This window comes from Lacibacter sp. (assembly GCF_057361365.1).
In genome coordinates this window covers 1-41343 of record NZ_JBMQSG010000004.1, presented here as the reverse complement: position 1 = coordinate 41343, position 41343 = coordinate 1, and the positions used below count along the sequence as shown (strand labels likewise).

Here is a 41343-nt window from a genome sequence, read left to right as displayed (position 1 = left end):
TCACATGTTTATTGGAGATATAAAAATTTGCATAAGAGCAGGGGAGTCGTTGATCATCGTACACCAACTCATCAGGCATAGGTAGCTCAACAATATTCAACTGTTTGCCATTTAACAAACGCATGCTTTGCAGTTGCTTTAAATTGTGTTGAAGAAGATCATAGTTTTCATCGGCTTTATTTTCTTCAATCACTGTTAATACGGTGTCTTCATTTACAAAACGAACGGTATCATCAATATGACCATCAGTATCGTCGCCCACAATACCTTCATCGATCCAGAGTATTTGTTCAACACCATAATAATTGATGAGGTATTCTTCAATTTGTTGTTGATTCAAATGGGGATTACGGTTTTTATTCAGCAAACATGCTGTTGATGTCATCAATGTACCTTTGCCATTAAATTCAACAGAGCCGCCTTCCATAACGATGCCCGGATTGAATACGGGTATATTGTAATGCTTACCGATAAGTGTTGGTACAACATCATCGAGATCAAACGGAGGATATTTTCCACCCCATGCATTATAACCCCAATCAACAATTACTTTTTTCTGTTCTGCATTGGGGTTGATGAGGAATGCAGGTCCATGATCCCTACACCATGCATCATTTGTTGGATGAAAAAAGAATTCCACTTTACTTAGATCAACATTTGCAGTTTGCAAATGACTTAATGCAAAATTTTTCATTGCCTCATCGGCAACATTAATACGCACCTGTTCACCTAATGTGAGTGTTTTAATAAACTCTGCGTAGTAAGGGAAGATGGTATGAATTTTTCCGGGCCAGCTTGCTTCTTTATGTGGCCAGCTTAACCAGGTGGCAACATGCGGTGCAAATTCAGCAGGGAAATAGTAACCGAGTTCTTTAGGAGTAAGTTTTGAGTTCATTGTTCTTTATTAATAGTTCATGGTCGACAGCTCTTGCTATGAACAATGAACCATCAACTATGAACAGTTTAATCTTCATCAATATATCTTTTTGTAATTGGCTGATAGGAATCAATTCTTCTGTCTCTTAAGAATGGCCAATGGGTACGGTAGCGATCACTCTTTGCCAGATCGATTTCCTGCACATGCACTTCTTCTGCATCATGTGATGCTTTATATAACAAGGTGCCAAACGGATTACTTACAAATGAACCGCCCCAGAATTTCATAGCACCATCCTGTTCAAGACCTACACGGTTTACACTCACAACATGCACACCATTAGCAACGGCATGACTTCGTTGAATAGTTTGCCATGCGTTGTATTGTTCGGTATTGGTTGCATCGTCTTGTTGTGTTGACCAGCCGATTGCTGTTGGGTAGAATAATATTTCGGCACCCATCAATGCAGTGATACGTGCAGCTTCAGGATACCATTGATCCCAGCAAATGAGTACACCAATGCTCGCAAATTTTGTTTTGAAAATTTTATAACCAAGATCACCCGGTGTGAAGTAAAATTTTTCGTAATAAGCCGGATCATCAGGAATATGCATTTTGCGGTATTTGCCCAGGTAAGTACCATCAGCATCAAGCACTGCTGTTGTATTATGATACAAACCCTGTGTGCGTTTTTCGAACAATGATGCAATGATCACCACACCCAATTCTTTAGCAACAGCACTTAATGCATCTGTTGACGGGCCGGGGATAGCTTCGGCCAGCAAAAAATTATCATAGTTTTCTTCATCGCAGAAATATAGCGATGTAAACAACTCCTGCAAACAAACGATCTGTGCACCTTTAGCAGCAGCCTCTCTTGTTTTAGCAATAGCCTTTTGCAGGTTCTCTTCTTTATTGGCTGTGCAATTCATTTGCAACAACCCTACTTGTACTTTACCCATAGTGTTTCTTATGACGTGCAAAAGTACAGAATAGTTGGGAGGTGTGGATAACAGACGGTCGAACAAAAAAAATCCGTGTAGCTTTTACCACACGGATTTTCAATATCAAGTTATTTATTACTTACGCCGAATTTCTAGCCGCATTAATAATACCAAAAGAACTGCGGATGATGAGCTTTTCGTATGCTGCTTTATGTGGCGATTGCTGTCCGTTTAACTCCCTGCATTTGGCAATAGCATATTGCTGAATGGTAATGAGTGGCATCACAATACGTTCACGCATTTGAATAGATAATTGTTCAACAGGATAATCTTCCATCAACTCTGTATTGCCGCTCAGCAATAACACATACTTCTTCGTGAGTTCGTATTCGTTGTAAATCTTCTGCCATATTTCCCCATACACCGGATGATCACGCAGGTATTCAGTTAACGGAAAGAAACATTTCTTCATCGCCATCTCACAATTATCCATCAATGTTTTAATGAACAGTGAATTTTGATAGAGTTGTTTTATTTCTCCAAAACGCCCTTGATCATCCAGGGCTTTTAATGCCGTGCCTACGCCATAATAACCGGTTACGTTTTGTTTTATCTGGCTCCATGCACCCACATAAGGAATGGCACGAAGGTCTTTCAATTCAAGGCGTGATGAGCCGCCACGTTTTGCAGGTCGACTGGCAATGTTGGTATCGCTATAATATTTCAACGGACTCACATCAACCAGGTATTGCATGAAGTATGGATGCTTCTTCAATTCAACATAAGCATCAAAACTATTCTTCGCTACTTCCACAATCAAATCTTCTTCTTCTTTTTGCAGTGCTTTGGTGGATGAGAATAGATCGTTACTGATACCTGCATTAAGCAATTGCTCAATATTGAATTGCGCAGAATCATGTGTGCCGAAATTTGAACTAACTGTTTGCCCCTGCACCGTCAACTGAATTTCTTTATTTGAAATCTGTTTGCCCATTGATGCATAGAAGCGATGCGTTTTACCACCACCACGTGCAGGAGGGCCGCCACGTCCATCAAAGAACACAACATTATAACCATACTCACTTGAAATGCGGGTGAGTTCTTCTTTTGCTTTAAAAATTCCCCAGTTGGCCATGAGATAACCACCATCTTTTGTTCCATCGCTGAAACCAAGCATGATGGTTTGTTGTTTCTTGCGTTGTAATAAATGCTCTTTGTACGCTTCATTTTCATACAACGCTTTCATAACGATAGGAGCTTGTTGCAGATCTTCCACTGTTTCAAACAAAGGAACAATATCAATTGGCATAACTTCTTTACTCCAGCCGCTTAACAACAACAACTGGAATACTTCCATTACATTTTCAGCGCTTGTACATTGGCTGATAATATAACGGTTACATCCATCTTCACCATTTGCCTGCTGAATGTTGCGGATGTTTTTCATTACATCCAGTGTTTCTTTCACCAATTCATCTGTGGCTTTATTTTCAGTGTTGATCTTATAGCCCGGTAAGTAAGGGAAATCAACATTGCTTTCTTTTGATGCAATGTTTGCCAATACCTGTTTGTGCACGGAGCTATCCTGGCGAATATCCAGCGAAGCAAAATGCAAACCGAATAACTGAACCCGGTTAATGAGTTGTTCAACCGATAGCTGGAACAAACCATTGTGCTGATGAATAAGAATGCTGCGTATTTCAAGTAACGTAGCAAGAATTTCATCTTTGCTTAAACTTGTTGTATGACCGGGAATAAAAATATTATCATATAATTTCTTCTCCAGCCCGGCGAGTAAAATATCAACTCCTGTAAACGTGAGCCTGCGTTTTAAACGGCGCACTTCCAGGTAATAACATTTTATAATTGAGCCACGCAACAGCGATGCTACTTTCAATGTAATGTCGGTTACCACAAATGGGTTTCCATCCCTGTCACCACCCGGCCAAAATCCCATGCGGATGAGTGGTTGGTTGAAATCAATCCCTAACTGCAATTGCGTTTTAATAGAAGTATAAATTTTTCCTGCAGCTGCATAAAAAACATTCTCAAGGTACCAGATCAAGCTTACAGCCTCATCATACGGAGTGGGGCGTTGCTTTTTTAAGAAAGGGGTTTTACCCAACTGTTGCAGGTACGTATTGATAAGCCCTGCATTATTATCACTTAGGGCTTTCGACAAGTCATGAATAATACCAAGCACTGAGCCTGGATAAAACTGGGTAGGATGCGCTGTTAATACTAAACGAATACAATAGTCATTCAGCTTTTGCTCCAGTTCTTTTTCTTTATGTTTTGACTGTACTTCGTTAAACAGTTGTTTTAATGAACCGGAACCCTGCATATCATTTACTTCACGAAATGACGCATCTTCCAACGCATCAAACAATACGATCTGGCGCTCGGCATATTGCACAAAACGAAAAAGCAGATCGATCTGTTCCTGTTCTTTTTGATACGTTGTGTGACGGTTGAAGAAATCTTCAAGTATTTCAACAGGGCTAAGTTTTTTCTTATACCCATCTTCACTATTGGTGAGAAGTAAAGACAATAAAATACCTGTCCGTTCAATACGATGAAACGGAAGAGATGTAAATAAACTGTTGTAGAGTTGAAACCTGATCCCTACGAGGTTCTTAAATTGTTGCAGACTTGCTGCATGTGAAAATGACATGGTAATCCTGTTTTAAAAGCAGGCAATCGTGGTGCGAAAGATAAAAAGAAATGAAGGGTTGAAAAAATTTGTTTACGCAAACGATAAAGCCGCCTTACGGGGCGGCTGTGTCTTTCAAGATCAGACTGAAGAATTATAGGTGTGACTAATAACGAAGAAGTGTTTTTAAAGGCCGTTTACGATTAATAAGGGTTCATGGTTAAACAAATGTTTGTCATCAGTTGCCTGCAAAAAGCAGGATTGCGTTGTATGCTTGCTATTGTTTGTTTTTATTTTCACTCCAGGCAAATGAACGGTAGTAAATTGAAACAGGTCGTTCTGCACGGTGTGCGTTAACGTCATCGCTTTATCTGAAAACGAAGTTTTATTTCTCATCACTACTTCTCATAGTTAGCAAATGCACCGGGCGATGTTGCAGTATTGATCACTCCATTAACATACGAATAATCAACAGACATCACAGAAGTGCCGTTTCCATTTATAAACTGGCTGGTATGATTGGTTAGTCGCTTGTTTGCATCGTAAGTATACGATCGAAAATCCGTAGGGCTTGATGAAATTTTTGTGATTTGCTTTAATACTTGCCGGGGCTCGTTTGCAGGTTTCTTACAGGAGCTGACAAATAAAATGATAAGGCTGATGATGGTAAAAGTGCATCGCATAGATTTGTATTTTACTATTCAACATCTTTCGATAACATTCCGCTGCATGAACGTTTATAAAAGATGATAAGGTTTAACAGTTATTACTGCCGGGCAAATATTCTTCATTCGCTTTGTTTCGGAAACCACATATAGATGTGAAAAATGATCAAGCTGCCGATAAAACCGACAGTCGGTTTTCTTCCACCTGTTTCAAGGTTTTTTCAATTTGCAGGAAATGCCGTTGCTCATGGGCAATAAAGAAACGGAAGGTGTCGCCCAGTTTCAGTTTAATGAGTTTGGTCAATGAAATAGGAACACGATTGTATTCAAGATTTGCTGTTCGGGCAATTTGTAGCAGGTTAAGCAAATGATGTTGATGATTGATAAACTCACTCAACATTGCTGTTACATCGGGTTGAGCCGAAGGAACTGCATTTGCCGGAGATTTCATTTTACTTTTTATGCTCTTATCATCTGTGGGTTTCATCAAGTTAGTAAAGTAATTGCCCAACCAACCAGGTTTGAAATTCACCGACTGTCCTGATTGATTATGATGAAGCGATGTTTCAATTGCATTGATGTAATAGCGTGCATAAATATTCAAATGCTCCAGCACCTGCGCCGCACTCCATTTGCCCGGTTGTGGTTGCTGCAAGAGCAAATTTGCATTACGGTTTTGTAAAGCGGTGCATTGCAGCAATATTTCACGCACATGGGTTTGTAAAATTTCAAGTAATACGTAGCTGTTGATCTGTTTCATATCTCGTAATTTTCTACAAATTTCAATTGTAGCAACAAGATGATTGTTGGTAAAAACCAAGATTTACAGATCAGAGTTTAACAGAGCCAAGCAGTTTGCTGAAATTAGTGGCATCCATGCCCAGGTAAGAAGCGATGTATTTATGCGGCACCAGGTTGAGAATGTGCGGACTTCTTTGCAGCAGCGTTCTGAATTTTTCTTCGTTGGTAAAACATTGCAGTTCGATGTGCCGCTGCAACGCACCTTTTAACGCATATGCGGTTGCTTTAAATAACAATTGCTGAATATGAGGTGAAGACTTTGCCATTTGATCTACCGCATCGTACGAAATGCGTAAGAACCGGCTGGCTGTTAAGGTTTCAAGAAAATATAAAGAGGGAGTTTGTGTAAGAAAGCTATCCGCCACTCCGCTAAAAGAAGGAGGGTAAGTGAAGACGATGGTGGCTTCTTTATTTCCATCACCAATATAAAAAGCCCGCTGCAATCCTTCTAATACAAAATAAAGAGTTCGCTCTGTTTCACCGGCAGCTGTAAGAATTGTTTTCCGTTTAACGGTCAATGGCTGCCAGCCGGATGTAAAGCGTTCCAACTCTGCTACAGGGAGTGGCGATATCTGCTGCACAAATTTTTTAAGCAATTCAATTTCCATCTTGTTAAAGATAGGAAATGCCTTTGGGCAAAACCAGGTCAGTTATTTTCAGGATTGGCTATACAATTGATCAACAGGTAACCAAAGCCTGTGCCTGTTGGTACAACATAGATATGAGCCCACATTAGGTCGTTCATAAAAAATGTTTTTAGTAATGGTATAAACGAAACTGATGTGAAGATAGATTGGAGTAACACCGGAATCAATCGCATAGTTGTGTGAATTGAAGATGCCGTTGCATGAAATGATGTGATACAGCATCACATATTGTTGCCGCTAATGAGTTGGATTGAGTAAAGCGTAGCAGATTAGACTAATATAGTTCCCGTTTTTTATTTCACATTCACGATGTGTGCCTTCACAGGTAAAACCAAGCTTTTCCAGCAATGTAATGCTTGCTTCGTTGCCTTCTTCTACAATGGCTTCTATCCGATGAACGGCAAGTTTTTTGAAAGCGTAGTTACATATTTCCCTGACTGCTTCACCCGCAAATCCTTTACCCTGCATTGGAGGCAATAACCAATAACCAATTTCAATGCAGCGATGTTGTGCACTGTAATTATTTAATCCTCCGTTGCCAACAACAATTGAAGGATCATCTTTAGGACAGATGGCCCACCAAACACCAGTGCCGTTTTCGTAAATTGAATTGTAAAAATCGAGTTGAGTCTGTACTTCAGGGAGTGAATGATACGCTACCGACATATACCTGTTCACCAACGGATCGCTATAGCCCAGCAATACAGCAGCAGCATCTGCTTGCTCAACCTTGCGGAGCAATAAACGTTCTGTTTGTAAAACGGGAAAGTTCATACTGCAATTTACAGCAGCTTATCCTTAAATGCTTTTGCTACTGCTTCACTCTTTGAATTTACGTGGAGCTTTTCGTAGATCTTTTTGATATGACTGCGAACGGTATCAATGGAGATAAACATTTCAGATGCAATCATTTTATAACTATACCCATCCACCAACAATTGCAACACCTGTTTTTCCCGGTCGCTTAAATTATAATCTTCATTTTGTGTAGTGCTTACTTGTGAAAACATTTTGAGCACCTGTGTTGCAATAGATGCCGTCATAGGTGCGCCGCCGCTTGCAGCTTCTTCTATATATTCGAGCAATTTAGCAGGAGGCGTTTTCTTAAGTACATAACCATTAGCCCCACTGCGTATGGCTTCAAATACATTTTTGTTATCATCAAAAACAGTGAGCATCAATATTTTTACATCGCTGTTCTTTGCTCTTATTTTTTTCAATCCTTCAATACCATTGGTGCCGGGCATATCAATATCCATCAAGATAACATCCGGTTTCCAGGCATCCACTTCATCGGTTACATTGTCGCAGTTTTTATAGGAAGCCAATACTGTAAATCCATCACTCCCGTCAATCAGCATCGTAAGACCCTCACGCAGCTGCGGATTATCTTCATACAGCATTACTTTTATCATGTTGTTATTGTTTATACAAATTTAACATTAACCTCTCCACTACCAATCACATAAATATGTGCTTGTTTATCAGAATCCTCGTCCGCCGGTCATCACTGCATACGCTCTTGGAACAAACCTTCGCAACATAGCTCCCACCCAAATACAAATGCAAAGTGTAATGAAGGGTATAAACAGGTAACAAACCAAACGATAATAAGGAATGGCTGTGCTGTTCATTAACGCCCACTTCATTACATACGGAAGTAGCGGTACGTGCATTCCGAAAATGAAAAAAGAAAAACCACTTGCATAGTTGAACCATTCTTTTTGGGTGAACCACCTGATCACTTTATCGGCACCAAACCACATGGCCATGATACCTGCGAGAACAGAAAGCTGGTAAATAATAATGAGCGGAATCCATGATGACCATACATTCGGCTCCAGTTCAAAGGCCATAAAAGTTTTTATGATCGACAGGCCCACAAAAAGAATGAGCGCCAAACCAAGACTGAACCATTTTGGTTCTGTTTCAATCGAGAAATTTCTTTTTTGTATCCAAACACCAAGTGAAAAGAAAAACAGTCCCCTGAAATCAATAAACGGAATATTAAAGACTGTAATAAAAAACAACACGAAAGTAAATGGCAACCAGATATAAGGCAGCTTCACAACCATCCAGCGAATTGCAGGATAAAGAAGGTTAAAGAAAAACAATGCCATAATAAACCACAACTGGTACGAAATAGGCGCCAGCACTAATCGTTCTAACATGCCAAGCCAGCCAATTTCAGTATACGGAATATTCCTTCCTAACTGGTCGAGTTGTGATGCATAAACCACGTTTGCAGTGTAAGGAAACTGTTGTAATAAAAATGTAAACAATAATCCCAATGCACTCCAGATAAAATAAGGAATGATAAGCGTACGAAACCTGTTCTTCACCTGCTGCTTGTACGGCCTATGATCATAAGTGGCATATAAATAACCGGAAATGATAAACAACATGGGTATACGGAAACGAAGCAAACCATTGGCAATAAAGTATTCGAAAAAAGTTGTGAAAGTAAGCGGCTCCTGCATTGTGCTGAACGGCGCCAGGTAAGTATCATTTAAATTATACCCATGCACATAAGCCAGCAGTGCAATACACACAAACGTAAAGAAGCGGAATTTTTGACTGAGTGTTCGGGTCATTGCAGTTAGTTGAATGGTACAGTTAATCGCACTTCCGTTCCCTCTCCTTCTTTTGATGTTAGTTGAAGTTTTCCGTTTAATGAATCGGTACGTTTTTGCATATTGCCCAATCCATTTCCTCCATCTGCTGTTTTTACATCAAACCCAACTCCGTTATCTTTCACTACCAAAATGAGTTTTTTGTTCTCGACAAATACATGCACAACGGCCTTACTGCATTTTGAATATTTGGCTGCATTATTTACCGCTTCTTTAAAAATGAGAAAGAAATCCCGTCGACCTTCCATATCAATCTTTGCTTCATTTACATCCTCACCAGCTTTAAACTCAAGATCAATTTCTTTTGCTTCAAATACATTCGTTGCAAACTCACGCATGCGTGCCACCACTTTTTGCATAGTATCATTGGCAGGTTTGATGGCCCATACAATATCATCCATCGCTTCCATCATACGTTGACTGTTATCACTGATTTTATTAATGTATTCGCCGGTTTTAATGGTATCTGAATTCAATTTTGCTTTTGCCATTGAACTAAGTATATTGATGGTGCTGAGTGTGCTTCCCATATCATCGTGCAGATCACGTGCAACACGGTTACGTATTTTTTCCACAGCAAATAACCGATTAAGACGAAGCCTGTGCATACTATACGCAACCAATGCCACAATTAAAAGCAAGGTGGTAATAAACCATTTTGTTCGCCAGAAAGGTGGCTTAAGGAAAATGTTTAAGCTGCTGATATTTTTCGATTCCAGTCCATCAAGGCTTTCTGCTTTTACTTTAAAGGTATAATGCCCCGGTGCTAATGCAGTAAAAGGAACAGATAAACGGTCGGCTCTTATCCAATCTTCATGCAGGCCTTCCATTTTATAATAGTAAATGAATTTTTCCCTGTTCATAAAATCAAGACAGGCAAAACTGATAGTAAAATTATTCTGATCAGGCATTAATCTTACTTCGGGCAAACGTTGTAATGAGTCGAGCAATTGGTATTCGCTTCCCAACATAAAATCTGTTAATGTAACATCGGGCGGCGGACTACTCCGGCGAAATACTTCCGGTTTAAAAAACAGCAAACTGTTTACGCCTGCAAACATCACAAATCCATCGCTGCATATATAATCAGCTTTATCTGTTACTTCACCCATTAAAATGCCATCCTTGTTACCATAGCTGGTAAAACGCCTGCGCACATGATCGTAACGTGACAAGCCCTTATGAGTAATGATCCATAGATAACCATTTCTATCAAGCCGTAATCGTTTGACTGAATTTGAAGGCAATCCTTCACGCCAGGTAACCTGTTGCACTTTACCCGTTTTTTTATTGATGATGTTGAGTGCTTCCGTTGCTGCATAAATAATACTGTCATTCAATTGCTCAAGATCATTACAGGTGTTAGCGAATAACTGGCCTTCGCCTTCATCGGAACTATAGTGCTGTTCAACTTTATCTGTAACTGTATTGATGGCATATACACCTTTGTCCTGCGTGGCGATCCATGCCCATCCTTGTTTGTCAATTAGTATTTTGTAAATGATAGCACCTTGTCCAAGATCAAGTATTAATTTGTAATCTGTACCATCATATTTAATAATGCGGCCGGCCTGTGTACCAAACCAAAGTTTATTCTGACTATCTTCTACAATATATCGCACGGTACGCTTATCAAAAATTTCAGGACGTTGATAATCTGTTTTACCGGTAGCAGGATCATAGATCATCAACTGCCCGTTCTGGCAACCAATAAAAATTTTTCCTGTTTGCTTTTGCTGACACATGCTCCATGTTAACCTGTAATTAGTTTCGGTAACATCATCGAACGATGGCATGTTTTTATAAAGAGGCGAGGGATAAGTTTTGAAATTTTTATTAAAGGTGAGAATACCTTTACCCCATGTACTCAACCAATAGTCGCCATTCTGTAATTCTGTGAGATCGGTTACACTATAATACCCGGGCAATTGCGATAAATAAATGTTTGTTATATCAGTGGAGAATGTTGACGTGTAATACAAACCCTGGTCGGTAGCGATCCATACAACATCATCCCTGTCTTCGAATAATTGATTCACTGCGCCATAGCGTATTCCGTAGTTATCGAGATGCTGTGTTCGGTGCAGCTGAAAGTTTTTGGCGATGGCATCTTTCCTGTTATCAAGACTATACAAATTGCCGGCACCATAAATCCATAAAATACCATTCTTTGTTTGATAAAAACTCCGCAGCTCAGCATAAGAAGTATTTACACCGGCAAGCCCTGCAGTATCATTCAATGGATATTTACCTGTTGCATCAAAACAATTAAACTGTTGCGAGCCTGCCCAATTAAATACCCAATGTCTTCTTTGCTGATCAATATAAAAATCAGAAACACTTGATTGTACTTTTGTATTATTCAACAAAGCAAGGTTAGCAGGATTATAATTCTTGTTCCACATTTGCTTGCTTGCTTCATCATACACTGCAAGACCGCTATCACAAACAATCCAGTATTGTTTTTTTAGTTTATCATGAAATGTATTGAAGGTTGCCTTCCACTTTTTGGGCAAATTATTGAGTGGAGTATTTTCTGTAAATGCATTTACTACTTTATCGTACCGTAGTATTTTTCCATAATGGTGAATATTAATATAAGTTTCACCATACGCATCCTGCCACATCCTGTATTCCGAACGTGGGGGCATTGCTGAAGAAGTTTTGACAGGCACTTTCCGATAGCTGTAAGTGGAAGGATTAAAAATACCAAACTCCTTTACAGAATAAGCCGCCAGCCACATGCTGTTACTATCTGCAGGTAAAATTTGATTTACTGTAACGGTTGGCAATGGATCGCCTTTTGTACCATCGGGGCTAAACGTTACAAACTTGGCGCCATCGAAACGTTGCACACCATTACTTCCACCCACCCATATGTAACCTTTCTTATCCTGGTAAATACTATAAATCACATTTGATTGGAGGCCGATACCATCATCGGTACTGATGCGGTTGAATGCATAAGAAAAACGTTGCGCTGAAAGAGAAAGCACAGCAAACAGGAAAAAAACAAAGGATACAAATACTCTCATGCGGTTGTTACTTCTTCAAATGTAAACAACGGTTTCAATATTCGGCCTCCTCCAATGCAAAACCACATGATTATGTGGTGCTATTGCTGTAACCAAACCAAAATGTAGTGTCAGCAAGGGTTTCAGGCAATGCCTGAATACCATTTCAACATGTTTATGCGATTGTTTTCGTTTTTTTCATGTCGCATCTTTGCCTTGTTAAACTTATCATCAAAAAATGGCTGCAAAGCCGCAAACCTTATTATCATGAAACAATTATTCATCCTCTTCGCCAGTGTGCTCACAATAGCCACTGCAAAAGCAGAAAGCATTACCAGGGAAATTGATTTAACCGCACCTGTTAACATTATTGAAGTAAGCGACGAAATTAACGTGGTGCTTACACAAAGCAGTGAAGCAAAACTCCGCATCACTGGCGAAGAGAAAGACAGCAAAGCAGTTTTGCTTGATCAAAAGAACGGACGTGTTAGACTCTTAAGTAAAAAAGGTTCATTAAAAAACATGGTAACTGTTTATGTTCCTGTTCAGAACCTGAGCAAGCTCGTTATCAACGGGAGATCATATGTGCGCAGCAATGGAATTATTGCATCAAAAAAACTATTGGTTACTGTTGCAGGTGAAGCAAAAATTGAGATTAACAACCTTGGCGACATTGCTTTTGAAGCTGACCAGGATATTGATCTGCAGGTAAAAAAATGGAACACCTCCTACAACAGGCAGTAAGCTTTTTCGCAAAAGAAAAAGCCCATTTGCGAAAGCATGTGGGCTTTTTGCATTTAATGCAAAACGGTTAATTCGCTGTTTAATACAGTTCAGTCAACAATTTTGGCTGTTCACATATTTATGCTATTGTGTAGCTATATACGCATTCTATATTTGTTATGCGATCAGTTGATCACAAAAAAAACAAATACTCACATGAAAAAAGGTATTTTAATTATAACAGTTTTAGGTGCCTGGCTCCTGGTAAAAAACCCGGAGTATATGCTGGATGGTGGAAGGGTAAAAACTGTGCGGACATTTCGATTGAATGGAACAGCAATTTGTGTTATAGATTACAATTATAACAGCAAGGGTCAAATGATCGAATGGAAAGAAGTGTATAGTCAGCCAGCTGTAGACCAACCAAAAGAAACGAAACAAATATTTGAGTATTATGCCGATGGAAATGTAAAGCAGATGAAATACTATGTGAAGATGACAAACGATGGAGATTTTGTGTTAGGTGGAACGACGCTGTATGATCAATACGATCAATTTAAAAATTCCGAGATATCATTTCCGGGAGCTGTTTATCTGCCTGGTATTTTGTTTCAGAAAAATAATGTCGGCCGCATACGAAATTATGCAGCTACCGGGGAGTTATACCAGACAAGCACCTTTGCATACACGTATGATGCCGATGGTTACCCTGCCACAAAATTGTTTAAAGACGATAGAAGCACCATCGAAGTTTTGTTTACCTACCATTATTAATTCTTTTTGAGTGGTAGGTTAAAAAGGGGATCTTGAAAAAGATCCCTTTCACATATTCATGTGATTGTTACAGGCTGGCGATGTGGGTACATTTAGCCTATGAAACTTATCATCTTTCTATTCGCATTTGGCTTGCAACATTCATTTGCTCAACTTCCAGCCGCAAAAAAGCAACAGGTTGACAGCCTTATTCAACAATATATTGAAACAAAACAGTTTTCAGGTTGTGTGCTTGTGGCAAAGAATAATGAAGTGCTGTATCAACACGCATTTGGCTATGCCAATAGGGAACAAAAAGTAGACAACCGTCTGACTACAAATTTTAATATTGCTTCCATGGGTAAAACCTTTACTGCAACACTCATTATGCAGTTGGTGCAGGAAGGTAAATTGTCGGTTAATCAAACACTTGCTTCTATATTACCGGAATACAAGGTGAAGAAAGCTGATAGCATTACAGTTTGGCATTTGCTTACGCATACATCAGGCGTTGGGAATTACATGTCGCATGTAAATTTTGAAGCCCAACGTCATCAGTTAAAATCATTAGATAATGTGTTGCCTTATGTAGTTGAGATGGAACCAACGCTGAGTTATGTTGGGCAACGCCATGATTATTCAAATTCAGGATTTATTCTGTTAGGAAAGATCATTGAGAAGTTAACGGGCAAATCGTATATGCAAAATATGGAAGAACGCATTTTTAAACCGGCCGGCATCAAAAATTCTTATATTCATTATCCTGCCACATTCAATGCACCTGTTGAAGCAACACCTTATCTTGCGTATACTTCAAAAACATTTGTGAATGCAGCGGCTGAAGAGTTTCCCGCCTTTTCTGATGGTGGCATGCAATCAAATGTGCTCGATCTCTACCAATTTGCAAAAGGTTTACTGAACGGAAAACTTCTCTCAGCTACAATGCGTGATAGTATGTGGAAGGGAAAAGTGGAAGCGGGTCGTGGAAATAAATATAGTTTCGGCTGGGTGGAGGAACAAAATGATCTTGCAAAAACAGTGTTTAGTCACAGCGGTGGAGGAAAAGGTTTTTCATCTGATCTTAAGATTGTGAAAGAGGATGGATATATCGTAATCGTATTGATCAATAACCGGGTTAATCCACGTGAAGTAGCGGGTAATATCTTAAAAATACTTTATGACAAAGATGTTCGGAAGCCTGAAAAATACCTGGAGAATATATTGATGGAGGTAACCGATGAAAAAGGCTTCGAGTATGTGCATTCAAATTATAATTCGATTTTGAAGGAAAAAGGTTTTGACAAAACTCCCAACCCATGGGTGTACATCATGTATTCCGATATGTTTGAAACAATGAAAGAGATTGATAAGGCATTTACGGTTGTTGAAATGGGTAGAGAAGAATTTCCCAAAGAGCCGGCGATGTACAATGTAACAGGACAGCTGTATGTGAATCAAAAGAAATATAAAGAAGCTGCAGAATGGTTTAATAAAACCCTGACCATAAACCCTGGCGATGAATATGCCATAATGATGCTGAAAAACATCAGCAGTAAACTATAGAAGGGTAAATACAATATTGGGTTTCTCTTTTATTAATATCTTTTTTATGAAATATTTCTTAAACCTTATCATTCTTTTTCTTCTTGCACTGTGTAATGCAAGCGGCCAGGTAACAAAAGAACAAAAATCAGAAGCGATCGACAGCGTCATTAAGCTGATGAATGAACGCTATATTTTTCCTGCAACTGCTAAGGATATTGAATTACACTTACGTAAGCAGCAAACAAAAAATGCCTATGATACAATCACCAACGCTGATGTGTTTGCTGCTGCTCTTACTGCCGACATTAGAAGTATTTGTAACGATAAGCATGTAAGCATTGGCTATTCTGCTGCGCCTTTACCGGTTGATAGGAGCAAAAACATGATGCAGATACCCGAAGAAGAACGCAAGAACTTTTCTGAATTTCTCCGTTTTGAAAATTATGGAGTAAGAAAGATCGATATTCTGAAAGGAAATATTGGTTACATCGATTTTAAATTTATGTGCGGCACCGAGTACGCCGGTGATTTTTATGCGGCCATGATGAATTACATCAATCACACTGATGCACTCATCATCGATTTTCGTCGTTCGAACGGTGCTATGAGCGACAACGTGATCCCTTTTCTCTGCAGTTATTTCTTTGCCGATAAAACACATCTGAATGATCTGTATTGGCGGGAGGGTAATTTTACACAGCAGTCGTGGACACAGGTGGTAGTACCCGGAAAAAAATATCTCAACAAGCCAATTTATGTGTTAACCAGCGGAGGTACTTTTTCCGGAGCTGAAGAGATGGCCTACGATCTAAAAAATTTAAAACGTGCAACACTTATTGGCGAAGTGACCGGTGGTGGTGCAAATCCCGGTGGCTCAGTGAACCTGACAAAGCACTTCGGGATGTTTCTGCCCGTTGGTCGTGCTATCAATCCCATTACAAAAACAAACTGGGAGGGAGTGGGTGTGCAGCCTGATACAATGATCATGAGCAAACTTGCATTGCAAAAAGCGCATATACTGGCAATGAAAAATAGTTTTAATACCTCAACCGATCCAGGCTGGAAGGAGGAGCTAACCCGTTTAATTGCGCAGGTAGAAAAAGATTCACCTGTTTTTACAAAAGTTACATTCCGATTAAAAGGATATGCCGGCGCCAGGAATGTTTCAGTGGCGGGAACCTTTAACGACTGGTCTCCTTCATCTGCAAAAATGAACAGACAAGGTGATGAGTGGATAGTTGAAACAATTGCGGAGCCCGGAAAACATATGTACAAGTTTGTGATCGATGGACAATGGATTATTGACCCCGCCAATAAAGTAACTGAAACAGAAAATGGTTATGAGAATTCAGTTGTTGTTGTAAAATAATGTCATCATCTAAATCACATATTTATGTGGTGAAAAATAAAATTCCGTTGCGGCATCTTTGCCAAGTCATAATCAATAGAAGATTTACAAATGCTAACCTTGCACCTGAGACCTGTACAACAGGTCTTTTTTTATTTCACATATTTATGCGGTTGTGCTGCAACGTTAGTGTCTGCATCTTTGTCAAGTCAGTAAATCATTAAACCTTATCATTATTATGAAATTCAACTTCAAATCAACAGCATTGCTGTTCGCTCTCGTTGTTAGCACCACACTTATCTTTAGTTCTTGTAAGAAGCCCACTTCTGAACCAATTGCAAGCACAAAATTAAAAACGGTGATGTCGCCCGACAACCAGATTTCATTTACCTATAATGCAAATGGCAGCATTAAAACAGCCGCAGTTAAAAATGATCTTGTTACTTCCGGCAATCTTGTTAACTACCAGGTAAGTTATACTGCTGCAGGTAAGATCAGCGAAATTACTTCTGATGAAGATATGCGTATCATACCCATTTATCAGAATGGCGTGCTGGTTGAAGCATCATTTGAAACATTGGATGGCATTGAGCTTTTTGTTACCACTTATTCTTATGAAAACAATCATTTGAAAACAGTTGAGATCAATTCAGCTGCCGGGCAAGCCTGGTTAAAATTTGTTTTCACAAACAATGCTTCAGGCAACGTGGAGAAAACAGAATTCTTTTCGCAGAATCCATTAAATCAAAATGAATTTGTATCGGGTGGTACGGTAACGTATACCTACGATAATAAAACCAATCCTTTGTTCGCCGCAAAAGACTTATTGCATTTGCTCTGGGCCCCTGCTAATCCAAACAATACCCTTACTGAAATTCACAAGGACAACACAAACCAGTTGGAAGAAACGGTGAATTATACTTACCAGTACCATTCAAACGGTGTTCCTAAATCGGCAGTAATGCAATCAACAGTTGTTGGACAAAATGCCGTAAATACAAATATCAGCTTCAGTTATTTCTGATCGTACAAATAGTTAGAGGTTTCAAGCATACAGTAGTTGGTCTCACCCGGGTATTTTTGCCCGGGTTTTTGTTTGGCTATAGCAAAAAAATTTAACCAGTTAGCTGTTGTGTGGTGGCATCAGGTAACGCATATCGGCTCGTTTGTTCTTTATAGAAAAGTAACAAGCCACTGAACATGCCAAAGGCTGCCACAAGCAACAATTGATTACTATAAGGAAACGGTTTAAAGAAAATGGCTGCGAGTCCCTGGCTCATTAATATTACTTCGTTTAAAAACATGGCTGATATAAAAAGCCAAAGGCCAGCAAACGCAAGCCTGGTGGGCAGGTAAACCAAACGGCTTTGTAATAAATAGCCAATGATGAAGACGCTTACAAACCCAAGCAATACGAGATGTAGAAATCCAATAACAATGGGGCGAACGCCAAATGCGTATTGATTGAGCGCAGGAATGGCTGAGAAACCTTGCATGATAATTTTAAGCGAAAAAGCCAGTAATGCAATAAGCCAAAGCAAGTGAACAGGAGGATGAAAGATGAGCCTGAACTGATGCCGCACCACTACAAGTAAACGAACAAAAATGAACAAAGCAACCACCTGAATAATTGCAGCTGCAGTACCGGTAGAAATCATCCAACCGGGTAAACGCATCCATAACATAGATAGAAACCAGGCTGGAACAAGAGCAATCAACAACAGGTAAAAGAAAATATTAACCCAACGAATATGCTCAACCTTCAGACGTTCCTTTATCTGAAAGAAGAATAAAGCAAAAATGGTAAACAGGAACCAACCATTGTATTGAAAATGCAGGTAGAAATAGACCGAGCCAAAATAAAGATCCTGGTTTATAATTTTATTAGCCATTAAGTAAGCAAGTAGAAAAGTACCTGCCGACGAAATAATATTGCAAAGCAAAGCGGTGTACAACCACTTTTTTTCGAAGCTTAGTTGGGTATTTGTTTTGATCATTCCCCATGTTACTGCTGCAAACCAGAACGAAACAAGGATAGATAAGGTTGAGAAAAATATAGATGGGGCAGCATAGCCCATAAAGGGAAACGTGAACAACATACCAAAACTGCTGATTTGTTGTGTCCACAATACCCGGTTAAATTTTTTCTGTTGTTGCTCGTTGGGTTTTAATACATGAATGATGCTGATGAAAAGCGCAAGCGATACCCAGCCGGAAAATGCAAAATGCGAATGGGCATGTAATAAATGTTTATGATCGATAAACGGAACTGGAAATAGAATCTTGTAACGCAACAATAAACCCGCCAGGGCCAGTAAAGTAAAATTGAAGAAGGCACGTTTGGCCCACAGTTGTGTAAAATTCATGTTTTAATCAAATGTTTTTCAAATTGAAAGTTTATTTCAGGAATGAATATGCGTATGCGCATATTAGCAAAAAACTTTGCCCCGTTCAATTTTCAAACGGCCATTTCGTTCCAGTTCACGAATGGAGCGAATAACAGTTTCAACTCTTAACCCCGTCATATCCGCAATTTGCTGGCGGGTAAGTTCTATTTTAAGTAATTCATCATCGGGAACACCTTTACCTTTTTTATATTCCTGTAACAGTGTGCTTACACGATGCATTGGACCATACGAAGAAATTTCTTTTGATATCAGCGATTTAAAACGAAGCCTGCGTGCAAGATTTTGTGTAAAACCAAAATGAATGTCGAAGTTCTCTTTCAGGAGTTGAAGAAAGTTTTCTTTACGTAAGCGTATTACCACTGAATTTTCATCCGCTTCCGCACTGGCAGGGTAAATGCCGCCATCAAACAAAGGTGGTTCACCAAAACTTTCACCTGCTTCAAACATGCCTTGTATAAATTCTTTTCCTTCATCGTTGCAATTGCACATTTTAATTCTTCCTTCCACCACCTGGTAATAAAAATGAGCAGGGTCTTCTTCATGAAAAAGAACCTGTCCCTTTTCAAGATTATGGAACGTTGCACCCCATGCTAGGAGCAAATCCTGGTCAATTAAAGCGGTGGTTGTTGCCTGCATAATGGATGCAAATTACTGTACTGCTGCTGGCCTGTTTCTGATAAATGGCAAACATATTACTGATGTTGATCAGTTTTTAACTCCTTTTCTAAACATTCTTTTGCCCATATTACTGATTGTAGTCAGTCAGTTGTTTTTATGACTGTAATCATATTGTCCTGTTTCAAGTGATAGTAATCTTGCCTTGTTAATTAATCTGCCAACTTAAAAAATTAAGCTCATGAAAAAAATGCTCATCGTATTCAGCTTCTTAGGTTTCATTTACGCCTGTGGTAATGAAGCTTCATCTGACAAAACATCAAGCACAGAAACTACCACCCAACCCACAACTGATAATGGTAATCCTTCTTACGATCCTGAAAGGGGTGCCGGAAAGTTTACGAACGTAGATGTAAAACCTGAACTCGATAAAGCAATGGCAGAAGCCGGAAGTAAAATTTATGATGTGAAATGTGGAAGTTGCCACAAGCTTACTGATGAGAAATTGGTAGGTCCCGGTTGGAAAGGTGTAACAACACGTCACAAGCCTGAGTGGATCATGAACTTTGTTACTAATGTAGACGAAATGCTGAATAAAGATCCAAAAGCAATGGCTCAACTTGAACTCTGCCTTGTTCGTATGCCCAACCAGAATTTAACCGATGATGACGCAAGACATGTATACGAATTCATGCGTAAGAATGATGGCGTAAAATAATACCGATCATTTTTTCTACCAGAAGAAAACTCTTAATTCAACAAATATGAACAGTTCTAAAAGAATGCTGACGATCCTGCTTGCTGTAGTGGCATTGCAGTGGATGTCATGTAAACCCAAAGGTGCTTCCACAGCCGCCGCCGGTGGCTCTGCTGAAAAAGCTTATGTTGCCCCGGGCAAGTACGATGAATTTTACAATTTTGTATCAGGTGGTTTTAGCGGACAAATGAGTGTGTATGGTTTGCCCAGCGGCCGTTTGTTTCGAGTAATTCCTGTATTTTCTGTTGATCCTGAAAAAGGATATGGTTACAGTGAAGAATCAAAACCGATGTTGATGACTTCAAATGGATTTGTGCCATGGGATGATCTTCACCATATTTCTTTCTCACAAACAAATGGTGAGATCGATGGACGCTGGACTTTCGGTAATGCTAACAACACGCCACGTGTTGCACGTATCGATAACACAACTTTCCGCACAGCAGAAATTATCGAATTGCCAAACAGTGCAGGTAACCACTCGTCTCCATTTATTACAGAGAATTCTGAATACCTGGTGGCTGGTACACGTTTCAGCGTTCCTATTGGTGATAACCAGGATGTTCCTATTTCATCATACAAGCAAAATTTCAAAGGTACTATCAGCTTTATCAGCATTGGTAAAGAAGGGGAGATGGATATTGCTTTTCAATTGTTATTGCCTGGCGTAAACTTCGATCTTAGTCGTGCAGGTAAAGGACCCAGCCACGGTTGGTTCTTCTTTAGCTGTTACAATAGCGAACAGGCAAATACTTTACTTGAAGTAAATGCATCGCAACGTGATAAAGATTTTATCCTTGCTGTAAACTGGAAAAAAGCAGAAGAATATCTGAAAGCTGGTAAAGGTGTAAAAAAACAAGTTCGTTATGCGCACAACAAATGGGATGAAGCAACGCATACTGCTAAACACGAGATCAGAACTGAAGTAACAGTGATCGATCCTGCCATCCTGAAAGATATCTGCTACTTTATTCCTTGTCCTAAATCACCTCATGGTTGCGATACAGATCCAACAGGTGAATACATTGTGGGCAGTGGTAAACTGGCAGCAGTTATTCCTGTATTCTCTTTCACAAAAATTCAAAAAGCAATTGCTGATAAAACTTATGATGGTGAATTTGAAGGAATTCCTGTTATTAAATATGAAGCTGCATTACATGGCGAAGTGCAAAAACCAGGTTTAGGCCCATTGCATACCGAATTTGATGGAAAGGGAAATGCTTATACTTCATTCTTCGTAAGTAGTGAAATTGTAAAATGGAATGTGAAAGATCTGAAAGTGCTTGATCGTGTTCCTACTTATTATTCTATTGGTCACCTTTCAATTCCTGGTGGCGATACACGTAAACCCTGGGGTAAATATGTTGTGGCTTACAACAAGATCACAAAAGATCGTTACCTCCCAACAGGCCCTGAGTTAACTCAAAGTGCACAGATCTTTGATATCAGTGGAGATAAAATGCAATTGATCCTCGACTTCCCAACTATTGGTGAGCCTCACTATGCAGGATCAATGCCAGCTTCATTGATTAAAGACAAGAGTGTAAAGATCTATAAAATTGATGCCAACAATCATCCTTATGTTTCAAAGGGTGAAAAAGAAGCAAAGGTTGTACGTGAAGGAAATAAAATTCATGTGTACATGACTTCTATCCGTTCACACTTTGCACCCGATAATATTGAAGGTGTCAAGTTAGGTGATGAAGTATATTTCCATGTAACCAACCTTGAACAGGATTGGGATGTGCCACATGGTTTTGCTGTGAAAGGTGCATTGAATGCAGAACTGCTCATTATGCCCGGCGAAACACAAACATTAAAATGGGTGCCTGAAAAAGTAGGCGTATTCCCATTCTATTGTACCGATTTCTGTAGCGCATTACATCAGGAAATGCAAGGTTACATTCGTGTATCACCTGCAGGAAGCAATGTGCCACTTACATTCAGCTTAGGTAAGCAAGGTGCAGATGCTGCCACACCTGAAAAAGCAGAGACTAAATAAAAGTTGAGGATAATTATCACGGGCCTGTTCTTACATACAGGTAAGACAGGCCCGTTTTTTTGAACAAAAAAACAAATCAATGAATAAGCCATTATCACCATTAGCAAGGATGTTAAGTTTTATATGCGGAGCTGCTTTATTCATTGTGATTTTTGTGCCGATGTGGCGCATTGATCTTACTGCTCCACAATATCCGGAAGGACTTGTTTTAAAAATTCATGCAAATAAACTGGCGGGTGATGTAGATGTTATCAGCGGTTTGAATCACTACATTGGTATGCGTAAACTACGCACCGAAGATTTCGTTGAGTTTACCATTCTTCCGTACCTTATTGGAGCATTTGGTTTATTTGGTATTCTTACTTTTTTAGTGAACCGTCGTTGGTTCTTTTACACCTGGACCGCTCTTTATATTGCATTTGGCGTTATTGCCATGTTTGATTTTTACCGGTGGGAATATAACTATGGTCATAATCTTGATCCTAATGCAGCCATTGTTGTACCTGGCATGGCTTATCAACCACCATTAATTGGGTTTAAACAGTTGTTGAATTTTGGCGCCTATTCTTTTCCAGATGTAGGAGGTTATATTTTCTTAGGCGTTGGACTTATTCTTGTTATACTAGCTTACCGTGAATGGAAAGTGAAACCTAAAAATATTGCAGTAACAGCTTCTTTGTTGCTGATGTTAACAATGCAAGGATGTTCAACGGGGCCACAACCCATCAGCTTTGGAAAAGATGCCTGTCACTTCTGTAAGATGTTGATCAGTGATCAGCGTTTTGGAGCTGAAGTGATCACTCAGAAAAATAAAATTTACAAGTTTGATGATGTGCATTGCGTATTATCATTCATGAAATCAAATGAAGTAAAGCAAACCGATGTTGCAGGTGTTTACCTCGTTGACTATTCGCAGAAAGGCGTATTGATAAAAGCCGAAGAAAGTCTTTTACTGAAAGGAGAGGGATTGCGTAGTCCTATGGGAGGTAACGTAGCTGCCTTCGCAATTGCTGATAGCATGAAAAAATTTCAAACTGAAATAGATGCTTCGCCGGTTAACTGGAACGACCTCACTCAATAATGAAACTCATCACCACCATAACATTCTTACTTATATCTTTCTTTGTTTCTGCACGCACCTGGCGGGTGGGGGCAAATCAACCCATCCGTACAATAAAGCAGGCTTTACAAAAAGCAATTGACGGAGATACCATTCTGGTGAACACCGGCCTTTATAAAGAAGGTCAAATCACTATATCAAAAAGAGTGATCCTGATTGGTATAAGTTTTCCAATTCTTGACGGTGATCGCAAACACGAACTTATAACGATCCGTGCAAACGGAGTGGTGGTAGAAGGCTTTCTGTTCCGCAACTCAGGCCGCAGTAGTTATAATGATATAGCTGCCGTGCGTATTGCTGAAAGCAGGAATGTGATTATTCGAAACAACCAATTCCAGAATAGTTTTTTTGGTGTTTACTCTCAACATGCAACTGCATGCACAATTACCGGTAACAAATTAAGTTCCGATGCAAAAGATGAAATTTCATCTGGTAACGGTATTCACTGCTGGAAGAGTGATAGCATGCAGATCAATAACAACTACATTACCGGTCATCGTGATGGTATTTATTTTGAGTTTGTAACCAATTCAACTATCAAACAAAATCATAGTACAAAAAATGTTCGGTATGGGTTACATTTTATGTTTTCCAATTCCAACACTTACATATCAAACAGGTTCATCGACAACGGTGCAGGGGTAGCCGTCATGTATTCAAAAGGTATCAGCATGTATCATAACACGTTTGCTGAAAATTGGGGAACTGCTGCATATGGTATTTTAATGAAAGATATTACCGATAGCCATGTAGAAGGAAACACATTTCGTCGCAACACAGTTGCTGTAATGATGGAAGGAAGCAACCGGATTGACCTGTTAAAAAACTCATTTGAGAATAATGGATGGGCGCTCAAGATACAAGCGAGCTGCATGGAGAATAATATTAAACAAAATAATTTTCACACCAATTCTTTTGATGTAGCAACCAACGGGGAATTGATGCTCAATAAATTTCAAAAGAACTATTGGGATAAATACGAAGGCTATGATCTTAACCGCAACGGTGTGGGTGATGTGCCTTACCGGCCGGTGAGTATGTATTCCATGATAAGTGAGCGCAACAATTCAAGCATGATGTTATACCGCAGTTTTATTGTTGGTTTACTTGATAAAGCTGAAAAAATGTTGCCCGTCATTACACCTGTTGAATTGAAAGATGACGAACCCCTGATGAAACCAATAAAATTCTGAGAAATGATCATCGCCAGTAACGTTACAAAGACATTCGGAAAATTAAAGGCACTTGATAATGTGAGTGTGAATTGCAATCGGGGACAAACCATTGCATTGATTGGTCCAAATGGCAGCGGTAAAACAACATTGATCAAATCGATACTCGGAATGGTAGTGCCCGATAGTGGCTTTATTACTTTCGACAAACATAATATTCTGCACAACTGGTTGTATCGTGAACGTATTGGTTATATGCCGCAGATAGGTCGTTATCCCGATAACATGACCATTGCACAAGTATTTACCATGATGCGTGATATCAGGAATAATCCAACTGCAACAGATGAAGAACTGATTCATGAATTTGGATTGAATGATATGATGCAGAAAAAAATGCGCACGCTCAGCGGTGGTACAAGACAAAAAGTGAGTGCTGCATTGGCATTTTTATTTAACCCCGATGTATTAATTCTTGATGAGCCAACTGCAGGGCTTGATCCTGTAGCATCGGAAATATTGAAGCAAAAGATCATCAGGGAAAAACAAAAAGGAAAACTCATTCTTATCACATCACATATTTTAAGTGAACTTGATGATGTGGTAAGTGAAATTATTTATATGCAGGAAGGCAAATTGCAGTTTCATAAATCGCTTCAGCAATTGCAGGAAGATACAGGCGAAACAAAACTGGCAAAAGCCTTTGCTCAAATCATGAAGTAATAAGTATGAAAACGATTGTTAAACACGTAATGCTCGATCTTATCCGTAACAGGATTATTATGGCGTATACCATTTTCCTGTTAGCAATGTCATTCGGAATTTTTAATATGGATGAAAATGCCACGAAAGGTATCATGAGCCTAATAAACCTTGTGCTCATTTTTATTCCACTCGTGAGTATTATTTTCTCCACTATTTATGTTTACAATTCTTCGGAGTTTCTTGAGTTATTGGTAGCACAACCGTTAAAGCGGAAAAGTTTATGGTTGAGTATTTATGCCGGGTTATCATTATCGCTTGTGATTGCGTTCCTGGTGGGTGTGGGCATTCCCGTGGTAATTTACGATGGCACAAGCACTGGTTTTACCTTATTGCTCTCAGGCGTTTTTCAGACATTAATATTTGCCGGCATTGCATTGCTGGCTTCTGTTATAACAAGAGATAAAGCAAAAGGAATCGGCGTATCGGTATTGTTGTGGTTCTTCTTCACTTTGATCTACGATGCAATCGTGTTGATGTTGCTTTTCCGTTTCAGTGAATATCCATTGGAGAAACCAATGATCGCTTTAAGTATGCTTAATCCTGTTGATCTTTCGAGAATACTGGTGTTACTCAAGTTGGATATTTCGGCATTAATGGGATATACAGGTGCGGTGTTCAGCGAATTCTTTGGTAGCGCAAGCGGTATGTTGTTATCGGCGTTGGTTTTATTGGTATGGGCGGTAGTACCGGTGTGGCTGTCGATGAAAAAATTTCAACGTAAAGATCTTTAAAGAATAAGATCATGCATTTAGGAAATCTATCAGACCAGATACGCTTTAGTAAAACAACAAAATCATCTGTATATAAAGATGATCGAATGAACGTGGTATTGCTCAACTTACCTGAAGGTGAAGTGCTGAAGCCGCACATATCCAAGACCGATGCGTTCCTGGTAGTGCAGAAAGGCGAATGTGAATTTACACTTGAGGGACAGTTACATCATTTAAAACGTGGCGACATGTTCTCATTCAGAGCAAACCAGGTGCATGCATTAAAGGCGCTTACCGATTTTAGCATGCTGATCATAAAATAACCCGTTATGAAAAAAGATATATCGAACCGTGAAGATGTGATCTTGTTGGTGAATATGTTTTATGATAAAGTAAAGCCCGATCCGGTGATTGGTTTTTTCTTTAATAAGGTAGTAGATGTGCATTGGGAAAAACATTTGCCCGTTATGTACACATTTTGGGAGAACATTATTTTCCACACGGGCGGATATACAGGTAATCCTATGCGTATACATATGGATCTTCACCAGAAATCTGTCATGAGGAAAGAACATTTCGATCGCTGGATAAAACTTTTCAACGAAACAGTTGATGAAATGTTTGCAGGTGCAAAAGCTGAACAGGCAAAGCAACGGGCATTGTCGATTGCCACCGTTATGCAAATAAATATGGCACAGTTGCCACGTCAGGAAAATATTTATTGAATTGATCTTATGAAAACCAAAAAGGCATCCAAATGGGATGCCTTTATTATTAGTGAAAGTTAGTAAGCTTATTTTGCAGGTGGCAATAACACAGCATCCACTACATAAATAATTCCGTTTGATGCAGGAATGGTAGCAAGAATATTAGCTCCGTTTACTGTCATCTTGCCATCTTTATTGCCAATGGTTACATTTTGGCCACTTGCCATACCATAACTTAATCCATCACCCATTAACGCATCTTTTAACACTCCAACATACACGTGGTATTCAAGAATGCTGCGAAGCTTGTCTTTGTTTTCAGGTTTCAGCAAATCATCAAGTGTGCCTTTTGGTAACGCATCAAAGGCGGTGTTAACAGGAGCAAACACGGTGAACGGTCCGGCGTTGCTCAGCACGTCAACATATTCAGCAGCTTTTAAAGCGGCTACTAAAGTTGTGTGGTCTTTGCTGCCAACTGCAATTTTTACAACATCTTTTTGTGAATCATTGTCCTGCACTGCTGATTGGCCTCCTGCATTTGCAGCGGCAGGTTCAGTTGCGGTAGTGGAAGTTGCTTGTTCGCTTGCGGAATTGCAGGCGACTGTCAATGAAAGAAGGGCGGCAATGATGAAGGAAAAATACTTCATATCGTTTGGTTTTTTTGTTGAACAAATAATGTGGAAATATGGTCGAATGTAAAACTGAAGCATGTACTTTTTTATGACTCAAATCATAACTGCACAACATTTCTGTAACTTGCATTGTTACAAAAAAATCATATGGGAGTCCTTCGCCAAATTGCCGAATATCTATACATCAAAAAACCTGATCCAAAAGAGGAAAAAACGCAGTGGATGAAATACATGCACGGCATTAACCGTATCTCCATTTTTGTATTCCTGTTTGCGTTATTGGTTATGCTGGTGCGTTTGGTAATTCTCCCTATGTTTAAATAGCTACTGTTGCAAAAAATGTATAATGGATGTTGCTGCTTTTAAGGAAGCATGACCTCCGGCTTGTAGTTTTTCTTTCAGCTCTTGATAGTTCACCAACTGTTGTTCACGTTTTGCTGAACCTGGTAAAATGAGTTTTAGTTCATCAGTGAGATTAGCTGCATTCATTTCATGCTGTATCAATTCTTTCACCACTTCTTTATCCATAATGAGATTCACAAGCGAAATGTATTTGATGTTTACCAAACGCTTTGCGATCTGGTAACTGATCTCGTTGCCTTTGTAGCAAACAACCTCCGGCACTTCAAATAATGCTGTTTCCAATGTTGCTGTGCCCGATGTTACTAAGGCTGCAGTTGATTTTTGCAGCAATGCATAGGTTTGATTATTTACGTAGGAAACGTTTTCGTATGGTTGCAATAACTCATCGTAAAAGGAGGCATCCAGTCCCGGAGCTTTTGCTACAATGAATTGATAGTTGTTGAATTGTTTGCTCACTTCCAACATCACCGGTAATTTTTTTAAGATCTCCTGTTTTCGGCTGCCGGGTAATAACGCAATGATGTTTTTATTTTCGTCAATAGGTTTACCTGGTTGTAATGTAGTCGGTTCCTTTTTTGAACGCTCTACTTCTTCTATCAATGGATGACCAACATATTCTACATCCCAATTCCATTTGTGTTTGTAATAATCTTTTTCAAATGGAAGTATCACCAACATAAGATCAATACATTGTTTCATCATCTTCACCCTGTTTTCTTTCCATGCCCACACTTGCGGAGAAATGTAATAAACAACTTTTATATTTTCCTGTTTAGCCCATTTGGCTATACGTAAATTGAAACCAGGATAATCGATCAATACCAATACATCCGGACGGTGTGCTAAAATATCTTCTTTACAAAGAGCAAGATTGTTGAATATAGTGCGCAGGTTTTTGATCACTTCTACAAAGCCCATGAAAGCAAGATCACGGTAATGCTTTACAAGTGTTGCACCTGCTGCCTGCATTTTTTCCCCGCCCCAGCAACGGATATTCGCTGTTGTACCATGCTTATGCAATTCTTTAATCAAATTACTGCCGTGTAAATCGCCACTTGCTTCTCCTGCTATTATATAATAATTCATGTTGTAAATAATGGATCAATGATCGTCGAAATGATAATTTGCCGTAAAGATACCAATCAATGAGCATGCGTATTTGTGCGTATTTCAGGCTGATAACATTCAATTAATATAGTTGAAAAAGAGCTTGGGCGTCATGCAAAATATTCTCTGAAATCCTTTGCTGGCAAGGCTTTTAGGATTTCGTTTGGAAAGTTAAGGCCATAAAATGAACCGTTTATTGACTTGTGCAGGATTTTGCGGCGCAGTACTTTTGTCTTGTCAACGAAGCAAATCACTTGCTTCTTCCGTACCAGACTCCGGAGTTGAATTGACTAACCTGCTTGCTCCACGATACTTGCCACACACGATTTTGCTGCGATATACTTGCCTGTAGAAAAAGCAAATAACATTTCGTAAAAATTTAAAACATAAGAAACATGAAAAAGACAATGAAAAATGCAGCTATCGGTTTATTTACCTTATTAGCAGTAACGACAGGATTTACCGCATTCGCAACAAACGTAAACGAATTAACTCCTGCAGCTGAGTTAAAAATGATCGGCCGTTCTCAAAACCAGCCTATCTTCCAGCTCAGCCTTAACAATAAAGAAACAGAAAAGTTTGTAGTGATTGTGAAAGATGAGTACGGTTTAATTCTTCACCAGGAAACTGTAAGTGGTACTAACATCACACGTAAATACCAGTTGAACACAGAAGAACTGGAAGGCGTAGATGTAACTGTTGAAGTGATCAGCGCTAAATCTACTCAATCAACTGTTTTCAGTATCAAAAACAACACACGTGTTGTAAACGAAACAGCAATCGTTAAGTTATAATTAATAAATCAATAGACAGGAATTACGGGTTGCCTTTAAGAGGCAACCCATTTTTTTAGGCTGTTGCTAACCTTTAATTACACATGAACATTTTTGAATGTAATGTTTGAATAAAATGATTACATCATTAAAATCATGATCATTATCTCATCTGCGGTCTTACATGAAAAACTTTGCGTAAAGAATGATCAGTCCATACATCACCGTCATTGCAAAAATGCCGATGGCTGTTTTATCACGGCGACCATTGATGAACAAAGTAAAAAGTATGATGTTGGCGATAAGACATAAACTGCCAACTGCAGTAAGCATGGCTTTGGTTTTGAAAAAATATTCTACGAACTCACCAAAACTGATCGAAGGAGTTTTCAGGAAGTAATAAAGTACAAGACCAAGAATTGGGGCGATGGCGCCCAATGCGATTCCAAAGGGTAGTTTATCGAGTTTCAACATCAGAATTTCAGTTTGGTTTCTAATTGTTTTTTGAGTGTATAATTTGTCAGGTCGAATTGAACGGGAACAACGCTCACAAAATTGTGTTCTAGCGCCCAAACATCAGTATCTTTTCCTTTATCGAAGTTTTTAAATTCACCGGTAAGCCAGTAATAGTTTTTTCCAGACGGGTCAGTACGTTCATTAAAATCTTCCACATACTTCGCATATGCCTGGCGACAAACTTTTACGCCTTTTATAAGACTTGCATCAACATTGGGGAAGTTTACGTTCAAACAAAGATGTTTATCCTGTTTTGTTTTTAGTAATTGCTGAACAATGAGGCGGGCATATTTTTGAGATCCGCTGAAATCAGCTTCCATACTCATATTCAATAATGAAAAACCAACAGAAGGAATACTTTCAATGCTTGCTTCTATGGCCGCACTCATGGTACCACTGTAAATAACATTAATACTATGATTGGCGCCATGGTTAATGCCGCTTAAACAAATATCTGGTTTGCGGTGAAGTATTTTGTCAACCGCCAGCTTTACACAATCAACCGGTGTGCCCGTGCATTGCCATGCTTCCACACCTTCTGTTAAGTTTACTTTTTGCAAACGCAGGGGAAAGCCGATGGTAATTGCGTGGCCCATTCCGCTTTGAGGTTTATCTGGAGCCACTACAACTATTTTTCCAAGATCTTTTACTGCCTCGACCAGGCTTCGGATGCCGGGTGCTGTAACGCCGTCATCATTGGTGATAAGGATGATGGGCTGCTCTTTTGTTCTTTTTGCTTTCGCCATAGGTAGTTCCTTTCTTATGGCGTAAAAGTCTGATTTATTGAGGAGTTGACAAAATCGCTGGGCCAGGTAGACGAGGAAAATATTTTGTCAAACTAAAATAATTAGTATATTCGCTCCAATAAAATTAGTATACCATGGCCGTTGCCAATCAAAACCTTAAATACCTGCGCAAATTGCGTGGATGGACACAGGAAGAATTTGCACAAAAAATCGGCATTAAGCGCTCACTTGTGGGTGCGTACGAAGAAGAGCGGGCCGAACCTAATTACGACGTGCTTGAAACAGTGAGCGACCTGTTTAAAGTGAGTATTGACGATTTGCTACGTAAAGATCTTAGTGAATCAAAAGGTAGTTACCTGGCTAAACGCCGGCAATTGAAAATGATGGCCGAAACAAATGTCATTCATTTTGTACCGGTGAAAGCAGCAGCCGGTTACTTAAATGGTTACGCCGATCCCGAATTTTTAGATGAACTGAACACCTTTACGTTGCCCATGCTGAGCGGCGGCACTTACCGTGCATTTGAAATAGTGGGAGATAGTATGTTACCAACGCCAAGCGGTAGTGTTATAGTAGGTGAGAAAGTTCATAACCTCGACGATGTAAAAAATAATAACGCCTATATTATTCTTAGCAAATCGGAAGGTGTAGTTTACAAGCGTGTGCTAAAGAGCAATCGCACAAAAAACAAACTCACTTTGGTAAGCGATAACCCAGCTTACCAACCTTACCAGGTAAATGCGGAAGATGTGCTGGAATTCTGGAGTGCACAAATGGTGTTGAGCCGTGTGAACCAGGCACAGCGTTGGGATGTAACCAATCTCGCATCGCTGGTGAGTAACCTGCAAGACCAAGTAAATAATCTCAAAAAGAAAATGAATTAACCATTGCCTTAACTGTAAACCAGGTCATGCCGCCGCTCATACAAATTCAAATGTGTGAGCGGTTTTTTTATAATAGTTTGCGGCTGCAATGAGAAAATCGATCCTGTCCTTTGTATTAACGATTGCTGCTTTATCATCACTTGCCAATAACGAACCAGAACGTTCTCTCCAGGCCAGTAAAGTTGCGCAGGCACCCAAAATAGACGGGGTGCTCGATGAGGCCATTTGGCAAACAGCTCCCGTTGCTGAAAATTTTATTGTAAATGCTCCTAATTATGGTGAAGCATCGGCACATCGCACAAAAGTGTATGTGATTTATGATAATAATTCCATTTACATTGGTGCTTATTTATATGATGATCCATCGAAAGTGCGTACGCAACTAACTGCCCGTGATAAAGAATCGCTGCAGGATGTTGATTACTTCTCTGTTTTTTTTGATACGTATAATGATGATCAAAACGGTTTCCAGTTTTTGGTTACAAGCCGCAATGTTCAAAGCGATGGTCGTTTAAGTCCTAATCGTTCATCGCAATTTGGTCCGCCAAGTGATTATAGCTGGGATGCGGTTTGGGAAAGTAAAGTAACCATGCATGAAGATGGTTGGGCCGTTGAAATGAAAATACCTTACTACTCTTTGCGGTTTGCAAAAAAAGAAAAACAAGATTGGGGTTTGAATTTTCAACGCTATGTGCGTCGGAGTAATGAAAGTTCATATTGGAATAATATCAACCCCAATGAAAATGGTTTTGTGAACCAATTTGGAAAATTAAGCGGATTGGAAAACCTTACACCGCCACTACGTTTATCCTTTCTTCCATATGTTACTGCAGGTTACAGAACCACACCTACTTCGAAAGGAAGAGTAAATGAATTTTTGCGCAATGGTGGTATGGATGTGAAGTATGGTGTGAATGAAAGTTTCACACTTGACATGACTTTGATTCCTGATTTCGGCCAGGTGATCAGCGATAATGTCATCAACAATCTTTCACCATTTGAAGTGCAGTTCCAGGAGAACCGTCCATTCTTTACAGAAGGAACGGAGATATTTAATAAAGCCGGTTTATTTTATTCAAGAAGAGTAGGGGCAACGCCATCGGGGTATTACAATGCACGAAGTATTGGGTCAACAGACAGTACCAAAGTAATATCAAATCCGGGCGTCGTGCAATTGCTCAATGCAACAAAATTTTCTGGCCGAACAAAACAGAAATTAGGAATTGGTGTGTTTAATGCAATAGGCGCTGCTATGTTTGCTGAAATAGAAAATACCAACACCAAACAAACAGAGCGTGTTCAAACCGAACCATTCACTAATTATAATCTTATTGTGCTTGACCAGGCATTGAAAGGCCGTTCGTCTATTACACTTACCAATGCGAATGTTACACGTAATGGAGCAGCAAGGGATGCAAACGTAACAGGCATTGATCTTTTTCTTTTCGACAAAAGCAATCAATACAGTTTTCAGGGAAAGTTTGATTACAGTAAGATCATGGGAGCTAACCCATACAGTGGTTTTAAAAGTGTTGCAAGTCTTGGAAAAGTGAGTGGTAAAATTCAATACAATTTATTAAGCAATGTTGAGAGCGATAAATTTGATCCGAATGATCTTGGCTTTCTTGGAGTGGCGAATAAAGTGCATACTCAACTTTCTCTGAGTTATAACCAACTGACACCAACAGCTAAATTCAACTCTTACAATTTTAAGTTATCGGTAAGACATGAAATGTTGTACAAACCATTTGTATTCACCAACATTCAATACAATGCCAGTGCGTTCTGGTTTTTTAAGAATTTCTGGGATCTTACTCTCGGTGCAACCTATCAACCATTATGGCAAAAAAGTTATTTTGAATTACGTACACCGGGTCGTTATATGCGACAAGTGCCCTGGGGTTTTCTTCGTTTAAATGGAAGTACCGATAGCAGGAAGCGTTTATTTGTAAGACTAAATCTTGGCTTAGCTGAATCAGTTGACATTAAAAATGATCCTTACATTGTAATTCACCCGGGATTGCGTTACCGTTTTAGTGACAGGTTGAATGTAGATCTTGACTGGAGCTATACCGATGACCGTGGACAGTTTGGTTATGCTTTTCAGCGTGAAGCAAATGGTGAGCCCATCATTGGCAGAAGAAGAAAAACAGATGTTACTACCCTTATCAGCGGCATTTATAATTTTACCAGCCGCATGAATATTACGTTGCGTGCACGCCATTACTGGAGCCGTGTAAATTATGCAAGCTTTTACAATGTAAGTGAAGATGGTTGGTATATCGATCGTCCGTTTATTCCGGGGCAGGATCAAAACTTCAACGTTTGGAATATGGATATATTCTATACCTGGGATTTCAATTACGGCAGCCGGTTTATTGTTGGCTGGAAAAACTGGCTCGCAAATGATTTTAATGTTGATGGCGATCGATATAAAAATTATTGGGGTAATGCAGGTCGTGTGCTTTTATCGCCACAAGGAAATGAATTTACTGCACGTATGATCTTCTTTATTGATTCGAAGAAACTAAAAAGGAAAAGAAATAGTTCTAAGTTTTAAAGTTTCCAGTTGGGTGTTTTGAGCGTTGTGCTTTAAGCGTTACGCATTCCACCTTTCTAATTCACCCCATAAATATCTTTCGCTAAACGAAATGTATTGCAATGTGCTTCAACAATAATTTTTACATCGGCTGAGTAACCACCTCCCATAGCAACTGTGCAGGGAATGTTATGCTTTTGCAATTTACTGAATACAATTTCATCACGTTGTTTACAACCCTGCATACTTACTTTGAGTTTACCAAACTTATCTGTTTCAAGAATATCAACACCCGATAAATAAAATACAAAATCAGGTTTCACTTTGTTAATAAGCATCTCCAATGTATTTTCTAATAACGGCAAATAAATGCTGTCGTCAGTGCCATCTTTCAAACCAATATCAAGATCACTGTTTTCTTTATGAAAGGGATAGTTGTGTGCACCATGCATGCTGAAGGTAAATACATTCTTATTCTGTTCAAATAGTTTAGCAGTGCCGTTGCCTTGATGCACATCAAGATCCACGATAAGAATTTGCTTTGCTTTTTTTTGATGCAGCAAATAGTTTGCAGCTGTTGCAAAATCGTTTAACAAACAAAAACCTTCGCCTCTGTCGGCAAATGCATGGTGAGTGCCGCCCGCCACATTTAAGGCAACGCCATTTTCCATTGCATAGCTGCAACAATCAATTGTTCCCTGCGTAATGATCAATTCACGTTCAGTCAACTCAGGCGATTGCGGAAAACCAATATGCCTTTGTTCTCTTGCTGAAAGGGTTTGTTGTTTTAGTTTGTTGAGATATTCTTCAGTGTGTGTAAGCAAAATAATTTCATCGTTACATAATGCAGGGGCAAATAAGTTTTGTTGTGTAATGCTGCCTTCGTGCAACAATTGTTCAGGAATTAATTCATACTTCAACATAGGGAAGCGATGACCTTCCGGTAACGGATGCGCATAAATTGGATCAAATGCGATATATAATGTTTTACTTAAGATAGCAGCTTTTATTGTAGTTCTAACACTTTACGATCAGCAATTGCAAATACTTTCTCGTGTTTCTTCGGACGAACAGGATGCAAGCCGGTAAAGCGGCCAAAGGCCGGCAGCACTGCATGTTGACCAGCAAAATAAAAACAAGGAAATTGTAATGATTGTCGGCCCAATCCACCCAATCGAATGCCCGGATGCACATGACCCGTAAACGTGTAACCATCATCATCTAAATCGGTAGCAGGCAATTCATGCATAAAGGTAAAAGGCCCTGCATGCATTTGATCGTGATGGATGGTGATGTTATGTGCATCGTACCAACTATGGTTGAGAATATCGTGATTTCCCTTCACCAGATGAATAGGTAAATAAGAAATATCGCTCCGCCATTTCTCAAACAGCTTTAATTCATTGTTCATCTTGCTGTGCGAAAAATCTCCAACTACAATTAATCTTTCCGGTTTGAAAAATTGCACCTGTGCAATTAAACGAAGCAGGTCTTCTTTAAATGCAGTTTGTGGTATGCCAATGCCGGCTTTGCGAAAATGCCCGCTTTTTCCTAAGTGGATATCTGATATAATCAGCGACCTGTCTTCTTCCCAAAACAAACAACGATCAGGCGAAAGCCAGAGCGTTTGTTGCTTTAAATGAAAACGATGTGGTTGCTGCATACAGGCAGCAAATGTACCCGATGATTTTGTGTAAACAGTAACTGAAATGTTTTATTTTTCAGAAAAAAATTCATGCAGCAACAACCGGATTATTTGCAGCAACCTTTTGTTCTGAAACCCGCCATGCCGGGCGGCATTAGTGTACTGAGTATCCTTAGTTTTATTGGAAGTGGTTTCCAGTTGCTGGGAGGTATCGCTGGCTATCTTATTATTCCCTACAGCGTTAAATCGCTTCCCCAAACCAAAACGCTGGAAAAGTCAAGAGAGATGAAACCTTTCAGCGGATTTCTAAAATGGTCGGCAGAAAGTACAATGCGACAATATGAATATCGTTTGCCTTTGTTAATTGTTTCTATTGTTGCCGCACTTATCTGCATTTATGGTGTAATGGAAATGCGTAAACTGAAAAAGAGCGGGTTTACAGTTTATACCGTTGGTGAATTGATGCTACCGCTTTTTACTGCTATAGCGATCAACATTGGATCAGCCATTTTTGGATTAGTTGTAGCCGTTCTTTTTATTATTCTATTTGCTGTACAGCGAAAGCATATGATCAATTAAATGACAAAGCCCCGTGAGGGGCTTTATTTATTTTTCAGCAGATTTATTATTGTCCGATTGTTGTGCCGGTTCTGCAGGTGGTAATGTGGCTAAATTTTCTTCGCACCATTTATACAAAGCCGATTTCTGTTCGGCAGTAAGAATTGCATTCTTATGTATCCACGTATAACTATCGAGCGGCATTTTTCCTTCTTTCACCTCATCCATAATTTCATCAAATTTTTTTCGCTGGCGTTTTGCAGAGTAAGTTGCGAATTCAGAAAAATTCAGTTCTTTCTTTCCTTCGTTTACATGATCCTGCAACCACCAGGTAACCGGTTGCACATTAGCGTACCAGGGATAAACCGTATTGTTGCTATGACAATCGTAACAGGATTGTTTTAAAATGGCAGCTACATTATCGTTCACAGCAAATTTTGTACTGATGTCGTTAGGATGTGGTCCCGCCGATACATTTTGTTTTGGCCGAATAAATTGTATGATCACCAATGCGGCGATAAGAACATAAAGGATCTTTTTGATCATTGCTGCTTGTTTTGATAAATGTAATAAGAAAATAAGTTGGTTTCAATGACAGTGCTCCCTGAACCGGAAAATTGTGATCATGTTTTTTTTTGAACTCTTATCCTGCACTGTTCAATTGCGCCTGCATCCGGCGTATCCTGTCTTCAAGTTTTTCGGTAGAAAGATTATTGCGGTTCAATCCATCAGCGATGATGGGGAAGGAAAGGGGAGTAAAGCGGGTTGGGAATGTAAGGATGATATTGCTTTGCTGGATTCGATTGAATGCGTTTCTTAGTCGCACCTCTTCCATTTGCTGATCAAATACTTCCTGGTAGGCCTGGCGCAATAATACATTGGTTGAATCGTATTCGCTGAACACATTAAACAATAAACTGGCTGAAGCCTGCAGGTGACGGGCTTTCTTTTGTTCGCCGGGTGATGTTTGTACAATAAGGCCGCCGATGACTGCAATATCCCTGAACTTACGCCTGGCCATTTCGGTTGAATTAACACTTCGCTGAATATCGATAGTGAGATCATCAAGTGTAAATAATTCCTGTGCATTTGAATCATCAACAGGAATTGGCTGATCGCATAACAACTCAAATCCATAATCATTCATAGCAATGGAAAAAGTAAGCGGTGCAATTTTACCGATGCGGTAAGCAAGAATTGCACTCATGGCCTCATGCACCTGTCGGCCTTCAAATGGATATACCAGTAAATGAAAACCATCTTTGCTTTCATGTTGCTCAATCAATAATTCATCTGCCTTTGGAATATGAGATAACTCCTGTTGCAGTTGAAAAAGGGATGAAAGATGAATGAGCTCAGGTGAAGTTGTTTTTTTCTTTTTCCTGTCTGATGATGTTGATTCCGAAACTTCATTAAATGTTTCTCTAAGTTTTCTTCCAAGGTTTGCGGTTAAACTCATGCGCCCGCCGTTCCAGCTAGGCACAATGGTTTTCTTCGAAGTTGATTTTTTTACAAAGGCAGTCATGTCTTTTATCTGCACCAACTCTAAGTTTCTTCCGGCCAAAGTAAATGAATCACCTGGCTCTAATCTTGTAATGAAAAATTCTTCAATTACGCCCACATAACCACCACTCATCATCTTTACTTTCATCATTGCATCACTTACAATGGTGCCAATATTCATTCGGTGACGCATTGCAATGCGCCTGCTTAAAATTTTATATACTCCATCAATGATCTCTATCTTTTTATAATCATCATATTGGTGCAATGCTTTACCGCCTTCCACTAAAAATTGCAATACTTCATACCAATCATTTTCACTAAGATCCCGGTAACAATAGGTTGATTTTATCTCTTCAAAAATTTCTTCGGGTTTAAATCCATCCGAAATAGCAAGTGTATTTAAATACTGGATCAACACATCAAAACAAAGCAACATGAGTTCCTTGCTTTCAATTAAATTTTCGTCGATCGCATTTTTTAATGCAGCAGCTTCCACTAATTCAAGCGAGTGTGTTGGTAGAAAATAAATTTTGCTCACTGCGTCGGGGCTATGACCACTACGGCCAGCACGTTGTAAAAAACGTGAAACACCTTTTGGCGAACCTACCTGTATAACGGTCTCTACTGGCCGAAAATCAACACCAAGATCAAGTGATGCCGTACACACAACTGCTTTTAATTTGGCAGTGTGCAATGCTTCTTCCACCCACAAACGCAATTCCTGCTCAATACTTCCGTGATGCAATGCAATAGCACCGGCAAGTTCAGGTGCGTGATTCAATAATTCCTGGTACCATCGTTCACTCATTCCTCTCGTATTGATGAAAATAAGTGTGGTGGTACTGTTATTAATAATGGGAATGACCTTGTCGATCAGTTTAATGCCGAGGTGACCAGCCCATGGATAATTTTCAATTTCATCGGGCAAAACAGATTCAATGTGGATCTGTTTTTTCATATTCGCTTTTACAATTACGCCATCCTCGTTTAGCGGTGACAGTAATACCTCTTTTGCTTCTTCTAAATTGCCAATGGTAGCACTAATGCCCCAGATCATTGGTTTTGCATTCACCAATGACCATCGGCTATTCACAATTCTGCTTATCGCTAATTCCACCTGCACTCCACGTTTGCTTCCCATTAATTCATGCCACTCGTCAATAGCAATCACCTGTACCGTTTTAAATGCTTCAACATAACCTTTCGACGCAAGAAATAAATGCAGGCTCTCTGGCGTAATGATGAGTACTTCGGGTAGTTGTTTCTTTTGCCGGGCACGTTCAGCAGTGGTGGTATCGCCATTACGTATACCAACTGTCCACTTCATATCCAGCTCGCTGATCACTTCTTCCATTGCCCGACCAATATCTTTTGCCAAAGCCCTGAGCGGAGTGATCCATATTAACTGCAACCCGTTCTTTGCTTGTGTTTGATAATGTTCCGGATGTTGGTTGATGAAACGGATAAGTGATCCAAGAAAAACGGAGAAGGTTTTACCACAGCCTGTTGGGGCATTTACTAAGCCACTTTTTTCTGCAACAATATATTTCCATGCTTCTTCCTGGAACGCAAATGGTTGCAATCCTTTTGCCGAAAGCCAGGAGGCAATGCGTTGATAACCGGGAGTGAGGTGAAGCTGCATAAGTGAGCAACAAAGCTAAGTGATATGCATGGGGAAGAACCAGTTGATGAAGTTTTTAAATGCACTTAAAAAACATATGGAATCAAAAAAAATCTGTTGCGAATGTTGTGTGAGTATCTTATTTCTGTTATTTTCACGCTCTTGTTACAGGTAGTCTTCCTCAAAAGACATTCAATCCGTGTTAGCCCAAATCCTCTGAAACATTTCATTTACCATTAAGATCGAACAAATTATTGCATTGCACAGCTATGCCTGTGTAGCTGTCTTTGTATCCACTCCTTCCCAAAACCACCCGACAATCCAGTGATCTTTTGCGAACCGCCACACTAAAACCCTTTTTATGCCACAACTGCTTCCTCTGCCAGTTAACCAGCGTGCCATTGCTGCAATGCTAACTCCTTTTTATTTCCTTTTCCAATCAAAAAAACTGCTGCTTCGCTTAGCCATGCTCGTGATGAGTGTTGGGATGATGAGTGGAGTGGTGGGGCAGGCAACGGTGACAAATGACAAACCGGATTATGCGCCGAGATCTAACGCTGTTTTTACAGGTGCCGGTTTCCAGGCCTTTGAACAAGTGCAGCTGAAAGTAAAAAATCTAAATAGGCCGTGCAACACCGTTACAACGGACTCGTCCTATTTACCATGGACGGTTACAGCTGATGCCAATGGTGCGTTTGTGACTAACTGGACTGTGTGTGATTGCCCCGGTGATTCGTTGAGATTAAAGGCAACTGGGTTGACAAGTGCGAGGATAGCTTATGCGTATTTTACGGATGGTAATTTTCAATTTGGAGCTTTAGGGCTTCCAAGTAACACAAGTGTTATTGTTGATTATACGATTTCTGGTAGTGGAGGAGGTAACGGTTCCTCTAGCACTCCTTCTTTTATTCCACCTGCAACAGGTGGTAGTACAATTAACAACAAAACAATCACTGCTGATGAGTATATTCTTACTTTTAACCCTGACCCTCCTATAGGGGGCATTAATTATACGATTTTGAATTATGGTCTTAGAATTGGGAATCCAAGTCAACCAACCAATATTCAAAAGTCAAACTTTTTTAATATTGGTGGAAGTGGGGCGAATAATGCAGCTCTATTTATTGCAAACTATGGTGCCCTTGTCGCAACAAATGTATCTACTACCTATGGTAGCACGGCAGTTGCATTAACTTCCAAGCTTTATTCGAATTATCAGACTGCCAGTAGTATTTCAGGTGAAACCATTACATTTTATATAGATGGTGTAACTGTTGGTACGGCAACTACAAACGCAAGTGGAGTGGCCAGTTTAAATGTTGATCTCACGTCTTTGCCTGCGCCTCTCGGTTTTTTAAATGCAGGATCTTATACGATTTCTTCTTCATTTGCAGGTGATGCATCTTATCTTCCCATTGCTGCTGATAATAGTACTAGCGCTATCTTAACTGTAGGCAAAGCACCATCAGTTACAACAGTAACGATCAGTGGCGCACCGTTCATCTATACCGGTTCACCGATTACACCAGCGAGTGTAAGTGTAACAGGAGCAGGAGGCGTAGTACTTGCTACACCTACTGCGAATTATGCAAAC

At 39.6% G+C, this 41343-nt stretch carries 39 protein-coding genes; 19 read left to right on the top strand and 20 right to left on the bottom strand.

What is annotated here, in order from left to right; translation table 11 throughout:
- The 10 genes from ACO1QW_RS01960 to ACO1QW_RS01915 form a co-directional block, all read right to left on the bottom strand.
- Nucleotides 1-895: agmatine deiminase family protein (locus ACO1QW_RS01960; RefSeq protein WP_486255193.1), on the bottom strand; the 895-nt coding region annotated here is incomplete at its 3' end.
- Nucleotides 896-963: 68 nt separating this feature from the next.
- On the bottom strand, nt 964-1839 hold the full coding sequence (locus ACO1QW_RS01955; RefSeq protein WP_486255191.1) for a carbon-nitrogen hydrolase: 876 nt from the start codon (nt 1837-1839) through the stop codon (nt 964-966).
- Nucleotides 1840-1960: 121 nt separating this feature from the next.
- Nucleotides 1961-4495: a phosphoenolpyruvate carboxylase gene (locus ACO1QW_RS01950; RefSeq protein WP_486255190.1), complete on the bottom strand. Its 2535-nt coding sequence runs from the start codon at nt 4493-4495 to the stop codon at nt 1961-1963.
- A gap of 377 nt (nt 4496-4872) precedes the next feature.
- Nucleotides 4873-5157 (bottom strand): hypothetical protein, encoded by a 285-nt coding sequence (locus ACO1QW_RS01945; protein WP_486255188.1) that lies wholly within the window; start codon nt 5155-5157, stop codon nt 4873-4875.
- Between the two features lie 148 nt (nt 5158-5305).
- Nucleotides 5306-5899, bottom strand: a complete 594-nt coding sequence (locus ACO1QW_RS01940) for a DinB family protein (protein ID WP_486255186.1) — start codon at nt 5897-5899, stop codon at nt 5306-5308.
- A 70-nt stretch (nt 5900-5969) separates the two neighbouring features.
- A complete protein-coding gene (locus ACO1QW_RS01935) occupies nt 5970-6548 on the bottom strand; it encodes a Crp/Fnr family transcriptional regulator (protein WP_486255184.1) in 579 nt (192 codons plus the stop codon).
- A gap of 276 nt (nt 6549-6824) precedes the next feature.
- Nucleotides 6825-7361 (bottom strand): GNAT family N-acetyltransferase, encoded by a 537-nt coding sequence (locus tag ACO1QW_RS01930; RefSeq protein ID WP_486255182.1) that lies wholly within the window; start codon nt 7359-7361, stop codon nt 6825-6827.
- A gap of 8 nt (nt 7362-7369) precedes the next feature.
- On the bottom strand, nt 7370-8002 hold the full coding sequence (locus tag ACO1QW_RS01925) for a response regulator (RefSeq protein WP_486255181.1): 633 nt from the start codon (nt 8000-8002) through the stop codon (nt 7370-7372).
- A 69-nt stretch (nt 8003-8071) separates the two neighbouring features.
- The gene (locus ACO1QW_RS01920) at nt 8072-9181 is read right to left on the bottom strand and encodes an acyltransferase family protein (RefSeq protein ID WP_486255180.1); all 1110 of its coding nucleotides are present in this window, start codon (nt 9179-9181) and stop codon (nt 8072-8074) included.
- A gap of 5 nt (nt 9182-9186) precedes the next feature.
- Nucleotides 9187-12255, bottom strand: a complete 3069-nt coding sequence (locus ACO1QW_RS01915) for a ligand-binding sensor domain-containing protein (RefSeq protein WP_486255179.1) — start codon at nt 12253-12255, stop codon at nt 9187-9189.
- Nucleotides 12256-12501: 246 nt separating this feature from the next.
- Here ACO1QW_RS01915 and ACO1QW_RS01910 point away from each other — a divergent pair, with 246 nt between their 5' ends.
- From ACO1QW_RS01910 to ACO1QW_RS01890, 5 genes are all read left to right on the top strand, one after another.
- Nucleotides 12502-12978: a GIN domain-containing protein gene (locus ACO1QW_RS01910; RefSeq protein WP_486255177.1), complete on the top strand. Its 477-nt coding sequence runs from the start codon at nt 12502-12504 to the stop codon at nt 12976-12978.
- Nucleotides 12979-13173: 195 nt separating this feature from the next.
- Nucleotides 13174-13731: a hypothetical protein gene (locus ACO1QW_RS01905; protein ID WP_486255175.1), complete on the top strand. Its 558-nt coding sequence runs from the start codon at nt 13174-13176 to the stop codon at nt 13729-13731.
- A gap of 99 nt (nt 13732-13830) precedes the next feature.
- The gene (locus ACO1QW_RS01900; protein ID WP_486255173.1) at nt 13831-15273 is read left to right on the top strand and encodes a serine hydrolase; all 1443 of its coding nucleotides are present in this window, start codon (nt 13831-13833) and stop codon (nt 15271-15273) included.
- Between the two features lie 46 nt (nt 15274-15319).
- Nucleotides 15320-16624, top strand: a complete 1305-nt coding sequence (locus ACO1QW_RS01895) for a S41 family peptidase (protein WP_486255172.1) — start codon at nt 15320-15322, stop codon at nt 16622-16624.
- Between the two features lie 217 nt (nt 16625-16841).
- Entirely contained in the window at nt 16842-17627 is a 786-nt protein-coding gene (locus ACO1QW_RS01890) for a hypothetical protein (protein ID WP_486255170.1), read from the top strand.
- 91 nt (nt 17628-17718) lie between these two features.
- Here the strand turns inward: ACO1QW_RS01890 and ACO1QW_RS01885 are convergent, their stop codons facing one another.
- Complete coding sequence (locus ACO1QW_RS01885) at nt 17719-18969, bottom strand: hypothetical protein (protein ID WP_486255168.1); 1251 nt, start codon at nt 18967-18969, stop codon at nt 17719-17721.
- 63 nt (nt 18970-19032) lie between these two features.
- On the bottom strand, nt 19033-19647 hold the full coding sequence (locus ACO1QW_RS01880) for a Crp/Fnr family transcriptional regulator (protein ID WP_486255167.1): 615 nt from the start codon (nt 19645-19647) through the stop codon (nt 19033-19035).
- A 220-nt stretch (nt 19648-19867) separates the two neighbouring features.
- On the opposite strand from ACO1QW_RS01880, the gene ACO1QW_RS01875 reads away from it, so the two are divergent.
- The 8 genes from ACO1QW_RS01875 (at nt 19868) to ACO1QW_RS01840 (ending at nt 26877) form a co-directional block, all read left to right on the top strand.
- A complete protein-coding gene (locus tag ACO1QW_RS01875; protein ID WP_486255165.1) occupies nt 19868-20344 on the top strand; it encodes a c-type cytochrome in 477 nt (158 codons plus the stop codon).
- A gap of 46 nt (nt 20345-20390) precedes the next feature.
- On the top strand, nt 20391-22385 hold the full coding sequence (nosZ, locus tag ACO1QW_RS01870) for a Sec-dependent nitrous-oxide reductase (protein WP_486255163.1): 1995 nt from the start codon (nt 20391-20393) through the stop codon (nt 22383-22385).
- Nucleotides 22386-22464: 79 nt separating this feature from the next.
- A complete protein-coding gene (locus tag ACO1QW_RS01865; RefSeq protein WP_486255161.1) occupies nt 22465-23466 on the top strand; it encodes a nitrous oxide reductase accessory protein NosL in 1002 nt (333 codons plus the stop codon).
- On the top strand, nt 23466-24698 hold the full coding sequence (gene nosD, locus ACO1QW_RS01860; protein WP_486255159.1) for a nitrous oxide reductase family maturation protein NosD: 1233 nt from the start codon (nt 23466-23468) through the stop codon (nt 24696-24698). The genes ACO1QW_RS01865 and nosD overlap by 1 nt, the downstream gene beginning before the upstream one ends.
- Before the next feature lie 3 nt (nt 24699-24701).
- Nucleotides 24702-25400 carry an ABC transporter ATP-binding protein gene (locus tag ACO1QW_RS01855; protein ID WP_486255157.1) on the top strand — a complete coding sequence of 233 codons (699 nt, stop codon included), beginning with the start codon at nt 24702-24704 and terminating at the stop codon, nt 25398-25400.
- Between the two features lie 5 nt (nt 25401-25405).
- The gene (locus ACO1QW_RS01850; protein WP_486255155.1) at nt 25406-26173 is read left to right on the top strand and encodes an ABC transporter permease; all 768 of its coding nucleotides are present in this window, start codon (nt 25406-25408) and stop codon (nt 26171-26173) included.
- A gap of 11 nt (nt 26174-26184) precedes the next feature.
- Nucleotides 26185-26475, top strand: a complete 291-nt coding sequence (locus tag ACO1QW_RS01845) for a cupin domain-containing protein (protein WP_486255153.1) — start codon at nt 26185-26187, stop codon at nt 26473-26475.
- Nucleotides 26476-26481: 6 nt separating this feature from the next.
- Complete coding sequence (locus ACO1QW_RS01840) at nt 26482-26877, top strand: group III truncated hemoglobin (protein WP_486255152.1); 396 nt, start codon at nt 26482-26484, stop codon at nt 26875-26877.
- Between the two features lie 68 nt (nt 26878-26945).
- Here the strand turns inward: ACO1QW_RS01840 and ACO1QW_RS01835 are convergent, their stop codons facing one another.
- Nucleotides 26946-27506, bottom strand: coding sequence for a fasciclin domain-containing protein (locus ACO1QW_RS01835; RefSeq protein WP_486255150.1), 561 nt, complete (start codon nt 27504-27506; stop codon nt 26946-26948).
- Between the two features lie 132 nt (nt 27507-27638).
- Here ACO1QW_RS01835 and ACO1QW_RS01830 point away from each other — a divergent pair, with 132 nt between their 5' ends.
- Nucleotides 27639-27815, top strand: coding sequence for a DUF6728 family protein (locus tag ACO1QW_RS01830; protein WP_486255148.1), 177 nt, complete (start codon nt 27639-27641; stop codon nt 27813-27815).
- Here the strand turns inward: ACO1QW_RS01830 and lpxB are convergent, their stop codons facing one another.
- Nucleotides 27816-28940, bottom strand: a complete 1125-nt coding sequence (lpxB, locus tag ACO1QW_RS01825; protein ID WP_486255146.1) for a lipid-A-disaccharide synthase — start codon at nt 28938-28940, stop codon at nt 27816-27818. It abuts the gene before it with no gap.
- 416 nt (nt 28941-29356) lie between these two features.
- On the opposite strand from lpxB, the gene ACO1QW_RS01820 reads away from it, so the two are divergent.
- On the top strand, nt 29357-29755 hold the full coding sequence (locus tag ACO1QW_RS01820; protein ID WP_486255144.1) for a hypothetical protein: 399 nt from the start codon (nt 29357-29359) through the stop codon (nt 29753-29755).
- A gap of 159 nt (nt 29756-29914) precedes the next feature.
- Here the strand turns inward: ACO1QW_RS01820 and ACO1QW_RS01815 are convergent, their stop codons facing one another.
- Both ACO1QW_RS01815 and surE read right to left on the bottom strand, forming a co-directional pair.
- Complete coding sequence (locus ACO1QW_RS01815; RefSeq protein WP_486255142.1) at nt 29915-30208, bottom strand: hypothetical protein; 294 nt, start codon at nt 30206-30208, stop codon at nt 29915-29917.
- Nucleotides 30208-30996, bottom strand: coding sequence for a 5'/3'-nucleotidase SurE (surE, locus tag ACO1QW_RS01810; RefSeq protein ID WP_486255140.1), 789 nt, complete (start codon nt 30994-30996; stop codon nt 30208-30210). Before surE ends, ACO1QW_RS01815 begins: the two co-directional genes overlap by 1 nt.
- Before the next feature lie 134 nt (nt 30997-31130).
- On the opposite strand from surE, the gene ACO1QW_RS01805 reads away from it, so the two are divergent.
- Together ACO1QW_RS01805 and ACO1QW_RS01800 are read left to right on the top strand one after the other, a co-directional pair.
- Nucleotides 31131-31880 (top strand): XRE family transcriptional regulator, encoded by a 750-nt coding sequence (locus ACO1QW_RS01805; RefSeq protein WP_486255138.1) that lies wholly within the window; start codon nt 31131-31133, stop codon nt 31878-31880.
- A gap of 88 nt (nt 31881-31968) precedes the next feature.
- Nucleotides 31969-34440 (top strand): DUF5916 domain-containing protein, encoded by a 2472-nt coding sequence (locus ACO1QW_RS01800; RefSeq protein ID WP_486255137.1) that lies wholly within the window; start codon nt 31969-31971, stop codon nt 34438-34440.
- A gap of 56 nt (nt 34441-34496) precedes the next feature.
- On the opposite strand, the gene ACO1QW_RS01795 is transcribed toward ACO1QW_RS01800, so the two are convergent.
- Together ACO1QW_RS01795 and pdeM are read right to left on the bottom strand one after the other, a co-directional pair.
- On the bottom strand, nt 34497-35342 hold the full coding sequence (locus ACO1QW_RS01795) for a histone deacetylase family protein (protein ID WP_486255135.1): 846 nt from the start codon (nt 35340-35342) through the stop codon (nt 34497-34499).
- Nucleotides 35343-35425: 83 nt separating this feature from the next.
- Complete coding sequence (gene pdeM, locus ACO1QW_RS01790) at nt 35426-36082, bottom strand: ligase-associated DNA damage response endonuclease PdeM (RefSeq protein WP_486255134.1); 657 nt, start codon at nt 36080-36082, stop codon at nt 35426-35428.
- Nucleotides 36083-36154: 72 nt separating this feature from the next.
- Here pdeM and ACO1QW_RS01785 point away from each other — a divergent pair, with 72 nt between their 5' ends.
- The gene (locus ACO1QW_RS01785; RefSeq protein WP_486255132.1) at nt 36155-36643 is read left to right on the top strand and encodes a hypothetical protein; all 489 of its coding nucleotides are present in this window, start codon (nt 36155-36157) and stop codon (nt 36641-36643) included.
- Between the two features lie 27 nt (nt 36644-36670).
- Here ACO1QW_RS01785 and ACO1QW_RS01780 read toward each other — a convergent pair whose 3' ends face one another.
- Entirely contained in the window at nt 36671-37168 is a 498-nt protein-coding gene (locus ACO1QW_RS01780) for a heme-binding domain-containing protein (protein ID WP_486255130.1), read from the bottom strand.
- 97 nt (nt 37169-37265) lie between these two features.
- The gene (locus ACO1QW_RS01775) at nt 37266-39770 is read right to left on the bottom strand and encodes a ligase-associated DNA damage response DEXH box helicase (protein ID WP_486255128.1); all 2505 of its coding nucleotides are present in this window, start codon (nt 39768-39770) and stop codon (nt 37266-37268) included.
- 340 nt (nt 39771-40110) lie between these two features.
- On the opposite strand from ACO1QW_RS01775, the gene ACO1QW_RS01770 reads away from it, so the two are divergent.
- The coding region (locus ACO1QW_RS01770) for an Ig-like domain-containing protein (protein WP_486255127.1) at nt 40111-41343 on the top strand (1233 nt) is incomplete at its 3' end.

Bases quoted from the DNA above. Each gene is read 5' to 3' on its own strand.
- ACO1QW_RS01945 (WP_486255188.1), bottom strand. From the start codon at position 5,157: ATGCGATGCACTTTTACCATCATCAGCCTTATCATTTTATTTGTCAGC.
- ACO1QW_RS01950 (WP_486255190.1), bottom strand. From the start codon at position 4,495: ATGTCATTTTCACATGCAGCAAGTCTGCAACAATTTAAGAACCTCGTA.
- ACO1QW_RS01815 (WP_486255142.1), bottom strand. From the start codon at position 30,208: ATGTTGAAACTCGATAAACTACCCTTTGGAATCGCATTGGGCGCCATC.
- ACO1QW_RS01880 (WP_486255167.1), bottom strand. From the start codon at position 19,647: ATGCAGGCAACAACCACCGCTTTAATTGACCAGGATTTGCTCCTAGCA.
- ACO1QW_RS01850 (WP_486255155.1), top strand. From the start codon at position 25,406: ATGAAAACGATTGTTAAACACGTAATGCTCGATCTTATCCGTAACAGG.
- ACO1QW_RS01925 (WP_486255181.1), bottom strand. From the start codon at position 8,002: ATGATAAAAGTAATGCTGTATGAAGATAATCCGCAGCTGCGTGAGGGT.
- ACO1QW_RS01780 (WP_486255130.1), bottom strand. From the start codon at position 37,168: ATGATCAAAAAGATCCTTTATGTTCTTATCGCCGCATTGGTGATCATA.
- ACO1QW_RS01920 (WP_486255180.1), bottom strand. From the start codon at position 9,181: ATGACCCGAACACTCAGTCAAAAATTCCGCTTCTTTACGTTTGTGTGT.
- ACO1QW_RS01885 (WP_486255168.1), bottom strand. From the start codon at position 18,969: ATGAATTTTACACAACTGTGGGCCAAACGTGCCTTCTTCAATTTTACT.
- ACO1QW_RS01835 (WP_486255150.1), bottom strand. From the start codon at position 27,506: ATGAAGTATTTTTCCTTCATCATTGCCGCCCTTCTTTCATTGACAGTC.
- ACO1QW_RS01865 (WP_486255161.1), top strand. From the start codon at position 22,465: ATGAATAAGCCATTATCACCATTAGCAAGGATGTTAAGTTTTATATGC.
- ACO1QW_RS01785 (WP_486255132.1), top strand. From the start codon at position 36,155: ATGCAGCAACAACCGGATTATTTGCAGCAACCTTTTGTTCTGAAACCC.
- ACO1QW_RS01915 (WP_486255179.1), bottom strand. From the start codon at position 12,255: ATGAGAGTATTTGTATCCTTTGTTTTTTTCCTGTTTGCTGTGCTTTCT.
- surE (WP_486255140.1), bottom strand. From the start codon at position 30,996: ATGGCGAAAGCAAAAAGAACAAAAGAGCAGCCCATCATCCTTATCACC.
- ACO1QW_RS01795 (WP_486255135.1), bottom strand. From the start codon at position 35,342: ATGTTGAAGTATGAATTAATTCCTGAACAATTGTTGCACGAAGGCAGC.
- ACO1QW_RS01940 (WP_486255186.1), bottom strand. From the start codon at position 5,899: ATGAAACAGATCAACAGCTACGTATTACTTGAAATTTTACAAACCCAT.
- ACO1QW_RS01775 (WP_486255128.1), bottom strand. From the start codon at position 39,770: ATGCAGCTTCACCTCACTCCCGGTTATCAACGCATTGCCTCCTGGCTT.
- ACO1QW_RS01955 (WP_486255191.1), bottom strand. From the start codon at position 1,839: ATGGGTAAAGTACAAGTAGGGTTGTTGCAAATGAATTGCACAGCCAAT.
- ACO1QW_RS01910 (WP_486255177.1), top strand. From the start codon at position 12,502: ATGAAACAATTATTCATCCTCTTCGCCAGTGTGCTCACAATAGCCACT.
- ACO1QW_RS01800 (WP_486255137.1), top strand. From the start codon at position 31,969: ATGAGAAAATCGATCCTGTCCTTTGTATTAACGATTGCTGCTTTATCA.
- nosD (WP_486255159.1), top strand. From the start codon at position 23,466: ATGAAACTCATCACCACCATAACATTCTTACTTATATCTTTCTTTGTT.
- pdeM (WP_486255134.1), bottom strand. From the start codon at position 36,082: ATGCAGCAACCACATCGTTTTCATTTAAAGCAACAAACGCTCTGGCTT.
- lpxB (WP_486255146.1), bottom strand. From the start codon at position 28,940: ATGAATTATTATATAATAGCAGGAGAAGCAAGTGGCGATTTACACGGC.
- ACO1QW_RS01905 (WP_486255175.1), top strand. From the start codon at position 13,174: ATGAAAAAAGGTATTTTAATTATAACAGTTTTAGGTGCCTGGCTCCTG.
- ACO1QW_RS01855 (WP_486255157.1), top strand. From the start codon at position 24,702: ATGATCATCGCCAGTAACGTTACAAAGACATTCGGAAAATTAAAGGCA.
- ACO1QW_RS01875 (WP_486255165.1), top strand. From the start codon at position 19,868: ATGAAAAAAATGCTCATCGTATTCAGCTTCTTAGGTTTCATTTACGCC.
- ACO1QW_RS01930 (WP_486255182.1), bottom strand. From the start codon at position 7,361: ATGAACTTTCCCGTTTTACAAACAGAACGTTTATTGCTCCGCAAGGTT.
- ACO1QW_RS01935 (WP_486255184.1), bottom strand. From the start codon at position 6,548: ATGGAAATTGAATTGCTTAAAAAATTTGTGCAGCAGATATCGCCACTC.
- ACO1QW_RS01805 (WP_486255138.1), top strand. From the start codon at position 31,131: ATGGCCGTTGCCAATCAAAACCTTAAATACCTGCGCAAATTGCGTGGA.
- ACO1QW_RS01900 (WP_486255173.1), top strand. From the start codon at position 13,831: ATGAAACTTATCATCTTTCTATTCGCATTTGGCTTGCAACATTCATTT.
- ACO1QW_RS01845 (WP_486255153.1), top strand. From the start codon at position 26,185: ATGCATTTAGGAAATCTATCAGACCAGATACGCTTTAGTAAAACAACA.
- ACO1QW_RS01820 (WP_486255144.1), top strand. From the start codon at position 29,357: ATGAAAAAGACAATGAAAAATGCAGCTATCGGTTTATTTACCTTATTA.
- ACO1QW_RS01840 (WP_486255152.1), top strand. From the start codon at position 26,482: ATGAAAAAAGATATATCGAACCGTGAAGATGTGATCTTGTTGGTGAAT.
- ACO1QW_RS01830 (WP_486255148.1), top strand. From the start codon at position 27,639: ATGGGAGTCCTTCGCCAAATTGCCGAATATCTATACATCAAAAAACCT.
- ACO1QW_RS01895 (WP_486255172.1), top strand. From the start codon at position 15,320: ATGAAATATTTCTTAAACCTTATCATTCTTTTTCTTCTTGCACTGTGT.
- nosZ (WP_486255163.1), top strand. From the start codon at position 20,391: ATGAACAGTTCTAAAAGAATGCTGACGATCCTGCTTGCTGTAGTGGCA.
- ACO1QW_RS01890 (WP_486255170.1), top strand. From the start codon at position 16,842: ATGAAATTCAACTTCAAATCAACAGCATTGCTGTTCGCTCTCGTTGTT.